A 55,212-nucleotide genomic window follows, 5' to 3' on the forward strand; every position below is an offset into this window, starting at 1 on the left:
GGAAAAGCGGGCGTCTGGCGATAAACATGTGTCAAAGCAGAATCTTAACGCACGACCGGACCGGCTTAAGACGTCAGGGCCGCCTTATTCGGTCGCCGGATGGTGCGGGTGGCGGGACTCGAACCCGCACGATCGAGGATCAGGGGATTTTAAGTCCCCGGCGTCTACCATTCCGCCACACCCGCGCACGACCGGCCAAGCCCTATACGGGCAGTGTGGAAAGGCAAGCGGGGGAAATGCCGGTCAGTCGGCGTTGAGGCGGTCGCGGATTTCCTTGCCCGGCTTGAAATAGGGGACGCGCTTGCCGGGCACAGAGACCGGCTCGCCGGTGCGGGGGTTGCGGCCCTGCCGCGGCTCACGTGACCGGATGGAGAAAGCGCCGAAACCGCGCAGTTCCACCCGCCCGCCATCGACCAGCCGGTTGGTGATTTCCTCGAAAAAGATGTCGACCACCTTTTCCACTTCATCCGCGCGCAGGTCGGGGTTTTCCTTGGCCAGCGCCTGAACCAGCTCAGATCGGATCATTCCACTACTCCCGCCGACCGGCTGGTTGGAGGCAGCCTGACCAGCTTGCCCACGCGAACCGCAGTCGTTGTTCCCTGTAAAGCGCCCCGAGACGACTTTGTGCCAAAGTTGTCACGGATTGGCAATCCGCCATTGTGTCGTTTTTATCCCATGGGCTGGGCTCAGCGGCGTTCGAGCAACTCTGCCGGCTCGATCCCGAGCTGCTCCATCCGGGCGCGGATCTCCGGCCATTCGCGCTCGATGAACTGGGTGCGTTCCCGGGCGCGAAGCCGATCCGCGGCCCCCGGTACCACGTACATCCCCACCCCGCGCTGCACCTCGACCAGGCCATCCGACTGGAACTGCTGGTAGGCTTTCGCCACTGTCAGCGGATTGGCCCCCTGCTGCGCAGCATAGGCGCGCACTGACGGCAACATCTGGCCTTCGGCATATTCACCGCCAATGATGGCTGCGGCAATCTGGTCGCGCAGCTTGAGATAGACCGGGCGGCTCTGCTGGGGCATCCGAAGTTCTCCGTTCACTGCGTCAGTGCCATAATACAGCGCGGCGCACAAGGCGCGCTCCGTGGAAAACAGGGCGAGCCGGGCGGTTTCGTGTGAAACTACGCTTCACACGGGCGATTGAGGCGCTAGGGTGCGCGGCTTCAGGCAAACTGATTGCCAATGACAAAGCCTTCGGGGGAAGCAGCCAAGTGACACTGGAACAGATCATCGTCACCGTCGCAGCAGCATTTTTGGTGCTGCTGCTGATCGGTGGCGCAGCCATCGTGACCTCACCCAAGCCGGAATTTGCAGGACATCCCAAGGGGCTGTTCGTGCTGTTCTTCGCCGAAATGTGGGAGCGCTTTTCCTATTACGGGATGCGGGCACTGCTGATCTTCTACCTGACCCAGCACTGGCTCTACAACGACGAGAAAGCCTCGGTCATCTACGGTGCCTACACTGCGCTGGTCTATATCGCGCCGGTCCTCGGCGGCTATCTGGCAGACAAGTACCTGGGCCAGCGCAAGGCGGTGCTGTTCGGGGCGGTGCTGCTGACCTTCGGGCACTTCTTCATGGCGTTCGAAGGCGACGGCTCGCTGGGCCAGGCCAATCCGATGATCGACGTGTTCTGGCTCGCGCTGGCCTTCATCATCGTCGGTTCTGGCTTCCTGAAAGCCAACATCTCCGTGATCGTCGGGCAGCTCTATCCGCGCACCGACATCCGGCGCGACGGTGCCTACACGATCTTCTACATGGGCATCAACGTGGGCGCGGCGGTCGGCACGATCATCGCCGGATACCTCGGCCAGACCTATGGCTGGGCCTACGGATTCGGCGCGGCTGGTTTCGGCATGTTGCTGGGCCTCATCGTGTTCATCGTGTTCAAGCCGCTCCTGCTCGGCAAGGGCGAGAGCAGCGTGCCGGAAAAGCTGGCCAGCCCGTTCATGGGCATCAAGTTCGAATGGTTCCTCTATCTCGTCGGCGTCGGCGCGGTGGCGGTGACCTGGTGGCTGGTGCAGAACCAGGCAATTGTCGGCAGCATCCTGGGCGTGTTCGGCGGATTGCTGGTCGCCTTCGTGATCTGGGAAGCAATCAAGATCGGCGGCCACGACCGGGACCGGATATTCGCCGCGATCTTCCTGATCATCGGCTCGATCCTGTTCTGGGCCCTGTTCGAGCAGGCCGGTTCCAGCCTCAACCTGTTCACTGACCGCTATGTCGACCGGCAGGGGGTTTCGGCCTCGATCTTCCAGTCGATCAACCCGATCTACATCATCTTGCTCGCACCGCTGTTCGCAGGGCTGTGGACCTGGCTTGCCCGCAAGGGTCTGGAACCATCGACTCCGGCGAAGTTCGGCCTGGCGATCATCCAGCTCGGCGCAGGCTTCCTGGTGCTGGTGGCCGGTGCAAACGCGGTGGGCATGGAAGCGATGACGCCGGTGATCTTCGTGTTCCTGATCTACCTTCTGCACACCACCGGCGAGCTGTGCCTCAGTCCGGTCGGCCTCAGCGCGATGAACCGTCTTGCCCCGGCTCACATGGCATCGCTGATCATGGGCACCTGGTTCTTCGCGTCAGCAACCGGCAACTTCGCGGCCGGCCTGATTGCGGCAGCAACCGGCTCGGAAGCCGCGTCGGGCGAAGGCGCTGCCAAGGAAACCGTGCTCGCGGTTTACAGCCAGATCGGCTGGGTGGCAGTCGGCGTGGGGGTTGCGGTCATCGTGATCAGCCCGGTCATCCGCAAGATGATGCACCTCGACACCCTGCGTGATGACGATGTCGGCAATGATCTTGCCGGGCAAAGCGAGGCAGGTCTCGAAGCGCAGCAGGCTGGCGTTCATCCCGCCACCCGCCCGTAAAATCCCGTCAGCCGGAGAAGCACGACCCATGCGCTATCGCACGTTCACCGCCATCGGGGGGGCGCTGGCCCTCTCTGCCTGCACCACTAACGGGACGCCGGACACAGTTGCTTCGGCATCATCGGGCCCGTCCGCCACGAAGGGCGAGGCGCCCTATGCCTCGACCTACAAACCCTATCCCGGCGCGGCGACCGCGCTGGTCGGGGCGACAGTGTTTGATGGCGCCGGACAGCGTATCGACAATGGTACGGTGCTGTTCAGCGAGGGCAAAGTGGTTGCAGTCGGCGGTGCGGACCTCGCCATCCCGGCGGGCTACACCCGGGTCGATGGGACCGGCAAATACGTCACCCCCGGCATCATCGACATTCACAGCCATCTGGGCGACTACCCGACGCCGTCGGTCGAAGCGCATTCGGATGGCAATGAGGCGACCAGCCCGGCCACGCCCGAAGTCTGGGCGGAGCACTCGGTCTGGCCGCAGGACCCGGGCTTCACCCGCGCGCTCGCCAATGGCGGGATCACCTCGCTGCAGATCCTGCCGGGCTCGGCCAACCTGTTTGGCGGGCGCACCGTCACGCTCAAGAACGTGGCCTCGCGCACCGTGCAGGGGATGAAGTTCCCCGGCGCGCCCAACGGCCTGAAGATGGCCTGCGGCGAAAACCCCAAGCGGGTCTATGGCGGGAAGGGCCGCGCCCCCTCCACCCGGATGGGCAACTTCGCGGTCAACCGCCAAACCTGGTTCGACGCCAAGGCCTATGACGGCAAGAAGCGCGATCTCGCCAAGGAAACCCTGAAGGGCGTGCTCGACGGGGAAATCCTGGTCCACAACCACTGCTACCGGGCCGACGAAATGGCGCTGGTGCTCGATATGGCCAAAGAGATGGGCTACAAGGTCACCGCCTTCCATCACGCCGTCGAGAGTTACAAGATCGGCGATCTGCTGCGCGAAAGCGACGTCTGCTCGGCCATCTGGGCTGACTGGTACGGCTTCAAGATGGAAAGCTACGACGGCATTCCGGAAAACGGTGCGCTGCTCTATCAGGCCGGCGCCTGCGTGGTGATCCACTCGGATGACGAGAACGGCATCCAGCGGCTCAACCAGGAAGCGGCCAAGGCACAGGCCGCGGGCAAGCGCGCAGGGATCGCCATTGCCGATGCCGAAGTGATCCGCTGGATCACGCTCAATGCAGCCAAAGCGATGGGGATCGACGACCAGACGGGCAGCCTCGCACCTGGCAAGATGGCCGACGTAGTGCTGTGGAACGCCAATCCGCTGTCGGTCTATGCGCGGCCGGAAAAAGTCTGGGTGGACGGTGCCCTGCTGTTCGACGCGAACGATCCCAAACGGCGACCGGTGAGCGACTTCGAACTCGGCCAGCCCGGCGAAGGAGACGTGAAATGATCCGGACCACGCTTCTCGCCACTGCGGCAGCTTTTGCTTTTGGCGCTCTCGCTGCCCCGGCCACCGCGCAGGATATCGCCATCACCAATGCTACGGTTGCAACCGGTGACGGCAGCGCGCCGATGGAAGGCGCAACGGTCGTCATCCGCGGCGGCAAGGTTGTTGCCGCGGGGCGCGGCGTTGCCGTGCCGGCCGGAACGCGCACGATCGACGGTGCTGGCAAATGGGTCACCCCCGGAATCTTCATGCCGGTCACCGACCTGGGCCTGGCCGATGTCGAAGGGGTGGGTGACAGCAACGATACCCGCGCAGCCCGGTCGCGTTTCAGTGCCGCGCTCGATGCCTCAACCGCCGTCAACTATGCCTCGCAGCACATCGCCGTCAGCCGGGCCGGCGGAGTAACCCGGGCCTCGATCGTGACCGCCCCCGGCGGCGCGATTTTTGCCGGTCAGGGCGCGGTGATCGACACCGGTGCCGACCGCAACGCGGTGGTCGCGTCACGGGCATTCCAGATGGTGACGCTGGGCGAAGCCGCCGCTCGGATCGCCGGAGGCAGCCGCGTGGCCGCCTATGCCGAACTGGCCAACGCCCTGCGCGAAGCAGGCGAGTTTGCGGCGGGGCGCTGGCAGGGCGACGGCAATCTGCTGACCCGCGCCGACGCCGAAGCCCTCGCCCCGGTGGTTACGGGCGCGCAGCCGCTCTATGTCCATGTCGAGCGCGCGGCTGACATTCGTGCGGTGCTCAGCTTGCCCCGGCGATATCCAAAGCTGAAGCTGGTTCTTCTGGGCGTGTCCGAAGGCTGGATCGTGGCGGACGACATCGCCGCGGCCGGTGTGCCGGTGATCGCCGATCCGCTGGACAACCTGCCGGCCAGCTTCGAACAGCTCGGCGCGACTCACAGCAATGTCGGGCGCATGGTCCAGGCCGGGGTCAAGGTGGCACTTGGCGGCCTGTCAGGCGGAATTACCGGGCCGCGTATTGCCCCGCAGTTTGCCGGCAACCTCGTGGCGCTGTCGCAGGTACCGGGAGCCACAGGGCTGACCTGGGGGCAGGCCTTTGCCAGCATATCCTCGATCCCGGCCGAGATTTCCGGCTTTGGCGGCCGGTTCGGTGTCCTCAGTGCAGGGGCCGCCGGCGATCTGGTAGTCTGGGATGGCGACCCGCTGGAAGTCTCCTCCGCGCCGGTTCAGGTTTTCATCGACGGGATCGAGCAACCCCTCGACAGCCATCAGACCCGGCTGCGGGATCGGTACCGCGATCTCGACGAGGGAACCCTGCCGAAGGCCTACGACTGGTAGCTCCCCACCTGCGCGGCCGGCTTGACTGGCCGGTTGCAACCTCCCGGCGCCCGGCGCATTATTGCGCCGGATTGGGAGAGCAGGGTTATGGACGGTAATTTGCTGGCTCTGGTGGCTGCGAGTGTGGCTTTTGTCGGTACGCACTTTGCCATGTCGCACCCGCTGCGGGCCGGGCTGGTGCGGATGCTGGGTGAGAAGGGATTCCAAGGGGTATATTCCCTGGTCAGCATCGGCACCTTCGCGTGGATGTATCTCGCGTTCAAGGACGCTCCGGCAACCACTCCGCTCTGGCCCGGATTCGGCGATGTCAGCTGGGCCATCGGCACGCTGGTGGCCCTTGTTGCCATGGTCCTGTTCGCCGGATCATTGCTCGGGCGCAACCCGGCCCTGCCAATGCCGGGCGCAGAGGCTGCGGCCCGGGCGGAGCCGGCAGGCGTATTCCGCATCACCCGCCATCCGATGATGTGGGGCTTCGCGCTGTGGGCGGTGAGCCACATTGTTGCGGCACCAACGGCGCGCACCTTGGTTGTCGCCACCGCCATTCTCGTGCTGGCACTGGTCGGCAGCCATTTGCAGGATCGCAAGAAGCAGGTGCTGATGGGCGCCGCCTGGAAGGAATGGGAAAGCCGGACGCGCTACTGGCCTCGCTGGAGTGCGCTGGCTTCAGCGGGTTTCCTGCCTTGGGCCGTCGGGCTGGTGCTATGGCTGGCCCTGAGCTGGGCCCACCTGCCTGCCGGAGGCATCCCCGCTGGCCTGTGGCGCTGGATCGGCTGAACCAGAGGATGCCACGTGACTGAAGCGACCAGCCGCATATTCCATGTCAGCGACGTCCATTTCGGCGTCGAGGACGAAGACGCGCTGGACTGGTTCGCCGCTGCAGTGGCTGACGAGCGACCGGACGCAGTCATCTGCACCGGTGACCTGACCCAGCGGGCGACCCATCGCCAGTATGCCATGGCGGGCAAATGGTTTGCCTCCCTGGAGACGCCGATCATGCTCCAGCCGGGCAACCACGACATGCCCTATTACAATCTGTGGGAACGCTTCCGGGCCCCCTATGCGCGTTATGGCACTCTGGAAGCTGCAGTCGGCAGCGAGTTGTCGCTCGCCCATGCCCTCGTCGTGCCGTTCGACACCAATGTCCGTGCGCAGATGCGCTGGCCCTGGTCCGACGGAGTGGTCCGGCGGCGCAAGCTTGAAGCGGCGCTCGCGCGGCTTGAGGCATTGCGCAATGATCCGCGCCCCAAGCTGGTGGCCTGCCACCACCCTTTGCTCCCGGCTGAAGACGGCCTCCGCAACCCGACGGTAAGGGGTGACATGGCCTTTGCGGCCCTTGCCGAGGCCGGGGCGAGCGTTGTGCTCTCCGGCCACGTCCATCGTCCGTTCGATCTGGTCCGGGCGCGGGGCAACCGGCCCCTGCGGATGATCGGGGCGGGCACCCTCTCGACGCGGCTGCGCGGAGCAGCACCTTCCTACAACCTCGTAACAGTAAGCGCGCTCGGTACCATCGATGTCCAGCGGCGCGATTTCGTGCGCGCCTGACATGGTTCTGGCCTGAAACGCAAAAGGGCGGCCACCGGGGCCGCCCTTTCGTCTGGTAGTTTGCGTTCGATCAGCGCTTCGAGAACTGGAAGCTCCGGCGAGCCTTGGCCCGGCCGTACTTCTTGCGCTCGACCACGCGGCTGTCGCGGGTCAGGAAGCCGGCTGCCTTGACCGTGGTCCGCAGCGCGGGTTCGTACTTCGACAGGGCCTGGGCGATGCCATGCTTGACTGCACCAGCCTGGCCGGAAAGGCCGCCGCCCTTGACGGTGGCCACGACATCGTACTGACCCGTGCGATCGGTGATCCCGAACGGCTGGTTGATAATCAGGCGCAGGGTAGGACGGGCAAAGTACACGTCCTGATCGCGGCCATTGATGGTGATCTTGCCGGTACCGGGCTTGACCCAGACGCGGGCAACCGCATCCTTGCGGCGACCGGTGGCGTAGGCGCGGCCCTGCTTGTCCAGTTCCTGCTCACGCAGCGGCGCGGTGTTGGTGGCGACGACTGCGGCATCGGCTTCCGGGGCGTCGCCCGCGATATCCTTCAGGTCCGCGAGATCGGACACGGTGTTGGTTTCATCAGCCATTACGCGTTAGCCTTGTTCTTGCGGTTCATGGAGGCAACGTCGAGCACTTCGGGCTGCTGCCCGGCATGGGGATGCTCGGTGCCGGCATAGAGGTGCAGCGCCTTCATCTGCGCCCGGCCCAGCGGACCGCGCGGGATCATGCGCTCGACCGCCTTCTCCAGCACGCGCTCGGGAAAGCGACCTTCCAGCACCTTGGCGGGAGTCGTTTCCTTGATGCCGCCGGGGTGGCCGGTGTGCTTGTAATAGATCTTGTTGGTCATCTTGCGGCCGGTGAACTTCACCTTGTCCGCATTGATGACGATCACCTGGTCACCGCAATCGACGTGGGGGGTGAAGCTGGGCTTGTGCTTCCCGCGCAGGATGTTGGCGATGATCGCGGCGACCCGGCCGACGACGAGGCCGTCGGCATCGATCAGGTGCCATTTCTTTTCGACCTCTGCCGGCTTGATCGACCGGGTGGTCTTGCTGAGCGCCTTCATGGCTGGGTGTTCCTTGGTTGGTCCTGGAATCGCAGAACCACGCGCGGTGGCCTGCGAAGGTGGCGCCATTTGTCGCGCAGCCGCCCGTTAGTCAAGCTATTCCGCCCGTTTGCCCGGAGGTAAAATAATACCGTCAGGTTCCGGGCGAGAGGAAGAACGCCTCGACGCCGACACGCCGGTCCCCGCCAAAGCGGGTTTCAACCTGCCGTTCGAACCGCTCAAGCAGGCCAGTCCGGGGATCGCTGAGGGCGACGGTTCTGACCCTTACAACGCCCAAGGTGCCATCGGGCAGATCGACCGTCCGCTCATCGGTGCGGTCCTGCGTTCCGGGTGCGAACAGGGTGGGCGGCCAGGCCGCGAGCGCCGCCTGACCTGCCTGTTGCAGGGTGTCGAGGAACCGGTTTCCCTGCTCTTTTCCAGCCGTATCCCGAGCCCGGTCAACCGTCAGCAGCTGCCGGACCTGGTCCACTGCCTGCGCAACCACCTCATCAGCCTGCCCCGCCGGGGCAAAAGCCATGACTCCCGTCTGGTCGAGCATGATCGGGAACATCCCCTCCTCGATCCGGTCCTGTTCGAGCTGCGCCAGGAAGGCCAGACTGGGTGGCGCGTCGACCGTAACCTCCGCCTGCCGCCCGGCAACCAGAAACCCGCCTTCTTGCGAGGTCAGCTCGATCGTCCAGGCACGCTCGACCATGAGCGTGGCACCGGCACCCAGCTGGCGGCTCACCCGCCGCGCCAGCCGGTAAGTCCCGGCCTGCGGCCGGAACACGGGTGGAGCCCCGGCACTAAGCGGCCTGGTCGCAGGAAGCAGGGCCCACGCCGGCAGCAACGCGAGGCAGCCGAGCAAGGTCTGGCGGCGGTTCATCCGTGAGCTTCCGGTGTAGTCGCTGCGGCCAGCCAGGCCCGTGTCGCCGTTCCTGCTTCCGCGCAGAGCCAGCCGACCACCGCCGGAGCGTCATAGGGATGGAGCGTCTCGATCCGGGCAACCGCCTCAGCCAGCCGGCTCGCATCGGTCTTGAACAGGGCGCCGCATTCGGCCGCCTGCCCCCGCTCACCCTGCCAGATGAACAGCGAAGTCATTCCGTCAAGCAGGTTGGCGCAGGCAATCAGGCCTTCGTCCAGCAACTGGCCGGCAACTGCGGCAGCCGAGGCCTGGTCTGGGAAGGGGCACCAGACCAGCGCTGTCACGCGCGCCGCCCGACCACGTGCATCCCCCAGGCCGTCGCTGCCACCAGCAAGGCCCCCACGCCCTGGTGGGCGGTCGCTAACCACAGCTCCACTCCGGTCCAGACGGTTGCGATGCCGAGGATGATCTGCACGCCAAACGCCGAATGGATGGCCACAGATGCCCGCCGGTCAGTCGCACGGGTCTTGCGTGCGAGCACCACCAGCGCCACCACCGCCACCCAGGCCCACCAGCGGTGGAGAAAATGGAGCAGGAAGGGATCGTGCGTCAGCGCCCACCAGGCCCCGCGCGACAGATCGTACTCTGGCACGAAGCGGTCCTGCATCAGCGGCCAGGTATCGGACACGAGCCCCGCATTCAGCCCTGCTACCCATGCCCCGAGCAGGAGCTGGATGAACAGCACCAGCGCCACCACGAAGGAAAGACCAGTCAGCCGTGCCGGTCGCGCCGCAGGATCGCGCGCCAACTGGCGAAGGTCCAGCGCCGTCCAGACGAGGCCTCCAAGGGTGAAGAGTGCCGTGAGCAGGTGGATCGAAAGCCAGAAATGACTCACATCGGTCATCTCTGTGGACAGGCCGGAGCGGACCATGAACCAGCCGAAAACGCCCTGTAGCCCGCCCAGGGCGAGCAGCGCCAGCAACCGGCCTTTGTAGCCGGCCGGAATGGATCCCTTCAGCCAGAACCAGGCCAGCGGCAGGCCGTAAGCCAGGCCGATCACACGCCCGAGCAGGCGGTGGAACCACTCCCAGAAGAAGATGAACTTGAACGCGGCAAGGTCCATGCCCGCCGGACCGGATTCGTTGATGTATTCGCCGGTCTGGCGATAGAGCGCGAATTCCGCTTCCCACTGCGCTTCGGTCAGGGGCGGAATCGTGCCGGTCACCGGCTTCCATTCGGTGATGGAAAGCCCCGATTCGGTCAGTCGGGTAATGCCACCGACGATCACCATGACCAACACCAGCCCGGCAACCGCCATCAGCCAGCGCACCAGGGCCTGCGGTTGCCCCAGGCTGCCTTGCAGCGCCGCGTTGCTGCGGACCAGCGTCATCGATTGCGTTGTCATCGCTGGCCTGTCTGCGGTGCGCCTCGCCCTTGTGCAAGGGTGATTTTCGCAACACGTCTTGCGAAACGATACACTATTACATACATCGCACCCATCGTGACAAAGGCCTATTCCTCGATTCGTGAACGGTTCGACCGGGTAGGTGTCGTTCTTTCGGGCCTGTGCGCAGCCCATTGTCTCGCCAGCATCGCGGTGCTCAGCGCTTTCGGAATCGGCGGGGAGTTCCTGCTTGCCCCTGAAATCCACAAATGGGGGCTTGCCATTGCGCTGGTGGTGGCGGGCGTGGCTATCGGCTGGGGCGCGGTGCAGCATCGCAGGGCCGGTCCGTTCGTCATCGCCATGACCGGGCTTTCCTTCATGGGCGGAGCCCTGGCGCTGCCGCACGGGATTGAGGAATCTGTGCTGACCATGATCGGCGTAGGACTGGTTTCGCTAGGCCACGTCCTCAACCTGCGCTGCTCTGCCTGATTTTTGACAGGCACCCAGCCGCGGGATCGGCCTTGCGCCCCGGCGGATGGACGCTATTTCCCACGCTGACATGACCATATCCATCACCGTCAACGGCGAGCCGCGCCGGACCACCGCCCCGACCATCGCTGCGCTTGCGACCGAGCTGGAACTCGATCCGGCCAAGGTCGCGGTGGAGCGCAACGGCGAGATCGTGCCGCGCTCTACCCTGGCACACACCGCGCTGTCGGAAGGGGACGTGCTGGAGATCGTGCATTTCGTCGGCGGCGGCGATCACCCGGACACTTGGGCCCCGGATACTTGGACCGTCGCCGGGCGCACATTCCGCAGCCGCCTGATCGTCGGCACCGGCAAGTATCGCGACTTCGAGCAGAATGCCGCAGCAGTCGAGGCATCGGGGGCCGAGATCGTCACGGTTGCGGTCCGCCGGGTCAATGTCAGCGATCCCAAGGCGCCCATGCTGACCGACTACATCGACCCTAACAAGATCACCTACCTGCCCAACACCGCCGGGTGCTTCACCGCGGAGGATGCGATCCGCACGCTGCGGCTCGCACGCGAGGCGGGGGGCTGGGATCTGGTGAAGCTGGAAGTGCTGGGCGAGGCACGCACGCTCTATCCCAACATGGTCGAAACGATCCGCGCCTGCGAAGTCCTGGCAAAGGAAGGTTTCCTGCCGATGGTCTACTGCACCGATGATCCCATTGCCGCAAAGCAGCTGGAAGAGGCCGGCGCAGTGGCGGTCATGCCGCTGGGCGCTCCGATCGGATCAGGCCTCGGCATCCAGAACCGGGTGACCATCCGGCTGATTGTCGAAGGTGCCAATGTGCCAGTGCTGGTCGACGCCGGGGTCGGAACGGCGAGCGATGCGGCAGTGGCGATGGAACTCGGCTGTGACGGGGTGCTGATGAACACCGCGATTGCCGAGGCGAAAGATCCGCTCCGTATGGCGCGGGCGATGAAGCTGGCGGTCGAGGCCGGGCGCGATGCCTATCTCGCTGGCCGGATGGCCACCCGCAAATATGCCGATCCTTCCAGCCCCCTGGCCGGCCTGATCTGACCAACGCAGGCGCGGGGCATCCCGCCTCGCCACAGGAACAAACCCGCGTGGGGCCCGTTGGTGTGTCATAAGCTGTTGAGAATCGGCAGCTACGAGACACGAAAGGAACCATATCATGGGTGAACTTACTGATCGCGCCAAAGGCATGACCAACGAAGCCGTCGGCAACACCAAGCAGGCCGCCGGCAAGGCGACCGACAACCACGACCTGCACGCCAAGGGCGTGGCGCAGGAGCGCAAGGGCGAAGCCCAGCAGGTCAAGGGCAAGGTTAAAGGTGCCCTCGGCGACGACGTCTGATCGGATCAGCACGTAAGATTAGTGGGGTCGCGGTTCGCCGTGACCCCCTTTTTATGGGCATGACACGCCCCCCTTTGGTTACCCGATGTTAACCACGCTGCGCGACACTCGGCAGGCAACAGGGAAAATGCCGCCATGTCGACCACCCACACTGCTTCGATGACCATCTCCGAGATGCGCGAGTTCGCCAGCTTCACCTCGGCAGAACAGCGCTACATCCGCCGCAGCCTCGATATCGGGCTGGGGCGCCAGGATGCTTTCAAACTGTGGGCACGCGACGCCGGCGAGAACGCCGCCATTCGCAGCCAGTATGTCGCTTACCAGGAACTGAAAGTCCTGCGCGCCAGCGTGCCCGACCAGACCGGGTTCGAGAGCATCGAACACTTCATTGGCAAACTGACCCGGGTGGCCGCATTCGATCTTGCGCAGGAACGGCTCGACTGCTTCTCAGCTTTCCGCTTCCTTTACGAGCGCCTGCTCGGCGCCGAAGCGCGCCCGTGGCTGCCAAGTGCCTTCTGCGCCGCCGCCGCGCTGCCGCAGATCCGCCCGAGCCGCCGCAAGATGTTACTCCAGTCGCTCAGCGAAGCCGCCGCCACTGCCCCGGGCTGGAGCGAGCGGGCACCAAGTTTCTATCCGGAATTTATCGAGAAAGAGGCGGCCTAGATAGCCGGCAGGCAAGGCGTGGGGCCGAGCTGTCCGGCCAACCTTACCCCCGATACAACCCGTCCAGCCGCTCCGCGTATCGCTCCCTGATCTTGTGACGGCGGATCTTCATCGAGGGGGTCATTTCCTCGTTCTCGATCGTGAAGGCTTCATCGGCGAAGGCGAAGCTGCGGACCTTTTCGATCACTGACAGGTCCTTGTTGACCCGGTCGACCGCCGCGCGGACCGCGCTCTTGAAGGCGGGCAGGCCCTGCAGTTCCTTCAGGTCGAACTTCTCGCCATTGGCCTTGGCCCATTCAAGCGCCCATTCGGCATCGGGCACGATCAGCCCGACGATGTAAGGCCGCCGGTCACCCACCACCATCGCCTGGGCGATCTCGGACTGGAGCGTCAGCATTCCCTCGATCTTCTGCGGAGCGACATTGTCGCCCTTGTCGTTGACGATCATGTCTTTCTTGCGGTCGGTGATCTTGATCCGGCCCTTGGCATCAAGATGGCCGATATCGCCGGTATGGAGCCACCCGTTCTGGAGCGCACGGGCGCTTTCCGCCTCGTTCTGCCAGTAGCCGTGCATGACCAGTTCACCGCGTACGAGGATTTCGCCGTCCTCGGCAATCCTGACCTCGACCCCCTCCATCGGCGGGCCGACAGTGTCCATGGCGATGCCGACGCTTGGGCGGTTGCAGCTGATCACCGGGCCGCTTTCGGTCTGGCCGTAGCCCTGCAGCATGGTCAGGCCCATTGCCTCGAAGAACACACCGACATCAGGGTTAAGCGGCGCGCCGCCGGAAACCATCGCCTTGATCCGACCACCAAACCGGGCACGGATTTTGGGACGGAGCGATTTTTCGAGAATGAAATTCATCGGCTTGTCGATGAGGCGCCCCTTGCCGCCGGCTTCGCGCTCACCGATCCGCAAGGCGCGGTCCATCAGGAAGTTGGCGACCCGGCCCTGTTTCTCGACCTGCTTCATGATCCGCTGGCGCAGCACCTCGAACAGGCGCGGAACCACCACCATGATGGTGGGCCGGGTTTCCTCGATATTGCTGGCGAGCTTCTCCAGCCCTTCCGAGTAGTAGATCTGTGCGCCGACCCCGATCGGAAGATATTGCCCGCCGGTGTGCTCGTAGGCGTGGCTCAAGGGCAGGAACGAGAGGAACCGCTCCTCGTCATCCAGGCCGAAATCGTTGACCAGGATTTCCGCCGCGCCCTTCACGTTGCACAGGATCATGCCGTGGTGCTGCCTGACCCCGCGCGGCGCGCCGCCGGTGCCGCTGGTGTAGATCAGGCAGGCAAGGTCCCGTCGGCCGATCCCGGCCATGCGCGCGTCCACGGACTTTCGCGCGGCTGCGGCATCGCCTTTCACCAGCTCTGCCCAATGGTGGATCTGCAAGTCACCGGCCTGCATCTGCCGTAGTCCATCAATCGCAATCACGTGCGCCGCAGTGCCGGTGCGCATGATCGCCGGGAGCAGGGTGGCGGAGAGCTTCTCGGTCGACACGATCACCGCGCGCGAACCGGAATTGTCGAGAATATGGGCGTGGTCGCGCTCGGTATTGGTGGTGTAGGTCGGCACCGTCACGCAGCCCGCAGCCATGATCGCCAGGTCCGCCAGGCACCATTCCGGGCGGTTCTCGCTCACCAGCATGACCCGGTCGCCCGCGTTCAGTCCGATGGCGCGCAGGCTTTCTGCCAGCAGGCAGACCCGGTCCGCCGCCTCGCGCCAGCTGATCGTCTGCCACGCACCATCGCGCTTGGCCCCGAGGAACGGTCTGTCACCCCCTTCGTCCGCGCGCTGGAGAAACAGCTGGACCAGGTTTGCGGCATTATCGAGATCGGAAAGCTGCACTTTCGAAGGCTCCTGCACCCGTTCTGATGACGGACTTATCCGGTGCGGTTTACGCAGCGGCGCCCGGTATCTCAAGCGGCATCACGTGCGGCCACAGATGCACTCAAGGCAGTTCGAGCTGCGCCTCAAGCCGGGGATCGCGCGCGCTCTGCCAGCTGCCCCCGCGCCACAGCACCGCGTTGGCCTTGACCGGCGCTTCGCGTGCAAACGGCTGCGGCTGGCCGAGCGCAAGGAAGGCCGGGATTGCCCGTTCCAGCCAGGTGCCCTGCTCCACCAGGGTGCGCTCTCCGAATGACATCAGGAAAGGCAGGCCCAGCGCCGCTTCGGCATCGAGCCCGAAGTCGATCACGCCGATGATCGATCGCGCGGTCTGCACCGGAATCGTCGGCCCACCAGCCGCGCCGACTGCCAGCAGGGGGGTGCCGTCCGGCGCCCACACCAGCATCGGCGACATCGAGCTGCGCGGCCGCTTGCCGCCTTCGACCCGGTTGGCCACCAGCCGGCCTTCGACCATGGGCGACCGGCTGAAATCGGTCAGTTCGTTGTTCAGGTAGAACCCGCCGAACATCAGCCCGGAGCCGAACGCCCCTTCAATGGTCGAAGTGTAGCTGATCATCGTGTTCGATGCATCGACCACGGCGAAGTGGGTGGTGCCGCGCTCTTCCGGCTCATCGCCATCGGCCAGCGCCAGCGGCGCACCGGCGGGCCGGCCCGCTTCCACCTTGGCCATGGCACGCGCCGGATCGATCAGGGCACTGCGGCTGGCGAGGTAGGCCGGGTCGAGCAATCCCGCGACCGGCACGGAGACAAAATCGGCATCCGCCACGTAGAGCTCGCGGTCGGCATAGGCGAGCCGCTGCGCTTCAAGGAACAGGTGCCATGTAACCGGGCTCTCGGCCCCGTAGGCGGACAGATCGAACCGCTCGAGCATCGCCAGCATCTGCAGGATCGCGATCCCGCCCGAGGTCGGGGGCCCCATTCCGCAGATCCGGTGGCGGCGGTAGGTCGTGCACAACGCCTCGCGCGGCTTGGCCTGGTAGCCAGCGACATCGCCAGCCGTCATCGCACCCTCACGGGGTGTCGACTGGGCCACGGTTTGCGCCATCGATTCAGCCCGGTCGCCCCGATAGAATGCCGGTGCCCCGCCCGCGGCGACGGCCTCGAAGGTTCGCGCAAGGTCTTCATTCACCACCAGCGTTCCGACCGGAAGCGGATTACCGTCGGCTCCGAAGAACAGGGCTCGGCCGGTGTCAGTGAGGGCCGCACGATCCTTGGAGGAACTGAGGGAATTGTGCAGGCGCGGATTCATCCGGAAGCCTTCGCGCGCGAGGCGGATGGCCGGATCGAACAGCCGGGCCCACGGCAACTTGCCGTGCTCCGCATGGGCCTTGGCCGCGAGCGCAATATTGCCCGGAACCCCGACGCTGAGCCCGCTGCGGACCGACTCGATAAACGGCGGCAGCGTACCGTCAGGTTTGAGGAACCATTCCGGCGTCGCCCCGGCCGGGGCAGTTTCGCGCCCGTCGTACGTCGTCACATCGCCGTCAGCCGTCCCCCGCACCAGGAACCCGCCGCCCCCGATGCCGGAGCTTTGCGGCTCGACTACGGTCAAGGCCAGCATTGTGGCGATCGCTGCGTCGGTGGCGCTGCCGCCGGCCCGCAGCATTTCGTAGCCGGCCTCTTCCGCCCGGGGATCGGCAGCGCTGACCGCGCCAAGCTGCACCTGAGGGGCAAGCGGGGCTTCAGCAGGAAGGGTCGCGCACCCGGCAAGGGCGAGGGCAGCGAGCAGCGGCGTGGTGAACGAGCGGATCATTCCGCCAGCGCTATTCGCTTCCGACCGCTTCGGCAATGCTTGCAAAGCCATCGCGTTTCATGAGCCGCTCCAGCCCGCTGACGATCCGGCGCGGCAGGCCGGGGCCTTCATAGACCATTGCGCTGTAAAGCTGGACCAGGCTGGCCCCCGCGCGGATCCGCGCCCAGGCATCGTCGGCGCTGGCAATTCCGCCCACGCCGACCAGCGGCATGGCCCCGCCGGTCGCGGAACGGAAATCGCGCACGCGCTGCTGGGCCAGATCGCGCAAGGGCGCGCCAGACAGACCACCAGCCTCTCCTGCATGACGTGAAGCAAGCACCGGCCGGGAGATGGTCGTGTTGGAAACGATCAGCGCCCCCAGCCGCTTGTCCATTGCGATCCTGCCAATGGCATCGATGTCAGCCGGTTCCAGATCGGGCGCAACCTTCAGGAAAACGGGCGGGCCCTGGTCTCCGCGCGCCTCAAGCACGGCATCAAGAAGCGCGGTTAGCGCGCCCTCGTCCTGCAGGGCGCGCAGGCCGGGCGTGTTGGGACTGGAAATGTTGACCGCAAGGTAGGTGGCATGGGGGGCCATCGCCCGTGTCATCACCGCATAATCGGCAATCCGGTCAGGCGAATCCTTGTTCGCCCCGATGTTGATGCCCAGCACGCCTGCCCGGCCCATGCGCCGCTCGAGACGCTGCACGGCAGCATCCCGGCCGCCGTTGTTGAACCCCATCCGGTTGATCACGGCCCGGTCCTCTACCAGCCGGAACAGGCGCGGCTGCGGGTTGCCAGCCTGGGGCAAAGGGGTGATCGAGCCGACCTCGACGAAACCGAACCCCAGGCCCAGCAGAGGGTCAGGAACCTCTGCATCCTTGTCAAACCCGGCAGCCATCCCGAGCGGGTTGGGAAAGTCGATACCGGCAACCTCGATGGCGAGTGCTCCCCGGCGGGGAGGGGTTCGTGAGGGGCTCAGCTTGAGCGCCTCGACGGTCAGGCGATGGGCCTGTTCCGAATCGAGAGCAAATAGGGCCGGACGGAAAAGCGGGAAGAGCATGGCCAAGTCTATGGCAAGCAGGGCAACCTGTGTCGAGCGTGTCGCATTCCTACAACTTGTTGCGTGTTCGAACAGCATTTGTAACGAATGTGGCGCGGAAACTGTCGCTTACATACAATCGTATTGCGTCCCTCTGGAGTAGCTAACCCTTGCGACCCGAAGGGCTCGACGCAGCGATGCAGAGAGTTCCTCTACTTCAAGGGGCGGCCTGGAAACGGGCCGCCCTTTTTTTGCGCGCTTCGGCGCTGCATACTGGCCATTGCCGGAACGGTGGGGCACAGTTGGCGAGAACCTGAACATCGCGGAGATACGATGCGCCTTCTCACCCCCCTTGCCGCAAGCCTTTTCGCACTCGCTACCGCCGGGTGCGTCACCAGTCAGTCCGAGCCGGTCACTACGGCTGCCACCGGCGAGGCCCCGGTGCCGGCTCTGGCCGGCCTGTTCGAAGACTATGACGCTGCCCAGCTGGCCCTGTCACCCATGGGCAAATCCTATCGCGGGGTCCGCGACGAGGACTACGGGAAGTGGGACGACATGTCGCCGGCAGCCGACGAGCGGGCGCACGCCTTGCTTCAGGATACCGCTGCCCGGATGCGAACAGCTTACGATCCCGCCAGCCTGCCGCAGGCCGATGCCCTGTCGTGGCGGCTGTTTGACGGTTTGGCCAAGCGCCGCGCCTCGCTCCATCCCTTTCGGGGTTATGGCTACATCTTCGACCAGATGAACGGCGCGCAGAGCCAGTTGCCGGCTTTCCTGATCAACATCCACCGGGTCTCGAATCAGGATGAGGCGACCGCCTACGTCAGCCGCATCGAAGGACTCGGCACCGCCCTCGATACCTTGACCGCCGAATCGCGTGCCCGGGCAGAGCAGGGCGTAATGCCGCCCAGCTGGGTCTACCCCTACGTCATCTCGGACATTCGCAACCTGCTCGAGGTCGGCAGCGGCAATGCCGTGCTCGAGGACTTCGAAGGCAAAGTCGCAGCGCTGAAACTGCCCGAGGCAGAGGCATCCGCTCTCAAAGAGCGCGCCCGCAACGGCTGGGAAAGCTCGGCCCGCCCCGCTTACCGCCGCCTGCTGGCCGAGATGGAGCGGCAGCAGGCGATCGCACCCACCGATGACGGCGTGTGGCGCTTCCCCGATGGTGACAAGTATTACTCCGCCCTGCTCGCGAGCTACACCACGACGGACCTGACGGCGGATCAGATCCACGATATCGGCCTGCGCGAGGTTGACCGCATTCACGGCGAAATGCGCACGATCATGGGCCAGGTCGGCTTCACCGGCACGCTGAAGGAATTCTTCGACTACACCCGCACAGACCCGCGCTTCTACCACACCAGCCGCGAAGACTATCTCGCGGATGCGGAGCGGTTCATGGCCGCCATGGAAGCGAAGCTCCCCGAATACTTCTCGACGCTGCCGAAGGACCCGCTGGTGATCAAGCCGGTCGAGGCGTTCCGTGAAAAGAGCGCAGGCAAGGCCTTCTACCAGCGCCCTGCCCCCGACGGATCGCGCCCCGGCACCTATTACGTCAACCTCTACAACCTCAACGACATGTCGAAGAATGAACTGGAGGCGCTGGCCTATCACGAGGGGGTACCGGGCCATCATCTGCAGCTGTCGATCCAGACCGGGCTGGGCAATGTGCCGCCGTTCCGCCGCTTCGGTGGCGTGACCGCCTATTCCGAAGGCTGGGGCCTTTATACGGAGGAACTGGGCAAGGACATGGGCTTCTACACCGATCCCTATTCGGACTTCGGGCGCCTGGGGATGGAGCTGTGGCGGGCCGCCCGGCTGGTGGTCGATACGGGCATTCACCACAAACGGTGGAGCCGCGAACGGGCGATCCAGTATCTGGCCGACAACACCCCCAACCCTGACGGTGATATCCGCAAGGCGATCGAACGCTATGTCGTCTATCCCGGTCAGGCGACCGCCTACATGATCGGCAAGCTCAAGATCATGGAACTGCGTGCCGCAGCCCGCGCGGAACTGGGCGACCGGTTCGACATTCGCGGTTTCCACGAGGTGATCCTGTCAAGCGGGCCTGTGCCGCTTGATATCATGGAGGAAAACGTCCGCGCCTGGATTGCCGCGCGGAAAGCGAACTGAAGGCAGGCGGAACCGGCCCACCCCGTGCCGGTTCCGCAGATGGCGAGTGCGCCACGGGGCCGGGTCGCGCCGGAACACAGGTGGGTTCGATGGACGGGGGATCGGTAAACCCGGAACAGATTGCGGCGGGGGCAGAGGATTGGCTCACCCCGCCCGCGCTGCTGCAACTGGACTATATCCCCCCGCCCGACGCGCTGGTGCCGTTCGTCACCACATTCTATCATTTCCGCTGCGAAGAACGGGATATTCGCGATGTCCAGCCAGCGGCGGTCGGCCACGTGCTGGTGTTCCTGGCGGGCGAGGGCGAGATGTTGTTCGAGGGCGGACGGCGGGATAGCTCGCACCCGGTCTCGGTCCTCACCCCCGGCAGCCAGGCTGCGCCGATCGCGGTAAACGGGCCGTTCTACTGCATCGGCGCGGCGCTCTCCCCGCTTGGATGGGCTGCGCTGACCGGCCTCCACGCGGGCGACTGGTCGGACCGGCTTGTGGCAGCAGACGAACTTTTCGGCCCAGAGATAGTGACCCTCGGCGACAAAATGCGCGCAGACTATGGCGCAGGCCGGGCCAGCGGGGCCTCCCTGTGTGCGGAACTCGGGGCGTTCCTGCTCCCGCGGCTGCGCCCGGTAAACCCGCGCCATGCAGCCCTGATCCGCAATGTCGCTGAGTGGCTGGGCACTTCGCTCACACCCGAAATCGAGGACCTGGTGCGGCAGAGCGGCTATTCTGTCCGCCAGCTCCAGCGCCTGTGCGAGCGCTATTTCGGGCTGCCGCCGGTGCGACTGGCGCGCAAATACCGCGCCCTGCGCGTGGTCGCCCTGCTCGGCCAGCCCGACGTGCCGGACGCACTGGTCGCGGAACTGGTGGACCATTTCTATGACCAGTCGCACATGATCCGGGAAATCCGGACCTTTGCCGGGCGCACGCCAGGGCGCCTGCTGGGCGACGATGGCTCGATCCTCAGTGCCCTGCTCGACATCCGGAATTTTCGCGAAATCACGCCGCAGGTGGCGGCCATGCCCCCCCTTGCAAGTGGCAGCGAGGACGACTAGCTGGAATTCGGAACGAATCAGTCTGAATTGCAGTCAGGATTTCATGCGACTCTCCAATCTGGCCGACTACGCCGTTGTCACAATGAGCGCCGCTGCGCGCCATTGCGGCGGCGCGCGCACCAGTGCGGCAGAGCTGGCAGCGGAGACTGGCCTGCCGGTACCGACAGTGCAGAAGCTGGTCAGCAAACTGTCGGCTGCGGGACTTTTGCGCTCGGTGCGCGGGGCCAGAGGCGGGCTGCAACTGGCCCGCCCGGCGGCCGCGATCACCCTGGCCGATATCGTCGAGGCCATCGAAGGCCCGGTGGCGCTGACCGCCTGCGTCGAGCAGGGCAAGCATGATTGCGCCTACGAGCACAGCTGCACGGTCAGGCCGCACTGGAGCCCGGTCAACGCGGCGGTGCGCGGCGCGCTGGCAGGCATCACCCTGACCCAACTGGCGAGACCGGCACAGACAATGAGTGAAGTGGCATGAGCGAAGAAATCGAAGTGAAGGCCAAGCCGGAAGCGCCGAAGACACCGGAGACAGATGTCCAGGCGCGTGAGGCCGCGGCCAAGGCGGCCGATTACGAGCATGGCTGGTCGGCCGAAATCGACACCGAATTTGCCGAGAAGGGTCTGACGGAAGACACCGTCCGCTTCATCTCGGGCAAGAAGGGCGAGCCGGAATGGATGCTCGAATGGCGCCTCAAGGCCTTCCGCCTGTGGCAGACCATGGCCGAGCCGGACTGGGCCAAGGTCGGCTATCCCGCCATCGATTACCAGGGCGCCTATTACTACGCCGCGCCCAAGCCCAAGCCCAAATTGGGATCGCTCGATGAAGTCGATCCCGAGATCCTCGCGGTGTACAAGAAACTCGGCATCCCGATCGAGGAGCAGAAAGTGCTCGCCGGGGTGGAGGGCGCGCGCAAGGTCGCGGTCGATGCCGTGTTCGACAGCGTCAGCGTCGCCACCACCTTTCGCGAGGAACTGAAGCGCGCCGGGGTGATCTTCCTCTCGATCAGCGAAGCGGTGAAGGAATATCCGGAGCTGGTGAAGAAGTGGCTCGGCAAGGTTGTGCCGATGCACGACAACTTCTTCGCCACCCTGAACTGCGCGGTCTTTTCCGACGGCACTTTCGTCTACATCCCGGAAGGCGTGCGCTGCCCGATGGAGCTCTCCACCTATTTCCGCATCAATGCGGAGAATACCGGCCAGTTCGAACGCACCCTGATCATCGCCGAGAAGGGCAGCTACGTCAGCTACCTGGAAGGCTGCACCGCGCCGATGCGGGATGAAAACCAGCTCCACGCCGCCGTGGTCGAGCTGGTCGCGCTGGACGATGCCGAGATCAAGTATTCCACGGTGCAGAACTGGTATCCCGGCAATGCCGAAGGGATGGGCGGAATCTACAACTTCGTCACCAAGCGGGGCCTGTGCCAGGGCGCGCGCAGCAAGATTTCCTGGACCCAGGTCGAGACCGGCTCTGCCGTCACTTGGAAATATCCCAGCTGCGTCCTCAACGGCGAGGATAGCGTCGGCGAGTTCTACTCGGTCGCCGTGACCAACAATTTCCAGCAGGCCGATACCGGCACCAAGATGATCCACAACGGCAAAGGCAGCCGCTCCACCATCATCTCCAAGGGCATTTCGGCGGGCAAGTCGAACAACACCTATCGCGGCCTCGTCCGCGTGGGCGCCAACGCCGACAACGTGCGCAACTTCACCCAGTGCGACAGCCTGCTGCTGGGCGACCAGTGCGGCGCGCACACCGTGCCCTATATCGAGGTGAAGAACCCGACCGCGCAGATCGAGCACGAGGCAACCACCAGCAAGATTTCCGATGACCAGCTGTTCTACGCCATGCAACGCGGCCTCGGCATCGAGGAAGCCGTGGCGCTGATCGTCAACGGCTTTGCGAAGGAGGTGCTGAAAGAGTTGCCGATGGAATTCGCGGTCGAAGCGCAGAAGCTGCTGGCGATCAGCCTTGAAGGCTCGGTTGGATGATTATCCTTTCGTCCCCCATCATTGCGAGCGGCAAAGCCGCGCGGCAATCCAGTGCGAGCACAAACCGCTCTGGTGTGACCAAAGCTGAGCTCGAGAAAACTTCATGACCACCCGCAAAACCCTCGCCCTCAACCCCGAAGCGGCCACCGCCGAAGCCCCCGCGCTCAAAAAGAAGGGCCGCGGGTGGGAGATTTCGGAATCCCGCCTCGATGCGCTGCACGAGCAGGCGCGCGAAATGCGGCGGCATTCGTCGGAAGCGCACAAGGCGCTGGCCGAGAAATTCGCCAAGGCTGACCTGGGCCGTTACAAGTTCACCCGCCATGCGGTGGTCGGCAGCGCGATTGTCGATTTCAACTGCCACGTTCTCGGCATGGCGATCGCGATTGACGAGGAAGGGCAGAACGATGCCCTCGCCAAGCGGCGTGACAAGAGCCTGGAAAGCGTCGGCATCCGGGTAATGCGGATTGCGGCGAAGGACGTGCTGGAAGACATGGACGCCGTGCTCGCCCGGATCACCGCCGGCATGCGCCTGCGCATCGGCGACCGGAAGGATGCCGCCCGCGCCCACAAGGAAGCCAATCCGAAGCAGGACTATTCCCGGCCCAAGCCGCGCCCCGCGCCGCGCAAGGGACCGGGCGACAGGAAGCCGCGATGATCCGCGCGCTAACCCTTGGTCTCGCTCTGTGCGCCGCCGTGCCGGCGGCCGCAGAAGGTAACGCAGCGGAACTGGCCGGAAGCCGCCTGCGCGGCTGCCTGCTGGCGGGGGCAAGCGCGGCGCCGCAGACCGGCCTGCGCGAGGCAGTGATCTCGGTCCGCTCGTTCTGCACACCCCAGATCAAGCGGGTGCAGGGCGACCGGGTCAAGGCCGCCACCGCCGGCCTTTCCGGCGAGGCCCGCAAAGCCGCCGAGGACAGCGCGATCCGTGCGCTCAATGACGAAATCGCCCTGGCCATTGCCAATTTTACCGGACTGACGATCTGACCATGCTCGAAATCACCAACCTTCACGCCACCGTTGCCGATAAGCCGATTCTCAAGGGCCTGACCCTGACCGTGCCCGCTGGCGAAATCCATGCGATCATGGGGCCGAACGGCGCGGGCAAGTCCACGCTGTCCTACGTGCTCGGCGGGCGGCCCGGTTACGAAGTGACCGGTGGCAGCGTCACCTTCAACGGGATTGACCTGCTCGACCTGGAACCGCACGAACGCGCCGCCGCCGGCCTGTTCCTCGGCTTCCAGTACCCGGTCGAGATCCCCGGCGTTTCCAACGTCCAGTTCCTGCGTGAGGCATTGAATGCCCAGCGCACGGCTCGGGGCGAAGAACCGCTCTCGGGCGGCGATTTCCTCAAGCTGGCCAAGGCGAAGGCAGCCCTGCTCAAGCTCGACATGGACATGCTAAAGCGGCAGGTGAACGTCGGCTTTTCCGGCGGCGAGAAGAAGCGCGCCGAGATGGTCCAGATGGGCATTCTCGACCCGAAATTCGCCGTGCTTGACGAGACCGACTCCGGCCTCGACATCGACGCGCTCAAGGTGGTCGGCGAAGGGATCAACACGATCATGCGCAGCCCCGACAAGGCGGTGCTGCTGATCACCCATTACCAGCGCCTGCTCGACTACGTGAAGCCGGACAAGGTCCATGTTCTGGCCGGGGGCCGAATCGTCCAGGGCGGCGGACCGGAACTGGCGCTGCGCCTGGAGAGCGAAGGCTATGACGCGGTCATGGCACCAGAGAGCGCAAATGCCTGAGGCAGGGGCACTGGAACGGCCGACCACGCGGGACGAAGCCTGGCGCTATGCCGACGGCGCATTGCTGGCGGAGCTGCCGCTCGACTATCTGCAGCACTGGGGCACCACACATGTGCCGCCGGGGGAAACGAAGCACTTCAACGCATTCCATCACTCCGGCCCGCAGGCCTCGGGCGGATCGGTCCACCGGGCCCGTGTCCATGTCGGCGCGGGCGGGCGCTACGAACACTTCGAGATCAATGCCAGCCACACCGAGTACAGCCGCATCGAGCTCGAAGTGACGCTGGAAGAAGGCGCGCATTTCGAATTCGGCGCGGTGACAATCGGCAACCGGAATGCGCGGCAGGAATTCGTCACCCGCGTGATCCACAAGGCTCCGAACGCCACCTCCAATCAGGTCGTGCGCGCCGTGCAGGGCGGGCAATCGACCGGCAACTACCTCGGCCGGATCGAAGTCGCGCGCGATGCGCAGAAGACCGACGCGGCGCAGAATTTCCGCGCCATCCTGCTTGAGCGAGGCGCCAGCGCCAACGCCAAACCGGAACTCGAGATTTTCGCGGACGACGTCAAATGCGCGCATGGCGCAGCGATCGGCCAGCTTGATCAGGCGGCGGCCTACTACATGGCGGCGCGCGGCATTCCGCCCGAAGCGGCGCGCAAGCTGCTGGTGCAGGCCTTCATCGCCGATGCGCTGGCCGCAATCGAGGACCGGCGGATTGCCGACCGTATGCTCGAACGCGCACTGGAACAGCTCGACGGGGCGGCGCTGTGAATGCCGTGACCAATCTTGCTGCCGCGCACCGCGCCGATTTCCCCGGGCTGTTCACGCCTGAGGGCAAGCCGTGGCACTATCTCGATACTGCCGCCACTGCGCAGAAACCGCGCGCGGTGATCGATGCGATGGCTCGCGCCATGGGCGAGGACTACGCCACCGTCCACCGCGGGGTCTATGCCCGCTCGGCCGAAATGACGCGGGCGTTCGAGGCAGCGCGGACCCGCGTGGCCCGCTTCATCGGGGCAGGCAGCGACAACGAAATCGTGTTCGTGCGCGGCGCGACCGAGGGGATCAACCTCGTCGCACAAAGCTGGGGTGGGGAGAACCTGAAGCCCGGCGACCGGATCATGCTCAGCGTGCTGGAGCATCATTCGAACATTGTACCGTGGCAGATGGTGGCGACACGCACCGGAGCCGTGATCGACGTCTGCCCGCTGACCGATGATGGCCGGATCGACCTCGACTGGCTCGAAGCGAACCTGAGCGAGCAGCACAAGATCGTGGCGCTGTCGCACGTTTCTAACGTGCTCGGCTCCGTTCTGGGGGCGAAGCGCGCCGCGAAGGCCGCGCACGCGGTTGGCGCCAAGCTGCTTCTCGACGGGTGCCAGGCCGCGCCCCGGATGCGGCTGGCGATGGCAGAACTGGACTGCGATTTTTACGTGTTCTCCGGGCACAAGCTCTACGGCCCGACCGGGGTTGGCGTGTTGTGGGCGCGCGAGGAACTGCTCCAGGCCATGCCCCCGTGGCAGGGCGGCGGAGCGATGATCGACCGGGTCACGTTTGAGCAGACCACCTACGCCCCCGCCCCGCAGCGGTTCGAGGCCGGCACGCCGATGATCACCGAAGTGATCGCGCTGCATGCCGCGATCGATTTCGTCGAGCCGTTCGGGATGGAAGCCCTGTTCGCGCACGAAAGCGCCCTCGCCGCACAGGCCCGTGATGCCCTGCGCGAGGTCAACACGATCCGCCTGTTCGGACCCGAGCAGAGCGCGGGGATCGTCAGCTTTGCCATGGAGGGGGTGCATCCGCACGACATCGGCACCATATTGGACGAAGAAGGTGTGGCTATTCGCGCCGGGCACCACTGCGCCCAGCCGCTGATGGACCATCTCGGCGTACCCGCCACCGCCAGGGCCAGCTTCGGGCTCTATTCGGATGAAAGCGATCTTGCAGCGCTGATGCGCGGGATCGAACGCGTACAGAGGATTTTCGGATGAGCGAACAGTCCCGCTTTTCAGTTGAGGAAGTCGACGCCGTCACTCCCCCGCCCCGGGCGAAAGTGGAGGATGCGGTGATCGAAACTGCCGCCGAGAAGCTTGAGCGCAAGCGCGACTACCTGGAGGGCTTCCTCCAGCAGAAGCCGCAGGCGGCCACCCCCGGCGAACCCGGCGGAGAGCTTTACGAAGCGGTGGTTGCGGCGCTGAAGGAGATTTTCGACCCGGAAATTCCGGTCAACATCTACGATCTCGGCCTGATCTACGGGGTCGAGGTCTCGCCCGATGCAGACGTCGTCATAACCATGACGCTGACCACCCCGCATTGCCCGGTGGCAGAATCCATGCCGGGCGAAGTGGAACTTCGCGCCGCCAGCGTACCCGGCGTGCGCGATGCCGAGGTCAACCTGGTGTGGGATCCGCCCTGGGGCCCGGACCGGATGAGTGATGAGGCCCGGCTCGAACTGGGAATGCTGTGATGACCGAGACCAAGACCCGCCCCGCCCAAAGGCCTGCTCCTAGGGCGGCCGTGGTGCTGACGCCCGCGGCCGAAGCCCGTATCGCCGACCTGATGGCCAAGGCCCCCGAACGCGCGATCGGGGTCAAGCTGTCGACCCCGCGCCGGGGCTGCTCTGGCCTTGCCTACTCGGTCGATTACGTCACCGAAGAGGTCAAGTTCGACGAAAAGATCGAAACCCCCGGCGGCACGTTCTACATCGACGGGGCCAGCGTGCTCTACCTGATCGGCAGCACGATGGACTGGGTCGAGGACGACTTCACTGCAGGATTCGTCTTCACCAACCCCAACGCCAAGGGCGCCTGCGGCTGCGGCGAGAGCTTCATGGTCTAGGCCCTCAGGGTCTAACCGAGGTCGGCCGCCACCCGGTCCAGCAGCGCCCGCTCCAGCGCGTCGATTTCGTCATCGGCGTTGATCATCGTATCGAGCCAGCGCTTCTCGTTTTCGGTGACGAGATTGCCGGACGCCTCCAGTTCGGTGAACCCGACCGGATCAGGCTTGCGGCCGAACACTTTGCCGAAATGGTTGAACGCCTGCGGCACTTCGCGGGCCATGGCCCCCATGAACCGGCCCACGCTTGGCCGGTCGTTGCCAATGAACCGCTCCAGCTCCTTCATCCGCTCATAGCTCAGCTGGGCATTGGTGAGAGTGAACCCGCGCAGGTAATTGGCCACGCCATCGACAAACAATCTTGGCCATTCAGGCGAATTGTCCGCTGCCAGCGTCGCATCCTTGATCCGGAACAGCATTTCCGCCTCGAACCGGCTCACCGCAGCCGGGCCGTGTCCGCCGCTGGCGAACACCAGCCGCCGCATCAACCGGCATTCGGCCCCGCTGACATGGGTATCTGACAGTTCGCCCCCGCACCGGGTTGGGCCAGTGCCGGTCAGCACTGCCGCTTCGATCTGAGCCAGAGCGTAATGCTTGAGACTTTCCGGCACGTTCTGCGCCCGCTCGATCACCCGGACCAGCAGTTCGAGCTCGGCCATGGTCTCCAGCCGGCCATCCTGGTCAATCGCCTGCATCAGCCATTGCGCTTCGTCCTCGCTGCACATGCCGCGCGGCTCGCTGCCGTTGAGGACAAACTCGCCGATCGCCTCGACGAAGAAATCGACCCATTCGCCGCTCGGGCGGGTAATGGCCCGGTTGATCGCGAAGATCGCCTCGGCCTCGCCCGGGCTGACCTGCCCGTCGCCCCAGCCAAGGCGGCGCAGCGCCAGCACCTCGTGCGGGGTGATTTCACCATCGGCGGAAACCGACCGGGCAAGGTCGGCGAATTGCATGGTCATGGCGCGCGTGATCCTGTGCTGCTCACGCGGACCATGCCACCGGTTCGGTTAAATCGGGGTTACCCGAGGGGCAGCCAGTCAGCGGCGCAACAAGGCGCGGACACAGGCAACCCGGTCGACATCGAGGCCGTCCGATGCCCGCCGCGCCTCGACATAGGTGGCGGTCGGCTCTGCCCCGGGGCTGAGCGGATAGAGCCACACATCTAGCACGCACGATTCGCCGCTGAACTGCAGCTTGCGCGCATCGCCTTCGCGCACATCGAGCCTGGGCGCGCCAAGCTGCCGCGACAACGCGTTCGCATTGGAGCCGATCAGGCCCTCTATCCCGGGCAGGCTCATGACCCGGGGCGCGCGAAATCCGGTGCTGACCGCCGCCGGAGGTGGAGCCGGGCGGGTCGCCGGCGGAGCCGCCTGACCGGCCGCCCCGCCCGATGGCGGCGCAGTGCTGACCGGGACGGCGCTGTTGGCACCGCAGGCGGCAAGCAGCGGCAGGGTGACAAGAGCGAGAAACTTACGCATGGGATAGAGCCCCCGGGCGGCGGTGAACAAGGTGGGTGGCGGCGGCTGCGCCAAGCACCGGCACCAGCAGATTGACGAACGGCACTGCCATCAGGGCGGCCACAAACCCGCCCAGCGCAAATCGCTGCAAGCCGGTCACCGGCGGTTTTGCCTCAGGCCCTTCGCTGTGACGCAGCCAGACCATCTCGGTCAGCTCGCGCCCGAGCAGCCAGCCATTGACCAGCCAGAACAGCAGGGCGGTGCCAACCCCCGTGACCAGCAGCACCAGCGCCACCGGCAATATGGCAAGATTGACCAGCAGCGCCCGCGCCAGCGAGCGCAGCCCGTCTCCCAGCGATTGCCCCAACGAGCGCGGCCGCGCTGCCTGCCGGGCCAGGGGATAGTGGCGCGCCTCCACCGCCGCGACAATGTCTTCGGCGAAGAATTGGAGCACCATCACCGCCACCAGCCGGAACAGCAGCCAGCCCCCGATCACCGTCAGCACGGCGGCAATCAGCCCGCTCAGCCCGGCGGCAACGGTGCCTGCGTCCCACTGCGCCAGCAGGTGAGACAGCCCGTACCAGGCGGCGAGGCCGACCACGGCAAACACCGCCACCGTCAGGAACACCGTCTTCAGGAGAATGCGCAGCACCGGCCCGTCTGCCAGCTGGGGCAGCGCGCGGAGCAAGGCGGAAAGGGCAGCATTCATCCCGCGCGCTGTGCCGTGTGTGCCGGACCGCCGTCAATCGCAAAGGCTGCGGAAAGCCTTGGCCCGGGGCCTGCAAGCGGCTAGGCGCGCGGCCGACCTGTTTCCCCAGACCTGAAAGCGCCCGAGTGACCGAACCCCGTTATGACGTGATCGCGATCGGCAATGCCATCGTCGATGTAATGGCTGCCTGCCAGGACGAGCTGATCGAGGAGCTGGGCCTCAGCAAGGGCGGGATGACCCTGGTTGACAGTGCGCGGGCGCAGGAACTTTACGATGCCATGGGCCCGGCGCGGGAGATTTCCGGCGGCTCGGCAGCCAATACGCTGGCCGGTCTTTCGGCTCTGGGTGCGCAATGCGCCTTCATCGGCCAGGTCGCCGCAGACCAGCTGGGCGAAGTCTTCGCGCACGATATCCGCGCAGTCGGAATCGATTTCGACACCCCGCCGCGCGACCGCGAGCCGCCCACGGCCCGGTGCCTGATCTTCGTCACGCCCGACGCCCAGCGGACCATGAACACGTTCCTCGGGGCCAGCCAGTACCTGCCGCCGGTGGCGCTTGACGCCGAGGCGGTGGCGGCGGCCAAAGTGCTCTACCTTGAAGGCTACCTGTGGGATCCGGAAGAGCCGCGCGCGGCCATGCGCCGGGCCATCGAGGCGGCCCGGGCAGCCGGACGCAAGGTCGCCTTCACCCTGTCCGAGGTCTTCGTGATCGAGCGGCACGGCGATGATTTCCGCGCGCTGATCGAGGATGGCCTGATCGATATCCTGTTCGCCAACCACCTTGAGCTGGCCGCATTGACCGGCGAAAGCGATTTCGAGGCGGGCATTGCCGCGCTCTCTCCCAAGGTGCCGGTGCTGGTGGTGACCCGCAGCGCCGAAGGCGCCGTGGCCGTGGCTGGAGGCGCAAGAGCCGAAGTTCCGGCCGAGCCGATCGACAAGGTGGTCGACACCACCGGGGCCGGTGATCTGTTCGCTGCCGGGTTCCTCTACGGCCATGTCAACGGCGAGCCGCTGGAACGCTGCCTGCGCCGCGGCGCGATCGCCGCTTGCGAAATCATCAGCCACTATGGCGCGCGGCCGGAAGCCGACCTCCGGGCGCTGATGGCGGAAAAGCTCGGCTAGGCTGACAGCACCGGCGAGGACGCGCCCTCAACTGCGCGACCGGCCGTTGGCAGGTGTGCGTGCTCAGGCGGGGCGCGTTCAGGCCAGGGCGTGCTCAGACATTGTCCCGCCGGGCGGCAGACCGTCCGGCGATGTAGCCATAAGTCAGCGCCGGGCCGAGCGTACCGCCTGCACCCGCATAGATCCCGCCGGTCGGGCAGGCGATGGCGTTGCCAGCGCCATAGAGGCCCGGGATCGGTGCACCGTCATGGCCCAGGATGCGCCCTGAACCATCGGTGCGCGGGCCGCCGTTGGTGCCCAGCAGGCCCGCCCTGATCTCGACCGCATGGAACGGCCCCTGCGACACCGGCCCGAGGGTGACGGCCGTGCCGGAGCGGCTGCGGTCACCGTAGAAATGGTCATAGGCACTGGTGCCGCGGCCGAAATCGGGATCGTGACCCGCTTCGGCATGGGTGTTGAACCGGGCGACAGTGTTTGCCAGCGCCGCCGGATCAAGGCCGATTGTCACGGCGAGTTCCTCGATCGTGTCCGCGCTTGCCACCCAGTCAGGCAGTGGCTGGCCCGGCATCCGGGTGCCGAGCGGATAGCGCTCCGCAAACTGCGCATCGAACACCAGCCAGGCCGGCAGGTTGCGGTAATCATAGCTGGCCGGATCGAACTGGTGGAACACCCCGCCCAGCGCGGAATAGTTGGCGGCTTCGTTGCAGAACCGTTCCCCGAACCGGTTCACCATCAGCGAATGGGGCACGGTGCGCTCGATCAGCACGATCTGGGCGCGCTGCTCGCCGCCGGGCCAGGGCGCGTCCGGCGTGACCAGGGTCGGCGCCCACCACGCACTGGTCATGTTGCCGAGCTTGGCCCCGGCCGCCATCGCCAGCGCAAGCCCCTCGCCGCGCGCAGTGGGCGGGCTGGCGGGGGCATCGGCCGGACCGCGCAGGAACGCCTGCCGCATCTCTGCATCCCATTCGAATCCCCCGGTTGCCACGATCACGCCCTGGCGGGCTCGCAGGGTGAGGGGCTTGCCGTCCCGTTCCGCCTCGACCCCTGCGATCCGGCCATCCTCGCGCAGCAGCTGCTGCGTGGTGACGCCGAGCAGGGGCTCGATCCCACGGTCAAGGCAGGCCTTGAGCAGGCGCGCGACCATGGCCTGGCCAAAACCGCACAGCCGCTCTGCCATGCGCTGGCCGAGCACTTCGGGCGCAACCATCTCGGTCGCCCCGCCGAGCGGGGTTTCCCGCAGCATCAGCGGCTTGGGCTCCTCGATCGCGTAGATCCGGTCAGCCCACTCGCCCAGTTCGCCCAGCGCGAACAGGTCATGATCGAGCGCGCGGCTGCCCTGCGGCTTCGCGCCGGGGCGGTCGAGATAATAGTCAGGGTAGCCGGGCAGCACGGCCACCTTGAGCGCGCCGATTTCCGCGAGGAACGCCAGCGCCTCGGGGCCGGTGCCGACGAAAGCCTCCAGCGTCTCGTCAACCAGATCGCCATGATCAAGGCTGCGGAAATAGGCGAGCGCATCGTCCTTGCTGTCGGCCATGCCGGCCGCGCGCATCCACGGGTTGTCCGCCACCCAGATGACCCCGCCCGATATGGCGGAGGTTCCGCCGATCCGGCCAAACCGTTCGACCAGCTGCACGTCTGCGCCGGATTCGCGCGCGGCCAAGGCGGCGGCCATGCCGGCCGCGCCGGTGCCAAGAACAATAACGTCGGTGTCGATGGTTTCGCTCATGCGCACGACTAAGCGCGCAACAGGGCCGTGCGCCAACCCTCCATTTTGGCACCCCCCAAATTGGCAAGGTGCGTCGCTTCGCCTTTGGCCTTACCCGTCATTGCGAGCCGCGAAGCGGCGCGGCAATCCAGAGCCCCCGCGTGCCACCCTGGATTGCCGCGTCGCCTGCGGCTCCTCGCAATGACGGGGAGAGTCGAGACATGAAGCTGCAAGGGAAAATCGCCGCCATTACCGGGGGGACCGCAGGGCTGGGTCGCGGGATTGCCGAAGCCTTCCTTGCCGAAGGGGCAAGCGTCGCCTTGATGGCGCGGGGCGCAGAAAAAGGGCAGAAAGTGCTGGCCGAACTCGGCGCGGGCGAGCGGGCCATTTTCATCCCGGGCGACGCCATGGTGCAGGCCGATATCGAGGGCTTTGTCGACAAGGCGGTCGCCCACTTCGGGCGGGTCGATATCCTGGTCAACAACGCAGGCGGCGCCGGCGACCTGCAACCGCTGGTCGATCTGAGCGATGCGGCGTTCGACGAAGCGATGAAGTGGAACGTCTATTCCACCTTCTGGGCCACCCGCCGCGCGCTGAAAACCATGCTGGCGCAAAAATGGGGCCGGGTGATCAACATCTCCAGCATGGAGGGCAAGCACGGCAAGCCGGTCTTCACCGCCTACACCGCTGCCAAGCACGCCATCAACGGGATGACCAAGTCGCTGGCGCGCGAGGTCGGCACCGAAGGGGTTACCGCCAACTGCATCTGCCCCGGGCTGGTCATCACCGACATCATCAAGAACAGCGGCCCTGCCACGGCCAAGGCGATGGGCATGGAGTTCGAGGAGATGATCGCGATGTTCGCCGCCGAAGCCGCGATCAAGCGCCCCAACACGGTGGAGGAAGTGGCTGCGGTGGCCGTGCTGCTCGCCTCTGACGCCGGTGCCGGAATTACCGGCGCGGCAATCAGCGTCGACGGTGGAACCGCGCAGTATTGAGGCGCGTCAGCCTTCCCCTTGCAGCTTCGCCATCGCCGCCCCGATCGAGCGTTCCAGGTCGGCCGCCTGCGGGTTACCGCGCAAGGTAAGACCGCCGTTGGGCTGGATGTTCTGCCCGGTCACGAACGCCTCGTCGCTGCACAGCCACAGGCAGGCATGGGCGACGTCCTCGCTGGTGTTGAGGCGGCCCAGCGGATAGCGCGGCAGGAAGGCATCGACCAGGCCCGGCACCTTGAAGCTGTCAGACGTCATCGGGCTTTCGGTGAAGGCAGGGGAAACGGTGTTGGCCTTGATCCCGTATTGCCCGAAATCGTTCGCCACGCAGCGGATCAGCGCCTCTGACCCGGCCTTGGTGCCGATATAGGCCGCGTGGTTGCCGATCACCGCATGGGTCGTGGCCGAGGACAGCGAAATCAGCGACCCGCCCGAGGGCGTCTGGCTGACCATCTGCTTGACGAACGCCTGGAGGAAGTGGTGCACCCCCTTGAACTGCAGGTCGACGATCTGGTCCAGCTGTTCTTCGGTGATCTCCAGCAGGTTGGCCAGCAGGCCCCAGCCGCTGGTGTTGACCGCCGCATCCACCCGGCCCATTTTCGCGGCCGCCGTTTCCGCCAATGCGTGAACCTCGGCATGGCTGGTTATGTCGCACAGCGCGTAGTGGCCGCCGATTTCGTCGGCCAGTTCCCTGAGCGGGCCTTCCTTGCGCCCGGCGACCATGACTTCGGCCCCTTCCTGCGCGAACAGGCGGGCGACCGTCTGCCCCATGTTGTCCTTGCTCGCGGCGCCGAGAATGACCGCCTTCTTGCCCTGCAGCCTGCCCATCATGCTCTCCTCCATCAGATTGGCCCCGAGCCTAGAGCGGTTGACGCTGCGGCGCCCTTGCCAAAAGTGTCCATTGTTTCGCCAGGGCCAAAGCGCCGATAGGCTCGGCCAGAGGAAAAGGGAGAGCTGCCATGTACAACGGGCCACTGGAGGATCGCCTGGCGATCCGCGAACTGCACGAGATCTATGCCGACGGCGTAGTGCGGATCGATGCCGAGACCTGGGGCTCGGTCTGGGCGGAAGACGCGCACTGGAACCTGATGGGCCACACGGTGGACGGCAAGGCCGCGATCGTGGAGATGTGGAAAGGCGCAATGGGCGGGCTGGAGGCGGTCAGCTTCCAGTGCGTGCCCTGCGCGATCGAAGTGGACGGCGACCGGGCCACAGGCCGGGTCCAGACCCAGGAAATTCTCAAAAGCAAGGACGGGACCACCCGGCACGTGGGCGGCCTTTATGAAGACAAGCTGGCCAGGATCGGTGGACGCTGGTTCTACACCAGCCGCGTGTTCCGGATCGTCGCCGAATTCCAGCCAAAGGAGGGCTGACCCGATGGCCAAGATACTGATTTCCGCCCAGATCGATCTCGATCCCGCGCAGCGCGAAGAAGCGCTGAAGAGTGCCCGCCCGTTCATCGATGCCGCGCTGGCCGAGAAGGGCTGCATCCATTACGACTGGAGCGCCGACCTCAGCAATCCCTCCCGCGTCAACGTGTTCGAGGAATGGGAAAGCGAGGAAGACCTTGCTGCCCATTTCCGCGACCCGGCCTATACCGGGATGCGTGACCATATCGGCCAGTTCGGGCTGACAGGCGCAGTCAGCAGGAAGTACCGGGTCGATGCCGAAGGGCCGGTCTACAACGATCAGGGTGTCGCGACCGAGGACTTCGGCTGACGCACCCTTGAAAGTCTTGGCCGCGATCCTCGCCGGTGGCCAGTCGCGCCGCTTCGGCAGCGACAAGGCGCTGGCGCTGGTCAATGGTGAACGCCTGATCGACCGGGTTGCGGGTGTGCTGCGCCCGCAGGCCGATGCGCTGGTGGTGTGCGGGCGCGAAGACCCGTCCTTCACCTGCCTGCCTGACTGGCCAGAGCCAGGCCTCGGCCCGCTCGGCGGGCTCAATGCCGCGCTCCGCCATGCCCGGGCCGAAGGGTTCGATGCGGTGCTGAGCACGAGCTGCGACGTGCCCAACCTGCCCTCTGGCCTGCGAGCCGTGCTGTCCGGCGACGGGGCAAGCTGTGCCGCCGACCAGCCCGTGGTCGGCTGGTGGCCAGCCTCGCTGGCGGGCGATCTCGACGCCTATCTCGCCGGGGGTGGCCGCGCGCTCTACGGATTTGCCGAACGGGTCGGCGCGCGGCAGGTCAGGTTCGACCCGCCGCTCGCCAATGTGAACCGCCCCGAAGATCTGCGCTAGAGCTTGAGCAGCTGCTTGCCGCGGTTCTTGCCGCTGAACAGCCGCTGCAGCGTGTCGGGCGCGTTCTCGAACCCGTGCTGGATGTCTTCCTGCCAGGTCAGGCGGCCGTCCTTGACAAACCCCTCCAGCCGCCTGCGGATCGCAGGAAACTCGCTGGCCCAGTCGAGCACGATGAAGCCCGCCATGGTGCCGCGCCGGAACACCAGGTTGAAATAGTTCTGCGGCCCGGCGGGAAGCGAGCCAGTCTCGTAGCGGCTGATCCCGCCGCAGATCACCACCCGCGCGCCGGTGGCGATCTCGCCCAGCATGTCGTTGAGGATGCTGCCGCCGACGTTGTCGAAGATCACGTCGACCCCGCGCGGGCAATGCTGCTTGATCTGGGCGCGAACGCTGCCCGCCTTGTAATCGATGGCTGCGTCATAGCCCGCTTCCTCGACCAGCCAGCGGCACTTGTCCTCGCCCCCGGCGATGCCGACCACGCGGCACCCGGCGATCTTGGCCAGCTGGCCGACGATCGAGCCGGTCGCACCCGCTGCGCCCGATACCAGCACGGTATCGCCCGAAACGGGCCGCCCCACCTTGAACAGCCCGCACCATGCAGTGACGCCGGTCGTGCCGAGGATCGACAGCACAGAAGTGGGCGAAAGATCGGTCTCGACTTTGGTGAGATCCTTCCCGTCGGAAACCAGGTATTCGGTCCAGCCGGTGCTGCCGAACACCAGATCCCCCACCGCGAACTTCGGATGGTTGCTGGCCACGATTTCGCAGATGCCGCTGCCGCGCATCACATCGCCGATCGCCATCGGGGCGACGTAATCGGCAATGTTCTCCATCCAGCCCTTCTGCGCCGGATCGAAACCGAGGTAGAGCGTCTTCAGGAGCACTTCGCCTTCGCCGGGTTCGGCCAGCTTCGTTTCTGCCAGCTTGAAATCGCTGTCCTCGATCCCGCGACCGCGCGGATGTCCGTTCAAGAGCCACTGGCGGGTGGTGACAGGCATTGGGATGCTCCTCGGATTGGCTGTGGCGAGCCTATTGCGGGGCCGGACAGTGCCAAGCCACGGCCAAAAGTGCCAGTCGAGAGCCGCCCGCGTCCTGCTAGTGTGCGCTGGGGAAAATGGAGCGCATCATGGGCATCGAGACACACAAGACGTTCTGCCGCTTCTGCCACGCCAACTGCGCCATGCTGGTCGATGTCGAGACCGGGCCGGAAGGCAGGCGGGTGCTGGAGGTGCGCGGCGATCCGGACGATCCGGCTTACGGCGGCTATACCTGCATCAAGGGGCGCCAGCTGCCCGAATCGCACAATGCGCCGCACCGGCTGATCCATTCGCAGGTGCGCGGGGAAGACGGCCAGTTCCGCGACACCCCGATGCCGGAGGCGCTGGCCCATGTCGCGGGCGAGCTGCGCCGGATCATCGATACCTACGGCCCCAATTCGGTCGCCCTGTTCATGGGCTCGGGCGGCTACCAGAACAGTTCAGCCTGGGCCGCGACCTACAGCCTCGCCCAGGCGATCGGGACGCGCAATTACTACACCTCGGTCACGCTCGACCAGCCGGCCAAGGTCTTCACCACGGCGCGCTATGGCAAGTGGCTGGGCGGAACCAACACCTTCAGCGACAGCGATGTGGCGCTGCTGGTCGGCAACAACCCGATGGTCTCGCATTACTCGCCGCCGGGCGGGGTGCCGCCGTTCAGCCCCTCGCGCCGGATTCGCGACCGGCAGAAGGCCGGCCTCAAGCTGATCGTCGCCGACCCGCGCGAGACCGAAGTCGGTGCGCTGGCAGACATCTACCTTCCGGTAAAGCCGGGCGAGGACCCGGCGCTGCTCGCCGGGATGCTCAACGTCATCATTTCGGAAGAGCTGTACGACCGCAATTTCGTTGCCGCGCATGTTGACGGGTTCGACGACCTGAAGGCAGCCGTCGAAGCCTTCACTCCCGATGTTGCCGCAGCGCGCGCAGGGGTCGACCAGGGCCAGCTGGTGGCTGCCGCGCGGATGTTTGCCCAGGCCCAGAAAGGCTGCGCGGTGACCGGCACCGGCCCCGAAATGGCCGGCAACGGCACCCTGACCGAATACCTCGTCACCTGCCTCAACACGCTGTGCGCGCGTTTCCCCCAGGAAGGCGACAAGGCGGCCATCCCCGGCGTGTTCACCGCCCAGGGGCCACGCCGGGCGCAGGTCGGCCCGAAGATGCCGATGTACGGCGCCGAAGGCATGGCGAAGTCGCGTTTCCGCGGGCTTGGCCAGCTCGGGCTGGAAATGCCCTGCAATGTGCTGGCAGACGAAATCCTCACCCCCGGCGACGGGCAGGTGCGGGCGCTGATCTCGGTCGGCGGCAACCCGGTGGTGGGCTTCCCCAACCAGGCCAAGATGGTCCGCGCGCTCGATGATCTGGAGCTGTTCGTCCAGATCGACCCGTGGATGAGCGCCAGCGCCAAACGCGCCGACGTGATCCTTGCGCCCAAGCAGTGCCTGGAGCGGGAGGATATCACCAACCTCAGCGAATGGTGGCACGAGCGGCCCTATGCCCGCTATGTCGAGCCGGTGGCCGATGCGCCGGGCGACGTGATTGACGAATACGAAATGATGTGGACCATCGCCAAGCACTTGGGCGTGACCATGGAACTGGCGGGCGGCCCGCTGCCGATGGATCGGGATACCCCGCCGCCCAAGGAGCTGTTCCTCGACCTGATGACGGCCGGATGCCTGGTCCCGCCCAGCAAGGTTCGGCGCGATGCGCAGGCCGCCGGCGGCGCGGCAGTGGTCTATGATGAACTGCACCCGCTGGTCGGCCCGGCCGATCCGGAAGCGCAGGAACGGTTCGATCTCGCCGCCGGGGCCATGCCCGCCGAGCTCGCAAAATACGGCGCTGACGAAGCCCGCCGCGCGGGGTTCGATTTCCGCCTGATCTCGCGCCGTTCCAAGACCCGGTTCAACTCGATCGGCCATCCCTTGAGCAAGCTGCGCGCCAAGACCACCACCAACCCGGCCTACATCCATCCCGATGATCTGGCCGAGCTGGGGATTGCCGAAGGCTCGATTGTCGAAATCAGCAGCGCGCACGCCACCATTCACGGGGTGGTCAAGGCGAGTGACAAGGTGCGCCGGGGCCTCGTCTCGATGGCCCATGCCTATGGCGATGCCGATGCCGGCAAGCACGACGTGCGCGAGCGCGGTTCCTCGACCAACCGGCTGACCAGCGACGAAGTCGATTTCGACCCGATTACCGGGCAGGCCCTGCAAAGCGCGATCCCCGTGCGGATTGCTGCCGCCTGACCTCTGCGAACGAAGGATGATACATGCCTGACAACCGCCGTTTCCTCCTCCGGCGCCGCCCGGACGGCACCCCGGTGCGCGAGGACTTCGAACTCGTCACCGAGCCCACGCCGGAACTGGCGGAGGGCGAATTCCTGATCCGCAACCACTATGCCTCGCTCGACCCGGCGATGCGGGGGTGGATGGACGCGGAAGGCAACTATATGCCGCCGATCCCGCTCGATGCTCCGGTCCGGGCCAGCACCATCGGGGTAGTGGAGGAAAGCCGCGCCGAGGGCTTTGCGCCGGGTCAGTGGGTCATGGGCCTCAACGCCATCGAGGACTATTCGATTGGCGTGGCAGGCGGCTTTGCCCAGCCGATTGACCCCTCGCTGGTGCCGAGCGTTACCAACTACCTGTCGATCTTCGGCGCGGTCGGTATGACCGCCTACTTCGGTTTCCTCGAGGTGTGCGAGCCGAAGGAGGGCGAGACGGTTCTCGTCACCGGAGCGGCGGGTGCAGTCGGATCGATTGTCGGCCAGCTGGCGAAGATCAGAGGCTGCCGCGCCATCGGCATTGCCGGCGGACCGGAGAAATGCGCGCGGCTGGTCGAACGCTACGGCTTCGATGCGGCGATCGACTATCGCGGCAAGGACGAAGCCGCGCTGACCCGCGCGATTGCTGAAGCCGCGCCTGATGGCGTCGACGTGATCTTCGAGAATGTCGGCGGGATCATCCTCGATGCGGGCCTCATGAACCTCAATCTCAAGGGCCGGGTCGGACTGTGCGGCCTGATCAGCGAATACAACACCGAGCCGCGCGGCATCCGCAACCTGTGGCAGCTGATCGTCAAGCGCGCGGACATCCGGGGGCTGCTGGTGGCGGACTATGTCCCCCGCTTCGGTGAAGGCGCGGCGAAGATGGGCGAATGGGTCGCCGCCGGAAAGATCGTGACCGACGAGCATGTCGATGAGGGGATTGAGAACACCTTCGATTCCTTCATGCGGCTGTTCGCTGGCTCCAACCAGGGCAAGATGATCCTGAAGATCGCCTGATGAGGCGGCTGCTGGTCCTCTCGGGCGGCCACCCTTACGAGGAAGCGCCATTCGCCGCGCTGCTGGCCAGCCTTGAAGGGTGGCAGGTGACCCACCTGGTTCACCCCGAGGCCGAAAAGGCTGTGGCCGACGGCGCAGCGGCCGAGGCTGACGCAATCCTGTTTTACGACATGCCCGGCTATACCTTTGCCGAGGGCACGGTGACCACGCGCCCGCCGTCAGAGGGCTACAAGGCCGCGATCCGCGCCCACTTTGCCGCCGGGAGGGGCGCGGTCGCCTGGCACCATGCGCTGGCCGGATGGGCCGAGTGGCCCGAATGGGCAGAGATGGTTGGCGGGCGGTTCCTGTACCAGCCGGGCGAAACACGCGGGCTGGCCATGCCCGATTCCGGCTATCGCCATGATGTTGCCTACACCGCCGAGGTGCTGGCCGATCACGCGGTCACCGCCGGTCTGCCGAACACTTTCGAACTGTGCGACGAGCTCTATCTCGCCCCGGTGTTCGAGGACCGGGTCGAGCCGCTGCTGCGCGCGCGCCATGCTTTCGTGGCCGGGAACTTCTATTCCGCCGCGCTGGCAGTGGGCGGGCAGATGTTCAGCAATGCCGGATGGGAGCATCCCCCGGGCAGCGATCTGATCGCCTGGCACCGCACGGTCGGCAATGGCCGGCTGGTCTACCTGCAACCGGGCGACGGACCGGCCACATACGCCAATCCCCATGTCCGCCAACTGCTTGGCAATGCACTGGATTTCCTGTCCGCCCCGCCCGCCTAACATTTTGACGCAATGCCACGGGCCAAGGTGCTGGCTAGGGTCTGGCCATCACGCACCGGAGTGGGATTTTGCGGCCATGAACAAGCCAGTCAACAACCGCCATGTCTTCGCCCCTGAGACACTGGTCGATCCGTTCGATTTCTACGCCGAGACCCATGCGGCAGGCACCAGGATCGAGCATCTGCCCGACATGGGCACTTATGTGGTCTATTCCTACGACCTGTGCAGCGAAGCAACAATGAAACCGGAGGTGTTCTCCAACGATTTCACCGCGCTGATGGGGGCCGATGACGACGAAATCCGCGCCATCCTGGCCGAGGGGTGGGACAATCCGCCGACCCTGCTGACCGCCGACCACCCGGTCCACACCCGCAACCGCAAACTCGTCAATCTCGCTTTCTCCGCGCCGCGCGTGAACGCCATCGAGGCCGACATGCGTGCCAAGTCGATCGAGCTGATCGCCGGGTTTGCCGACCGGGGCGAATGCGAGTTCGTGGAAGATTTCGCCATCCCCCTGCCGGTGGCGATGATCGCCCAGCAGATCGGGCTCGACAACGATCCCAAGCAGGTCAAGGACTGGTCCGACGCGGCGGTTGACCGGTTCAGCCAGATGGTCAACCGGGAGCGGGTGCTCGAGTGCGCGCGCAGCCTGGTCGCCTTCCAGAAGTACATGAAGAGCAAGATCGACGAGCGCCGCGCGCACGGCGGCGATGACCTGCTCGCCGATCTCGTTGCCGCCCGCGTCGAAGGTGAAACGCCGCTGACCGACGAGGAAATCATGTCGATCATGCAGCAGTTCATGGTCGCGGGGAACGAGACCACCACCTCGACCCTGGCCGGCGGGCTGCTCCAGCTGATCCGCAACCCGGACCAGATGGAGAAAGCAGTCGCCGCCGCCGGGGGCAAGGATCCCAAGGTGATCATGAACCTGGTCGAGGAGGCCCTGCGCTACGAAACGCCGACCGCCGGCATGTGGCGCATCGTCAAGCAGGATACCGAGCTTGGCGGCATGGCGATCCCGGCGGGAGCGGTTGTGCAGCTGCGTTATGCTGCCGCCAACCGTGATCCGGCCCGGTTCGAGAACCCCGACAAGTTCGACATCGAACGCACCAATGCCCGCGCCCACCTCGCTTTCGGCAAGGGCCCGCACATGTGCGTCGGCAACATGCTCAGCCGCAAGGAAATGCTGGTCGCGTTTGACGAGCTGCTCAGCCGCCTGACCGATTTCAAGGTGGCCGACGAAAGCGGCATCGCCATCCTGCCGAACATCCTGCTGCGCGGGGTCACCCGGCTGCCGATCACTTTCGGACGTGCTGCATGAACTTCGACCTCTCCGAAGAGCAGGACATGTTCCGCGCCGCAGTCGAGCGGTTCGTGCAACCGGTCGATACCGAATTCCGGCGCCGCCTGCGCGCCCACGCCAACGGCTATGACCGGGCGCGGTGGAGCGAACTGGCCGAGCTCGGCCTGCTGGCCCTTGCAGTTGACGACGCGGCCGGCGGCATGGGCGGCGGGCCGATCGACCTGGCGCTGGTGGCCGAAGCGCTGGGGCGCGGCAATGCGCCCGACCCGTGGCTGGAAAACGGCGTCCTGCCTGCGCGGATTCTCGCCGCAAGCGGGCAGCAGGCCTTGCTTGACCAGGTGCTTTCGGGCCAGTCGATCGTGGCCTGCGCACTGGCCGAACGGAGCCAGCGCTACAGCCTCATCGCCAAGGGCATGACCGCCCGAACCCAGGGGGACGGCTTCGTCCTTTCGGGCGAGAAGACTTTCGTGTTGGGCGGGGCCATGGCCGACTGGCTGGTGATCTCGGCCGATTGCGGCGGAGAAACTGCGCTGTTCCTGGTGCCCGGCGATGCTGCCGGGCTGGAGCGCCGCCCCTACCGCCTCGCCGATGGCAGCATGGCCTGCGAATTGCGCTGCCTCAATGTAAGCCTGGGCAGCGAGGCGCGCCTCTCGCTCGGGCTCGCCGGGCTGCTGGCGATCGTTGACGATGTCCGCCTGCTGGCCTCGGCCGAAATGCTTGGCCTCGCCCAGCGGCTGTTCGATGACACGCTCGATTATGTGAAGCAGCGCGAGCAGTTCGGGGTGGCGCTCGGCACCTTCCAGGCACTCCAGCACCGGCTGGTCGAATGCTACAGCGCGCTCGAACAGGCGCGCTCGATGCTCTATCGCGCGGCCCTGGCCGACCATACTGACCCGGTCGCCTGGCATCGTTCCTGTGCCGGAGCCAAGGCATTCATCGGCGAACAGGCTGACCAGGTCGCGCGCGAGGCAGTGCAGATGCACGGCGGCATGGGCGTGACCGACGAGCTTGCCATCGGCCACGCGATGAAGCGCGTGCTGCTGCTCAGCCGCCTGTTCGGCGATGCCGACAGCGCCCTGGCCGAATACGCAGCCAAGTTCTCGGAGGCCGCATGACCGCCCTGACCCCGATCGACCCCGCGCTGTGGAGCGACGAGCCGGAACCGCACCTGATGGGCGGGCGCCTGCCCAATGGCGAGATCGTGTTCCCGATGCCGGTGGGCGACGCGGCGCGCGATGTGGAGCCTTGCAAGCTCTCCCGCAAGGGCACGCTCTGGTCATGGACGCGGCAGGATTTCTGCCCGAAGGAACCCTACGAAGGCCCCGGCTCAGGTCCGGAAGACGGCCCGCAGGACTTCAAGCCCTACCTGATCGGTTATGTCGAGCTGCCCGGCGAAGTGATCGTCGAGACCCGCATCGTCGATGCTGTGCTGGAGGATCTCACGCTTGGCATGGCGATGGAATTCTGCGTGGTGCCGTTCAACGACCGCCACACCACTTTCGCCTTCCGGCCGGAGCAATAATCATGGGCGAGAATGTCTACATCATCGGCGCCGGGATCCACCCCTTCGGGCGCACAGACGGCCGGTCAGGCCGCGAGCAGGGGGTCTATGCCGTGCGCGAGGCACTGGCCGATGCCGGGCTGGACTGGCCCGACATCGAATGCGCCTATGGCGGCAGCGCAGCAGCGGGCAATGCCGACATCATGGTCAACGAGCTGGGTCTGACCAGCCTGCCGTTCACCAATGTCGCCAACGGCTGCGCCACCGGGGGCAGCTCGGTCGCGGCGGCGCAGCAGGCGATTGCCAGCGGGGCCTATGACCTGGCGCTGGCGGTCGGGTTCGACAAGCATCCGCGCGGCGCGTTCAACGCCCATCCGAAGGACTATGGCCTGCCCGAGTGGTACGGCCAGACCGGCATGATGCTGACCACGCAGTTCTTCGCGCTGAAGATCCAGCGCTACATGCAGCTGCACGGCATTTCCCGCACCACCCTGGGCCGGGTGGCGGAAAAGGCGTTCCGCAACGGCACCATGACGCCGCATGCCTGGCGCCGCAGCGAAGTCGATCTGGAGACGATCCTCAACGCCCCGATGGTCAACGATCCGCTGACCAAGTACATGTTCTGCTCCCCCAGCGAAGGCGGGGTTGCACTGATCCTAGCCAGCGAGACAAAGATGCGGCAGCTGGGCGCGGATGGCGTCAAAGTGGCAAAGATCGCGGTCAAGACCCGTCCGCCAGACAGCTTCGAGGTGTTCCAGGCCGGGGTCAGCGTGCGCGAGGGCGGCAAGCCGACTGTCCTGGCCAGCAAGGCCGCGTTCGAGGGTGCAGGGATCGGCCCGGACGAAATTGACGTCGCCCAATTGCAGGACACCGAAAGCGGCGCCGAGATCATGCACATGGCCGAGAACGGTTTCTGCCGGGACGGCGAGCAGGAAGAGTGGCTCGCCAATGGCTGGTCGCAAATCGGCGGCAGGCTGCCGATCAACACCGATGGTGGCTGCATCGCCTGCGGGGAGCCGATCGGCGCCTCTGGCCTGCGCCAGGTCTACGAGAACGTGCAGCAGCTGCGGGGCCGCTGCGGCGAGCGGCAGGTGGCGGGCGCGAAGACCGCTTACAGCCACGTCTACGGCGCACCGGGCATGAGCGCGGTCGCGATTCTGCAAAGGTAAGGCGGGCAATATGGGGCGCATGAGCGGAAAGGTTGCGCTGGTCAGCGGCGGGGCCGAGGGTATCGGTGCTGCGGTGGCGCGGCTGATCGTCGCCGAAGGCGGCAGCGTGATGCTGTGTGACCTGCAACTGGGCAAGGCCCGCGCGCTGGCGGCGGAACTGGGCGATCATGCCGATGCCTTCCAGCTCGACGTGCGCGAATTCGGCCAGTGGGAGGCGGCGGTCGCCGCCACGGTGGCGCGTTTCGGCAAGCTGACGGTGCTGTGCAACATTGCCGGAATTTCCGAGCCGGGCAACGTGGTCGATGGCACACTCGACGTGTGGCACCGCACCGTCGACATCAACCTCAACGGCCCGTTCTACGGTTGCCGCGCGGCCATCCCGGCGATGGAAGCGAGCGGCGAGGCCTGCGCGATTGTCAACATCGGCTCGATGATCGCGATCCGCCCGGCCGCCTTCGTCGCCGCCTACAGCGCCTCCAAGGCAGGACTGGTCGGGCTGACCCGCTCGATAGCGCTCGATTGCGCGGCGCGCGGCGTGCCGATCAGGGCCAACATGGTCCACCCTGGCGCAATCCGCACGCCGATGTATGACCGCTACAAATACTCCGGTGCCGACACGCCGGAGAACATCGAGACGAACTTTGCCGCGACCCACCCGATGAACCGCATCGGCGAACCCGAAGAAGTGGCCCGGGCGGTCGTCTTCCTTGCCTCCGACGAGGCCAGTTTCACCACCGGGGTCGACTTCACCGTCGACGGCGGCGGATCGATCAGGAGTTGATGAGCATGGGCAGCCAACCCGCCACCCGCATCGACGCGCACTTCGTTGCTGCGGGCAAGTATCACGACATCGACTATGCCCGGCTGGAGGTGCTCAAGCTGCTGATGGAGCATCCGCAGATTCGCACCACGGTGGCGGCGGACTATTCCGGGCTGGAGCGGCTCGATGCCTGCCGATTCCTCGTCACCTACACCTGCGACCTGGTGCCCACAGCGGAACAGGCGCAGCAGATCAGGGCCTGGCTGGAAAAGGGCGGCAAGTGGCTGGCGCTGCACGGCACCAATTCGATCCTGGTGTTCACCGAAGGCGGGGTCGACTGCCCCGATGACCGGCCCGACGTGATGGAAATGCTCGGCACCCAGTTCAAGGCCCACCCGCCGATCGGCCCGTTCAAAGTCGAGGTGGTCGACCGTGACCACGAGTTCACCCGCGGGATCGACGACTTCGAGATCGTCGACGAGCTCTACCTGTCCTACACCACCGCGCCGATCCACACGCTGATGCAGACCACCTTCGAAGGCAAGGCGACCGGCTTCACCGCGGAGAAGTGGGACAAGACGGTAGTGCCGCTGCTCTACACCCGCGATATCGGCAGGGGCCGCATCTCGTACAATGCGCTGGGCCATTGTCGCGGCCACTACGACCTGCCCGGCATGGCCGATTTCTACCCGCACAAGGAACTGTGTGCGTGGAACTACGATGTCTACTACGACCTGTTGCGGCGCGGGATAACCTGGGCGATGAGGGACGACGGCCAGGACAGCGGGCGGGAAGGAGCCTGAACCGATGGATATGGAATTTTCCGCCGAAGACCTGGCCTTCCGCGAGGAAGTGCGCGCCTTTCTGGCCGACAACCTGCCCGAACGGCTGAAGGAAGGCGCACGGCGCACGCCCGGCGTGTTTGTCGAGCCCGATATCGGGATGGAATGGCACCGGATTCTCTACCGCAAGGGCTGGGTTGCCTATCACTGGCCCAAGGAAGATGGCGGCACCGGCTGGAGCCCCACGCAGAAGTTCATCTTCGAGAAGGAATGCGCGCTGGCGGGCGCGCCCGGCATTTCCATTCTCGGCCTGCGGCTGGTCGGCCCGGTGATCTGCGCCTTCGGTACGCCCGAGCAGAAGGCGCGCTTCCTGCCGCGCATCCTGTCGGGCGAGGATTACTGGTGCCAGGGCTATTCCGAGCCAGGCAGCGGGTCAGACCTCGCCTCGCTGCGCACCGCCGCGCGGCTGGAAGGCGACGAATACGTGGTCAACGGATCGAAGATCTGGACCACCCACGCGCACCACGCCGACTGGATCTTCGCGCTGGTGCGAACCAACCCGGACGTCAAGAAGCAGCAGGGCATCACTTTCCTGCTGCTGGAAATGAACCAGCCGGGGGTGGAGATTTCTCCGATCCTGTCGATGAGCGGTGACCACGAGGTCAACCAGGTGTTTTTCACCGATGCCCGCACCCATGTGTCGAATCGCATTGGCGAAGAAGGCCAGGGCTGGACCATCGCCAAGTTCCTGCTGGAAAACGAGCGCGGCGGATCATGCTTTGCCCCGCGTCTGCTCCAGCACATCGCCGAGCTTGAGCGGCTGGCCCAGGAACAACCCTCCGGCGTCAACGGCGCAATTGCGCACGATGCTCGTTTCCGTGACCGGCTGGCCCGCACCCGGCTGGAGGCTGAAGCGCTCGAAGTGACCGAGCTGCGCATCCTGGCCGAACTGGCCAAGGGCCGCGCGCCCGGGCCGCAGACCTCGCTGACCAAGCTGCTGGGCGCCAACATCGGCCAGGCGGTCGATACCCTGCGGCTCGAACTGCTCGGCTACGACGCGCTGCAACTTCCGGCCGAGCGCCCGCTCTACGGGAACGAGGCGCCCGAGCCGGTCGGCAGCGAGATGGCCCAGGTGGCAATGGGCAACTATCTCAACAACCGCGCCTCGACCATTTTCGGCGGCTCGAACGAAGTGCAGAAGAACATTATCGCCAAGACCGTGCTGGGGCTGTGAAAGCTGGCCAAACCTCGTCATTGCGAGGAGTGAAACGACGCGGCAATCCAGAGCCGTTGCGCACTCCGCGCTGACCTGCCGCGCCGCCGGCGGCGGCTCGCAATGACGATCTGAGAAGGAATGACAATGGACATATCGAAGCTCATGTTCCGTGACGGCCTGATGGCGAACGAGCGCATCCTGGTGACGGGCGGCGGCACCGGGCTGGGCCGGGAAATGGCCGAGGCGTTCCTCGAACTCGGTGCCACGGTCTACATCTGCGGGCGGCGGCTGAACAAGCTGGAGGAAACCGCGCAGGAACTGATCACGGCGCACGCCGGTGCCTCGGGCGGCAAGGTAATTCCGCTGGCCTGCGACATCCGCGATGCCGAGGCCATCGATACGATGATCAATGCGATCTGGCAGGACGGGCCGCTGACCGGGCTGGTCAACAATGCGGCCGGAAACTTCATCAGCCGGACCGAGGATCTTTCCGTCAATGGCTTCAACGCGATTGCCGACATCGTGTTTCGCGGCACGTTCTACGTCACCCACAATATCGGCAAGCGAATCATTGCCGAGAAGGGCCGCCTGAACGTGATCTCGATCCTCACCACCTGGGTGTGGAACGGCTCGGCCTTCGTGCTGCCTTCGGCCATGTCGAAAAGCGCGATCAACACCATGACCCAGTCCCTCGCGGTCGAATGGGGGCGCTACAACATGCGCTTCAATGCCATTGCCCCGGGCCTGTTCCCGACCAAGGGGATGAGCGCGCGGCTTTCGCCCGGCGGGCGCGGGGGCAATTCGAACAACGAGATCAACCCGATGGGCCGCCACGGCGAAATGCACGAACTGGCCAATCTGGCGGTGTTCCTGATGGGGCCGGGGGCAGAATATGTGAACGGCCAGACCATCGCCATCGACGGCGCGGGCTACCAGGCCACCGGCGGCACCTTCTGGAGCACGCTGCAGGGCCTCGGCGACGCCGAATGGGAAGGCCTGCGCGCGATGATCAAGGGCACCAACGCCAAGGACAAGGCCGAACGCGCCACGGGGTGAGGGAGCGCTGAGGCCTGGCCTGGCGCGCGCGCGAGCTTGAACCCTTACTCAACACCTTCGTCACCCCGGACCTGATCCGGGGTGACGTATTCCCGCGATTTTAGCCTGATCTTGGAAGTTGTTGGCTGTCCCGCCAACCTTTCCCACGTCGATTAGCGTTGCCCGAGGCTACCCCGCCGCCGCTTCCGCCAGCGCCTGCGCCGTCTTGTAGTCAGGCTTGCCGTTGTTGAGCCGCAGCGACTGCGCGGTGAACACATAGAGCCGCGGCACTTTGTATCCGGCCAGGCCAGCGCGGGCGCGGGCATCAAGCTGCGCCTCCAGGTCCGGCGCGTCCGCTTCAGGCTGCACCACTGCCGCAATCCTGCGGCCGAAGCGCGCATCGGGCACGCCGACAACCCGCACGTCGTGCACACCGGGATGCTCCTGCAGCACCGCTTCCACTTCCTCGGGGAAGACTTTCTCGCCGCCGGTGTTGATGCACATGTTGTCCCGCCCGATGAACTCCATTGTCCCGTCCGCGCCCCAGCGCGCACGATCGCCGGTCATCAGCCAGCGCTTGCCGCCGATTACCGGGAAGGTCTGGGCATTCTTTTCATCCTCGCCGAGATAACCCAGTGGCAGGGGGCCGGAGCGGGCGACGATCCCCACCCCGTCACTGCCCTGCGGCACTTCCGCCAGATTCTCGTCGAACAGCCTGGTCTCGCGGCCGGGAATGGCGGCGAACTTGCCGCCCCCGCTCGATCCCTGGACCGTGGTGACCACCACTGCCGTGCCCGCGCTCTCACTCGATCCGAGCGCGTCGACGATCATCATCGCCGGATGGACCGCCAGCAACCGCTGCTTGTTGGCGAGCGAGAACACCGCGCCCGAGGAGGTGATCTGTCGCACGCTCACCATCGCTTGCGGCCCGTCGGCGCGTTTCTCCAATGCTTCGGCCAGCGGCAGGGCGAAAGCATCGCCGACAAACGAGATCGAGCGCGCGCCGTGCTGCCGCACTGCATCAATCGCCAGATCGGCATCGAAGCTCTTTGCCGGCAGGGTCGCCAGCGTCCCGCCCTTGAGCAGGTGGATCACCGCCGCAAACTGCCCCGCCCCGTGCATCAGCGGGCTGAGCAGCAGCAGGGGCGCGCTGCTGGCGGGATGGTCCGGGCCGATTTTCGCGGCTTCGGCCACATGGCTTGCGAGCGAGGGCGTGATGAACGGCGGCTCTCCCGGTGCCCGCATCCATGTTCCCACCCCGAACGCCTGCCAGGCCGCGCCGTGCGGCCACATCACCGCCTTGGGCATCCCCGTGGTGCCGCCGGTCGCGGTGTAGAACAGGGCATCGGGATCGCGGTGGACGGCAAACCCGGCGGGCAGCGGGGTGGCGCACAGCGCCTGCCATCCGGCATCGGCGGGGTCGGCCACGATCGGCTCCAGCGCACCTTCCGGCATCGCCTGGGCAGCGCGCCCGGCAAACTCGCTTTCCACGAATAGCGCCTTCAGGCCGAAGCGGGCGAAGATGTCCGCCAGTTCGCGCTCCTTGTAGTGGTAATTCACGTTAACCGGGATCACGCCCGCCTTGGCGCAGCCGAAATAGGCCAGCATGTAGTCCGGCCCGTTGCGCAGCATCTGCCCGGCGGCATCGCCCGGTTTCAGCCCGCGCGCGGCAAGGCCGGCGGCGATCCGATCCGTCAGCGCATCGAGCTCGCACCAGGTCACCAACCGATCGCCGTGCAGCAGTGCCGGGCGGTCAGCGGGGATGGCCTGCGCCAGCGCTTTCAACGCAAAACCGAAATTCTCGCCCTGCCAGGTCATCGCTTTCTCCCTTGCCTCGGGCGGTGGCTAGCCGCGCCCATCCCCCCCTTCCCCTACGCAAAATAACAGGGGGTCGCACCCCTGAGCGTGATAGAGTGTTGTCCGAATCGCACTTACCGGGAGCTTTTGTTGCATGGCGGGCAATGTCATCGAACTTCGCACCCCTCACGGCCGGGAACAGCTCGACCAGTTGCTCGAGCAGGTCACCATCCGGTGCCCCGAGGATATCCATGACGCCGCGCTGGTCATGGCCCGCGTGGCACAGGAACGCGGGATGCAGGTCGCCATGTGCGACGACATTTCCTCCAAGGAACCGATGCTCGATGCCGATGGCACGGTGCTCAATGCCGACATCTTCCGCTGGCTCGACGATGGGGCGCGCTGGTGGGAAGATCACAGGCTGGCGCTCTATTCGCCGCTGCCGCGCGCCTGCCGGTATGAAAGCGAGCCGTTCTGGGTCAACCGCCACGGGTTCAACACCCGCTGGCGCAACGTCTATCTGGAAGAAATCGACCTGCACGATTTCGAGAAGCGCGCACTGTGCAAGGCCGCCATCGTGGTGCCGGTGCACCTGCCGTTCGGGCAGATTTCCGCCAACAGCTTCATCAGCATGGACCGCGACAAGGAAGACCTGACCGAGGAATTCGCACTCCACGGATCGCTGTTCTCGCAGCTGACCCGCCGGTTCGTGGCCGGCTATGTCCAAGCCAACCGCACCAAACGGCGGATCCCGTCGGACTGCGTCCTGTCCAAGCGCGAAGTCGAGTGCCTGCGCTGGGCGGCAATCGGCAAGACCGACAAGGAAATCAGCATGATCCTGAGCCGGAGCCATGCCACGATCCGTTACCACATCCACCGCGCGGGCGAGAAACTGGACTCGGTCAACCGTGCGCAGACCATCTTCAAGGCGGGCCAGCTGGGCTATCTGGGCGCGTCGGCTTAGCGGCGAGCATCTCGCCTGGTTTGCCGGCACCGGGCCACATGTGGTCCGCAAGGGCGACCTTCCGCCCGCAGCGTCGCGACCTTCAGGTCATATGAGCGAGGATTTCGCACGCCGGGTGGCGTACGGGCATCACAAACCGATTACCCGAACCGCCGCACCGGATCGCTACCGTCCCAGTTCTCGCTCGCAGCCTTGATGATCGCGAACAAGTCCGGCCCTTCGGTCGAGCGTTCCAGCACTTCGACCAGAGTGCCCGGGCCGCCTCTCCCGTTCTTGGCCCCCGGATCGGCATAGATAACCTTCTTCCCCCCGAATGACCCTTCGATCACGATCTCTGCCCCGTGAGCCTCGCAGGCCGCATAGGCCCCGGCGATATCGTCAACCAGCAGGCAGACATGGTGCAGCCCGTTGCCGGTTGAGCCATATTCGCCGCGATAGATAGACGGGTGCTCGTCACGCGGGCGGATCAATTCGATCTGCATGTCGCCCCAATAGGCGAGCGCGAGATCGAACACCGCATCGGTCGGCTGCCCCCGGTATTTCATTCCGTCGAGATGAATGCCTTCGATCAGATAGAACGGACCCACTCCCATGACTTCGGTCCAGTGTTTCAGCGCGGCGTCGAAATCCTCCGGCACCCACGCCAGCTGCATGATCGGACCGAGGGCGGAGAACGACTTGGGCAGGCCCATCTTGAATTCCTCACAGATACGCTAGGATGCGCGGCCCACGATGTGCGATAGGTTTGCCCCATAACACTGCGTAAATTGCGAGGAGAGGCACCCGGCCATGAACGAGATCAGCAACATCGCACCGGATGGTCAGCGGGCGGACCGCTGCCCGGGGATGAGCTATACCGACATGCTCGAAGGCGACACCCGGCGTGCGCCCGACTATCTGTTCGAGGAAACCCATCCCGACATGCCGACCGACCCGCTGTCGGTCGAGCCCTATATCAGCGAAGACTTCGCCCGCCTGGAACGAGAGCGGATGTGGCCCAATGTCTGGCTGTTCGCGGCCCGCGTGGATGAAATGCCCGAACCGGGTGACACCGTGGTGTTCGAGATCAACGACAAGTCGTTCCTGCTGGTGCGCCAGCAGGATGGCGCGGTGCGCGCGTTCTACAACGCCTGCCTCCACCGCGGGCGCAAGCTGCGGACCAAAGGCGGCAAGACACCCAACCTGCGCTGCAACTTCCACGGCTTCACCTGGAACAACGACGGGTCCTTGAAGGAAATCCCCTGTGCCTGGGATTTCAAGCACCTTGAAGACAAGGACATGAGCCTGCCCGAAGTGCGGGTGAACGTGTGGCAGGGCTTCGTGATGATCACGGAGAATGAAACCCTGCCCGACTTTGCCGAATGGCTCGGCTCGCCCGCCTCGCATTATGACCGCTACGATTTCGAGAACCGCTATACCGGCATGTGGGTGAAGAAGCGGATCCCGGCCAACTGGAAGGCGACAGCGGAGGCCTTCATGGAAGCCTGGCACTCAGTCACCACCCACCCGCAGCTGCTGCCGTTCCTGGGCGATGCCAACACCCGCTACGACCTGATCGGTGACAACTTCAACCGCGCGATCACGCCGTCAGGCGTCCTGTCCCCCCACATGAAGGGCAAGGACCAGATGTATGTGCTGGAGAAGATGAACGAGTTCTCCGGCGGCAGCGACGCCAGCACCAACCGCCGCTTCAACGCAACCGAACTGCCCGACGATATCGACGCCGATGACCCGCTGATGGCGCGCAAGGTACTGGCCGAAGCCGGGCGCAAGGGGTTCGCGCAGCAATACGGCTACGACTATTCCGACGCTTCGGACACCGAGATCCTCGATAACTTCACCTACAACATCTTCCCCAACTTCAGCCCCTGGATCGGCTACCTGCCGACGCTGGTCTATCGCTGGCTGCCAGGTGACACGCCGGACTGGTGCACGATGGAAATCCGCCTGCTGTTCCCCACGCCCAAGGGCGAGCCGCGGCCGCGCTCGGTCGAATGCACCACCATCCCCGATGACGAGCCATTCAGCTGGGCGACCGACAAGATGGGCGCTGCGCTGGCGAACGTGTTCGATCAGGACATGGCCAACCTGCCGCATGTGCAGACGGGCATGAAGACGATGAAGCAGGGGCTGATGGAGCTGGGCAAGTACCAGGACAGCCGGGTGCGCCACTTCCAGACCACGCTGATGAAGTACATCAACGGCGAACTGCCGGCCTGAGGTGGGGTTTTCGTTCGACCTGACCGGCCGCACCGCGCTGGTTACCGGGGCATCCTCCGGGCTGGGGGAGCGGTTCGGCCGCATCCTCGCCGCCTCGGGCGCGAAGGTTGCGCTCGCCGCGCGCCGGGCCGACCGGCTCGAGGCACTGGCGCAGCGGATCGGACCGAGCGCCGCCGCCGTGCAGATGGACGTGGCGCGCGAGGCTGACGTGATCGCGGGCTATGATGCCGCCGAAGCCGCATTCGGCACGGTGGTCGACACCGTGATCGCCAATGCCGGGATCGACGGGGCGGGCCTTGCCACCGAAATGCCCGAGGACGAGATCGAGCACACCCTCAACGTCAACCTCAAGGGCGCGATCCTGACCGCGCGCGAGGGCGCCAGGCGGATGATGGCGGCAGGCGTGGGCGCTGACGGGCGCAAGGGCGGCCGGATCGTGCTGATCGCCTCGATCACTGCGTTCGAAGCCTCGCCCGGTCTGGTCGCCTACAGCGCCAGCAAGGCGGGCGTGGTCCAGGCTGCCAAGAGCCTCGCGCGCGAGTGGGCCCGCAAGGGCATCTGCATCAACACCATTTCCCCCGGCTATATCCGCACCGCGATCAACGACGCATGGTTCGACACCGACCCCGGGAAGGCGCAGGTCGCCCGCTGGCCGCGCAAGCGCCTGATGGGGCAGGAAGGGCTCGATGCCATGCTGCTGTTCCTGTGCTCCGACGCAGCCGAATTCGTGACCGGGGCCGACTTCGTGCTGGATGATGGCCAAACGTTATGATGCGTTTTCCGCCGTTGCTGACGCAATCGGAAAAGCACGCTCAGACGCCGCGCGGGCTTGGTCACGGTTGCCGTTCCCTGCGTTCCGGTAACCGTTCCAAATGACCCGTCGCGCCCTCTCGCTCGCGGCCGGGGTGCTGCCTGAAGCGACCCCGGCGCAGCTGGTCGAGGCGGCGGCCTATGGCGGGTTCGACATGGGCGGGATGTGGGCCGAGCGCGACAGCTGGACCCCCGCCACCACCCGCGCGGTGCGGCGGCAATGCGGTGAGGCCGGCGTCACCCTGCTCGACCTCGAAGTCGCATGGATCACGCCTGGGCCGCCCGACCCGTGGCTGACCGAACTGGTGGACATCGCTGCCGAGCTCGGCGCGGCCAACCTGCTGTGCGTTTCCAGCGACCCCGATGCTGCCGCGACCGTCGCCAAGTTTCAGGCGATGGTCGACCGGGCCAAGGGCACCGGGGTGCGGATCAATCTCGAATTCGGGCTGTTCACCGAAGTGAAGACGATCCACGCCGCACGCGCGATCCTTGAACAGGTCGAGGGCGCAGCCAAGGCACTGCTGGTCGATACCCTGCACTGGTCCCGCTCGGGCGGCACGGCGGCGGACCTGGCCGCCATCCCGCGCGAATGGCTGAGCTATTGCCAGCCATGCGACGCCCCCGCCGCCCCGCCGGATCTGTCGAACTTCGACGCGATCATCGACGATGCGATCAACCGCCGGATGCCGCTCGGCCACGGCGGGCTGGCGGTGGGCGCGATGCTCGATGCCCTGCCCGATCACCTCCCGCTGGCCGTCGAGGAACGCTCCGCCACCCTGCGCGACGCCTTCCCCGACCTCAACGCCCGCGCCCGCGAAGTGGCGCGGACAAGCCGGGCCTGGCTGGAGGGCCGAGGTTAGCAGGCCTGGTCGGCTAGGCCGGATTTTCGGCCAAGACAGGCGATCCGGTCGCGACCCCATACCGGAATTCGCGGATCAAGATCCGCCGATCAGCCGCGGAACGCCGGGGTAAGGCCAGAACTGCGCTGCCGGCAGCCGCTGGCTTAGC

At 65.7% G+C, this 55,212-nt stretch carries 58 protein-coding genes and 1 tRNA gene; 40 read left to right on the forward strand and 19 right to left on the reverse strand.

Features of this window, described 5'->3' with window-relative positions; translation table 11 throughout:
* Positions 1–100: 100 nt before the first annotated feature.
* The 3 genes from U4960_RS00795 to U4960_RS00805 all read right to left on the reverse strand — a co-directional run bounded on the left by U4960_RS00795 (position 101) and on the right by U4960_RS00805 (position 1,028).
* Positions 101–185 (reverse strand) — tRNA-Leu (locus U4960_RS00795).
* A gap of 58 nt (positions 186–243) precedes the next feature.
* Positions 244–525, reverse strand: coding sequence for an integration host factor subunit beta (locus U4960_RS00800; protein WP_324261716.1), 282 nt, complete (start codon positions 523–525; stop codon positions 244–246).
* A 161-nt stretch (positions 526–686) separates the two neighbouring features.
* A complete protein-coding gene (locus tag U4960_RS00805) occupies positions 687–1,028 on the reverse strand; it encodes a GntR family transcriptional regulator (protein WP_324261717.1) in 342 nt (113 codons plus the stop codon).
* Positions 1,029–1,357: 329 nt separating this feature from the next.
* Here U4960_RS00805 and U4960_RS00810 point away from each other — a divergent pair, with 329 nt between their 5' ends.
* The 5 genes from U4960_RS00810 to U4960_RS00830 all read left to right on the forward strand — a co-directional run bounded on the left by U4960_RS00810 (position 1,358) and on the right by U4960_RS00830 (position 7,108).
* A complete protein-coding gene (locus tag U4960_RS00810; protein ID WP_416379129.1) occupies positions 1,358–2,866 on the forward strand; it encodes a peptide MFS transporter in 1,509 nt (502 codons plus the stop codon).
* A 28-nt stretch (positions 2,867–2,894) separates the two neighbouring features.
* The gene (locus U4960_RS00815) at positions 2,895–4,268 is read left to right on the forward strand and encodes an amidohydrolase (RefSeq protein ID WP_324261718.1); all 1,374 of its coding nucleotides are present in this window, start codon (positions 2,895–2,897) and stop codon (positions 4,266–4,268) included.
* Entirely contained in the window at positions 4,265–5,566 is a 1,302-nt protein-coding gene (locus U4960_RS00820; RefSeq protein ID WP_324261719.1) for an amidohydrolase family protein, read from the forward strand. Before U4960_RS00815 ends, U4960_RS00820 begins: the two co-directional genes overlap by 4 nt.
* An 87-nt stretch (positions 5,567–5,653) precedes the next feature.
* Positions 5,654–6,340: an NnrU family protein gene (locus U4960_RS00825; protein WP_324261720.1), complete on the forward strand. Its 687-nt coding sequence runs from the start codon at positions 5,654–5,656 to the stop codon at positions 6,338–6,340.
* A 15-nt stretch (positions 6,341–6,355) separates the two neighbouring features.
* Positions 6,356–7,108, forward strand: coding sequence for a metallophosphoesterase family protein (locus tag U4960_RS00830; RefSeq protein WP_324261721.1), 753 nt, complete (start codon positions 6,356–6,358; stop codon positions 7,106–7,108).
* A 70-nt stretch (positions 7,109–7,178) separates the two neighbouring features.
* Here U4960_RS00830 and rpsI read toward each other — a convergent pair whose 3' ends face one another.
* The 5 genes from rpsI to U4960_RS00855 all read right to left on the reverse strand — a co-directional run bounded on the left by rpsI (position 7,179) and on the right by U4960_RS00855 (position 10,422).
* The gene (gene rpsI / locus U4960_RS00835) at positions 7,179–7,694 is read right to left on the reverse strand and encodes a 30S ribosomal protein S9 (RefSeq protein ID WP_324261722.1); all 516 of its coding nucleotides are present in this window, start codon (positions 7,692–7,694) and stop codon (positions 7,179–7,181) included.
* Positions 7,694–8,173 carry a 50S ribosomal protein L13 gene (rplM, locus tag U4960_RS00840; RefSeq protein ID WP_324261723.1) on the reverse strand — a complete coding sequence of 160 codons (480 nt, stop codon included), beginning with the start codon at positions 8,171–8,173 and terminating at the stop codon, positions 7,694–7,696. Before rplM ends, rpsI begins: the two co-directional genes overlap by 1 nt.
* 133 nt (positions 8,174–8,306) lie before the next feature.
* Positions 8,307–9,038, reverse strand: a complete 732-nt coding sequence (locus tag U4960_RS00845; protein WP_324261724.1) for a hypothetical protein — start codon at positions 9,036–9,038, stop codon at positions 8,307–8,309.
* A complete protein-coding gene (cutA, locus tag U4960_RS00850; protein WP_324261725.1) occupies positions 9,035–9,361 on the reverse strand; it encodes a divalent-cation tolerance protein CutA in 327 nt (108 codons plus the stop codon). Before cutA ends, U4960_RS00845 begins: the two co-directional genes overlap by 4 nt.
* Positions 9,358–10,422, reverse strand: a complete 1,065-nt coding sequence (locus U4960_RS00855) for a COX15/CtaA family protein (RefSeq protein WP_416379085.1) — start codon at positions 10,420–10,422, stop codon at positions 9,358–9,360. Before U4960_RS00855 ends, cutA begins: the two co-directional genes overlap by 4 nt.
* 96 nt (positions 10,423–10,518) lie before the next feature.
* On the opposite strand from U4960_RS00855, the gene U4960_RS00860 reads away from it, so the two are divergent.
* From U4960_RS00860 to U4960_RS00875, 4 genes are all read left to right on the forward strand, one after another.
* Entirely contained in the window at positions 10,519–10,890 is a 372-nt protein-coding gene (locus U4960_RS00860; protein WP_324261726.1) for a MerC domain-containing protein, read from the forward strand.
* 70 nt (positions 10,891–10,960) lie between these two features.
* Positions 10,961–11,950, forward strand: coding sequence for a sulfur carrier protein ThiS (thiS, locus tag U4960_RS00865; RefSeq protein WP_324261727.1), 990 nt, complete (start codon positions 10,961–10,963; stop codon positions 11,948–11,950).
* A gap of 115 nt (positions 11,951–12,065) precedes the next feature.
* Positions 12,066–12,248 (forward strand): CsbD family protein, encoded by a 183-nt coding sequence (locus tag U4960_RS00870; RefSeq protein ID WP_324261728.1) that lies wholly within the window; start codon positions 12,066–12,068, stop codon positions 12,246–12,248.
* Between the two features lie 135 nt (positions 12,249–12,383).
* Complete coding sequence (locus tag U4960_RS00875) at positions 12,384–12,911, forward strand: hypothetical protein (protein WP_324261729.1); 528 nt, start codon at positions 12,384–12,386, stop codon at positions 12,909–12,911.
* Between the two features lie 43 nt (positions 12,912–12,954).
* Here U4960_RS00875 and U4960_RS00880 read toward each other — a convergent pair whose 3' ends face one another.
* The 3 genes from U4960_RS00880 to U4960_RS00890 all read right to left on the reverse strand — a co-directional run bounded on the left by U4960_RS00880 (position 12,955) and on the right by U4960_RS00890 (position 17,612).
* Positions 12,955–14,760 (reverse strand): AMP-dependent synthetase/ligase, encoded by a 1,806-nt coding sequence (locus U4960_RS00880; RefSeq protein WP_324261730.1) that lies wholly within the window; start codon positions 14,758–14,760, stop codon positions 12,955–12,957.
* 103 nt (positions 14,761–14,863) lie between these two features.
* Positions 14,864–16,573, reverse strand: coding sequence for a gamma-glutamyltransferase (gene ggt / locus U4960_RS00885; RefSeq protein WP_324261731.1), 1,710 nt, complete (start codon positions 16,571–16,573; stop codon positions 14,864–14,866).
* A gap of 10 nt (positions 16,574–16,583) precedes the next feature.
* On the reverse strand, positions 16,584–17,612 hold the full coding sequence (locus U4960_RS00890) for a quinone-dependent dihydroorotate dehydrogenase (RefSeq protein WP_324261732.1): 1,029 nt from the start codon (positions 17,610–17,612) through the stop codon (positions 16,584–16,586).
* 312 nt (positions 17,613–17,924) lie between these two features.
* On the opposite strand from U4960_RS00890, the gene U4960_RS00895 reads away from it, so the two are divergent.
* The 11 genes from U4960_RS00895 to U4960_RS00945 all read left to right on the forward strand — a co-directional run bounded on the left by U4960_RS00895 (position 17,925) and on the right by U4960_RS00945 (position 27,343).
* Positions 17,925–19,727 carry a DUF885 domain-containing protein gene (locus tag U4960_RS00895; RefSeq protein WP_324261733.1) on the forward strand — a complete coding sequence of 601 codons (1,803 nt, stop codon included), beginning with the start codon at positions 17,925–17,927 and terminating at the stop codon, positions 19,725–19,727.
* 89 nt (positions 19,728–19,816) lie between these two features.
* The gene (locus tag U4960_RS00900) at positions 19,817–20,776 is read left to right on the forward strand and encodes an AraC family transcriptional regulator (protein ID WP_324261734.1); all 960 of its coding nucleotides are present in this window, start codon (positions 19,817–19,819) and stop codon (positions 20,774–20,776) included.
* A gap of 43 nt (positions 20,777–20,819) precedes the next feature.
* Positions 20,820–21,248: an SUF system Fe-S cluster assembly regulator gene (locus U4960_RS00905; protein WP_324261735.1), complete on the forward strand. Its 429-nt coding sequence runs from the start codon at positions 20,820–20,822 to the stop codon at positions 21,246–21,248.
* A complete protein-coding gene (sufB, locus tag U4960_RS00910) occupies positions 21,245–22,759 on the forward strand; it encodes a Fe-S cluster assembly protein SufB (protein ID WP_324261736.1) in 1,515 nt (504 codons plus the stop codon). The genes U4960_RS00905 and sufB overlap by 4 nt, the downstream gene beginning before the upstream one ends.
* Positions 22,760–22,862: 103 nt before the next feature.
* Complete coding sequence (locus tag U4960_RS00915) at positions 22,863–23,414, forward strand: endonuclease domain-containing protein (protein WP_324261737.1); 552 nt, start codon at positions 22,863–22,865, stop codon at positions 23,412–23,414.
* The gene (locus U4960_RS00920; RefSeq protein WP_324261738.1) at positions 23,411–23,740 is read left to right on the forward strand and encodes a hypothetical protein; all 330 of its coding nucleotides are present in this window, start codon (positions 23,411–23,413) and stop codon (positions 23,738–23,740) included. The genes U4960_RS00915 and U4960_RS00920 overlap by 4 nt, the downstream gene beginning before the upstream one ends.
* 2 nt (positions 23,741–23,742) lie before the next feature.
* Complete coding sequence (gene sufC, locus U4960_RS00925) at positions 23,743–24,504, forward strand: Fe-S cluster assembly ATPase SufC (protein ID WP_324261739.1); 762 nt, start codon at positions 23,743–23,745, stop codon at positions 24,502–24,504.
* Positions 24,497–25,276, forward strand: a complete 780-nt coding sequence (locus tag U4960_RS00930; protein ID WP_324261740.1) for a SufD family Fe-S cluster assembly protein — start codon at positions 24,497–24,499, stop codon at positions 25,274–25,276. Before sufC ends, U4960_RS00930 begins: the two co-directional genes overlap by 8 nt.
* A 5-nt stretch (positions 25,277–25,281) precedes the next feature.
* Positions 25,282–26,496 carry a SufS family cysteine desulfurase gene (locus U4960_RS00935; RefSeq protein WP_416379086.1) on the forward strand — a complete coding sequence of 405 codons (1,215 nt, stop codon included), beginning with the start codon at positions 25,282–25,284 and terminating at the stop codon, positions 26,494–26,496.
* Positions 26,493–26,972, forward strand: coding sequence for an SUF system Fe-S cluster assembly protein (locus tag U4960_RS00940; protein WP_324261742.1), 480 nt, complete (start codon positions 26,493–26,495; stop codon positions 26,970–26,972). The genes U4960_RS00935 and U4960_RS00940 overlap by 4 nt, the downstream gene beginning before the upstream one ends.
* Positions 26,972–27,343 carry a HesB/IscA family protein gene (locus U4960_RS00945; protein WP_324261743.1) on the forward strand — a complete coding sequence of 124 codons (372 nt, stop codon included), beginning with the start codon at positions 26,972–26,974 and terminating at the stop codon, positions 27,341–27,343. Before U4960_RS00940 ends, U4960_RS00945 begins: the two co-directional genes overlap by 1 nt.
* A gap of 11 nt (positions 27,344–27,354) precedes the next feature.
* Here the strand turns inward: U4960_RS00945 and U4960_RS00950 are convergent, their stop codons facing one another.
* The 3 genes from U4960_RS00950 to U4960_RS00960 all read right to left on the reverse strand — a co-directional run bounded on the left by U4960_RS00950 (position 27,355) and on the right by U4960_RS00960 (position 29,506).
* A complete protein-coding gene (locus tag U4960_RS00950) occupies positions 27,355–28,299 on the reverse strand; it encodes a hypothetical protein (RefSeq protein WP_324261744.1) in 945 nt (314 codons plus the stop codon).
* Between the two features lie 78 nt (positions 28,300–28,377).
* Positions 28,378–28,818 (reverse strand): hypothetical protein, encoded by a 441-nt coding sequence (locus U4960_RS00955; protein ID WP_324261745.1) that lies wholly within the window; start codon positions 28,816–28,818, stop codon positions 28,378–28,380.
* Entirely contained in the window at positions 28,811–29,506 is a 696-nt protein-coding gene (locus U4960_RS00960; protein WP_324261746.1) for an EI24 domain-containing protein, read from the reverse strand. The genes U4960_RS00955 and U4960_RS00960 overlap by 8 nt, the downstream gene beginning before the upstream one ends.
* A 125-nt stretch (positions 29,507–29,631) precedes the next feature.
* Between U4960_RS00960 and U4960_RS00965 the strand changes: the two genes are divergently transcribed.
* On the forward strand, positions 29,632–30,627 hold the full coding sequence (locus U4960_RS00965) for an adenosine kinase (RefSeq protein WP_324261747.1): 996 nt from the start codon (positions 29,632–29,634) through the stop codon (positions 30,625–30,627).
* A gap of 94 nt (positions 30,628–30,721) precedes the next feature.
* Here U4960_RS00965 and U4960_RS00970 read toward each other — a convergent pair whose 3' ends face one another.
* Positions 30,722–32,353 carry an FAD-dependent oxidoreductase gene (locus U4960_RS00970; RefSeq protein WP_324261748.1) on the reverse strand — a complete coding sequence of 544 codons (1,632 nt, stop codon included), beginning with the start codon at positions 32,351–32,353 and terminating at the stop codon, positions 30,722–30,724.
* A gap of 200 nt (positions 32,354–32,553) precedes the next feature.
* Here U4960_RS00970 and U4960_RS00975 point away from each other — a divergent pair, with 200 nt between their 5' ends.
* Entirely contained in the window at positions 32,554–33,330 is a 777-nt protein-coding gene (locus tag U4960_RS00975) for an SDR family NAD(P)-dependent oxidoreductase (protein ID WP_324261749.1), read from the forward strand.
* Positions 33,331–33,336: 6 nt separating this feature from the next.
* On the opposite strand, the gene U4960_RS00980 is transcribed toward U4960_RS00975, so the two are convergent.
* Positions 33,337–34,155 (reverse strand): SDR family NAD(P)-dependent oxidoreductase, encoded by an 819-nt coding sequence (locus U4960_RS00980; RefSeq protein WP_324261750.1) that lies wholly within the window; start codon positions 34,153–34,155, stop codon positions 33,337–33,339.
* A gap of 128 nt (positions 34,156–34,283) precedes the next feature.
* Between U4960_RS00980 and U4960_RS00985 the strand changes: the two genes are divergently transcribed.
* Genes U4960_RS00985 through mobA form a run of 3 tightly spaced genes read left to right on the forward strand, consistent with a single transcriptional unit; the run spans position 34,284 to position 35,560 of the window.
* Positions 34,284–34,697, forward strand: a complete 414-nt coding sequence (locus U4960_RS00985; RefSeq protein WP_324261751.1) for a nuclear transport factor 2 family protein — start codon at positions 34,284–34,286, stop codon at positions 34,695–34,697.
* A 4-nt stretch (positions 34,698–34,701) separates the two neighbouring features.
* Positions 34,702–35,043, forward strand: a complete 342-nt coding sequence (locus U4960_RS00990; RefSeq protein ID WP_324261752.1) for a putative quinol monooxygenase — start codon at positions 34,702–34,704, stop codon at positions 35,041–35,043.
* Positions 35,044–35,050: 7 nt separating this feature from the next.
* Positions 35,051–35,560, forward strand: a complete 510-nt coding sequence (gene mobA, locus U4960_RS00995) for a molybdenum cofactor guanylyltransferase (protein ID WP_324261753.1) — start codon at positions 35,051–35,053, stop codon at positions 35,558–35,560.
* On the opposite strand, the gene U4960_RS01000 is transcribed toward mobA, so the two are convergent.
* Positions 35,557–36,558: an NADP-dependent oxidoreductase gene (locus U4960_RS01000; RefSeq protein WP_324261754.1), complete on the reverse strand. Its 1,002-nt coding sequence runs from the start codon at positions 36,556–36,558 to the stop codon at positions 35,557–35,559. The genes mobA and U4960_RS01000 overlap by 4 nt on opposite strands.
* Positions 36,559–36,686: 128 nt before the next feature.
* On the opposite strand from U4960_RS01000, the gene U4960_RS01005 reads away from it, so the two are divergent.
* From U4960_RS01005 to U4960_RS01055, 11 genes are all read left to right on the forward strand, one after another.
* Complete coding sequence (locus U4960_RS01005; RefSeq protein WP_324261755.1) at positions 36,687–38,840, forward strand: molybdopterin-containing oxidoreductase family protein; 2,154 nt, start codon at positions 36,687–36,689, stop codon at positions 38,838–38,840.
* Positions 38,841–38,863: 23 nt separating this feature from the next.
* Positions 38,864–39,874 (forward strand): NADP-dependent oxidoreductase, encoded by a 1,011-nt coding sequence (locus U4960_RS01010; RefSeq protein ID WP_324261756.1) that lies wholly within the window; start codon positions 38,864–38,866, stop codon positions 39,872–39,874.
* The gene (locus U4960_RS01015) at positions 39,874–40,647 is read left to right on the forward strand and encodes a ThuA domain-containing protein (protein ID WP_324261757.1); all 774 of its coding nucleotides are present in this window, start codon (positions 39,874–39,876) and stop codon (positions 40,645–40,647) included. Before U4960_RS01010 ends, U4960_RS01015 begins: the two co-directional genes overlap by 1 nt.
* 76 nt (positions 40,648–40,723) lie before the next feature.
* Positions 40,724–41,968, forward strand: coding sequence for a cytochrome P450 (locus U4960_RS01020; RefSeq protein ID WP_324261758.1), 1,245 nt, complete (start codon positions 40,724–40,726; stop codon positions 41,966–41,968).
* Entirely contained in the window at positions 41,965–43,065 is a 1,101-nt protein-coding gene (locus tag U4960_RS01025) for an acyl-CoA dehydrogenase family protein (protein ID WP_324261759.1), read from the forward strand. The genes U4960_RS01020 and U4960_RS01025 overlap by 4 nt, the downstream gene beginning before the upstream one ends.
* The gene (locus U4960_RS01030) at positions 43,062–43,472 is read left to right on the forward strand and encodes a Zn-ribbon domain-containing OB-fold protein (protein ID WP_324261760.1); all 411 of its coding nucleotides are present in this window, start codon (positions 43,062–43,064) and stop codon (positions 43,470–43,472) included. The genes U4960_RS01025 and U4960_RS01030 overlap by 4 nt, the downstream gene beginning before the upstream one ends.
* Positions 43,473–43,474: 2 nt before the next feature.
* Positions 43,475–44,620: a thiolase family protein gene (locus tag U4960_RS01035; RefSeq protein ID WP_324261761.1), complete on the forward strand. Its 1,146-nt coding sequence runs from the start codon at positions 43,475–43,477 to the stop codon at positions 44,618–44,620.
* 19 nt (positions 44,621–44,639) lie between these two features.
* A complete protein-coding gene (locus U4960_RS01040; RefSeq protein WP_324261762.1) occupies positions 44,640–45,401 on the forward strand; it encodes an SDR family NAD(P)-dependent oxidoreductase in 762 nt (253 codons plus the stop codon).
* A 5-nt stretch (positions 45,402–45,406) separates the two neighbouring features.
* On the forward strand, positions 45,407–46,183 hold the full coding sequence (locus U4960_RS01045; protein WP_324261763.1) for a ThuA domain-containing protein: 777 nt from the start codon (positions 45,407–45,409) through the stop codon (positions 46,181–46,183).
* A gap of 4 nt (positions 46,184–46,187) precedes the next feature.
* Positions 46,188–47,396, forward strand: a complete 1,209-nt coding sequence (locus tag U4960_RS01050; protein WP_324261764.1) for an acyl-CoA dehydrogenase family protein — start codon at positions 46,188–46,190, stop codon at positions 47,394–47,396.
* 126 nt (positions 47,397–47,522) lie between these two features.
* Positions 47,523–48,434 carry an SDR family oxidoreductase gene (locus tag U4960_RS01055; protein ID WP_324261765.1) on the forward strand — a complete coding sequence of 304 codons (912 nt, stop codon included), beginning with the start codon at positions 47,523–47,525 and terminating at the stop codon, positions 48,432–48,434.
* A 168-nt stretch (positions 48,435–48,602) separates the two neighbouring features.
* Here U4960_RS01055 and U4960_RS01060 read toward each other — a convergent pair whose 3' ends face one another.
* Positions 48,603–50,231, reverse strand: coding sequence for an AMP-binding protein (locus tag U4960_RS01060; RefSeq protein WP_324261766.1), 1,629 nt, complete (start codon positions 50,229–50,231; stop codon positions 48,603–48,605).
* Positions 50,232–50,364: 133 nt separating this feature from the next.
* Between U4960_RS01060 and U4960_RS01065 the strand changes: the two genes are divergently transcribed.
* Complete coding sequence (locus U4960_RS01065; RefSeq protein ID WP_324261767.1) at positions 50,365–51,174, forward strand: helix-turn-helix transcriptional regulator; 810 nt, start codon at positions 50,365–50,367, stop codon at positions 51,172–51,174.
* 140 nt (positions 51,175–51,314) lie between these two features.
* Here U4960_RS01065 and U4960_RS01070 read toward each other — a convergent pair whose 3' ends face one another.
* Complete coding sequence (locus tag U4960_RS01070) at positions 51,315–51,866, reverse strand: VOC family protein (RefSeq protein WP_324261768.1); 552 nt, start codon at positions 51,864–51,866, stop codon at positions 51,315–51,317.
* A gap of 97 nt (positions 51,867–51,963) precedes the next feature.
* On the opposite strand from U4960_RS01070, the gene U4960_RS01075 reads away from it, so the two are divergent.
* From U4960_RS01075 to U4960_RS01085, 3 genes are all read left to right on the forward strand, one after another.
* Positions 51,964–53,394: an aromatic ring-hydroxylating oxygenase subunit alpha gene (locus U4960_RS01075; RefSeq protein WP_324261769.1), complete on the forward strand. Its 1,431-nt coding sequence runs from the start codon at positions 51,964–51,966 to the stop codon at positions 53,392–53,394.
* Position 53,395: 1 nt separating this feature from the next.
* Complete coding sequence (locus U4960_RS01080; RefSeq protein ID WP_324261770.1) at positions 53,396–54,166, forward strand: SDR family NAD(P)-dependent oxidoreductase; 771 nt, start codon at positions 53,396–53,398, stop codon at positions 54,164–54,166.
* Between the two features lie 100 nt (positions 54,167–54,266).
* Positions 54,267–55,064: a sugar phosphate isomerase/epimerase family protein gene (locus U4960_RS01085; RefSeq protein ID WP_324261771.1), complete on the forward strand. Its 798-nt coding sequence runs from the start codon at positions 54,267–54,269 to the stop codon at positions 55,062–55,064.
* Positions 55,065–55,212: the final 148 nt, after the last annotated feature.

Source organism: Altererythrobacter sp. H2 (assembly GCF_035319885.1).
Taxonomy (GTDB): Bacteria; Pseudomonadota; Alphaproteobacteria; order Sphingomonadales; family Sphingomonadaceae; genus 34-65-8.

Bases quoted from the DNA above. Each gene is read 5' to 3' on its own strand.
- U4960_RS00800 (WP_324261716.1), bottom strand. From the start codon at position 525: ATGATCCGATCTGAGCTGGTTCAGGCGCTGGCCAAGGAAAACCCCGAC.
- U4960_RS00805 (WP_324261717.1), bottom strand. From the start codon at position 1,028: ATGCCCCAGCAGAGCCGCCCGGTCTATCTCAAGCTGCGCGACCAGATT.
- U4960_RS00810 (WP_416379129.1), top strand. From the start codon at position 1,358: ATGTGGGAGCGCTTTTCCTATTACGGGATGCGGGCACTGCTGATCTTC.
- U4960_RS00815 (WP_324261718.1), top strand. From the start codon at position 2,895: ATGCGCTATCGCACGTTCACCGCCATCGGGGGGGCGCTGGCCCTCTCT.
- U4960_RS00820 (WP_324261719.1), top strand. From the start codon at position 4,265: ATGATCCGGACCACGCTTCTCGCCACTGCGGCAGCTTTTGCTTTTGGC.
- U4960_RS00825 (WP_324261720.1), top strand. From the start codon at position 5,654: ATGGACGGTAATTTGCTGGCTCTGGTGGCTGCGAGTGTGGCTTTTGTC.
- rpsI (WP_324261722.1), bottom strand. From the start codon at position 7,694: ATGGCTGATGAAACCAACACCGTGTCCGATCTCGCGGACCTGAAGGAT.
- rplM (WP_324261723.1), bottom strand. From the start codon at position 8,173: ATGAAGGCGCTCAGCAAGACCACCCGGTCGATCAAGCCGGCAGAGGTC.
- U4960_RS00845 (WP_324261724.1), bottom strand. From the start codon at position 9,038: ATGAACCGCCGCCAGACCTTGCTCGGCTGCCTCGCGTTGCTGCCGGCG.
- U4960_RS00855 (WP_416379085.1), bottom strand. From the start codon at position 10,422: ATGACAACGCAATCGATGACGCTGGTCCGCAGCAACGCGGCGCTGCAA.
- thiS (WP_324261727.1), top strand. From the start codon at position 10,961: ATGACCATATCCATCACCGTCAACGGCGAGCCGCGCCGGACCACCGCC.
- U4960_RS00870 (WP_324261728.1), top strand. From the start codon at position 12,066: ATGGGTGAACTTACTGATCGCGCCAAAGGCATGACCAACGAAGCCGTC.
- U4960_RS00875 (WP_324261729.1), top strand. From the start codon at position 12,384: ATGTCGACCACCCACACTGCTTCGATGACCATCTCCGAGATGCGCGAG.
- ggt (WP_324261731.1), bottom strand. From the start codon at position 16,573: ATGATCCGCTCGTTCACCACGCCGCTGCTCGCTGCCCTCGCCCTTGCC.
- U4960_RS00890 (WP_324261732.1), bottom strand. From the start codon at position 17,612: ATGCTCTTCCCGCTTTTCCGTCCGGCCCTATTTGCTCTCGATTCGGAA.
- U4960_RS00895 (WP_324261733.1), top strand. From the start codon at position 17,925: ATGCGCCTTCTCACCCCCCTTGCCGCAAGCCTTTTCGCACTCGCTACC.
- U4960_RS00900 (WP_324261734.1), top strand. From the start codon at position 19,817: ATGGACGGGGGATCGGTAAACCCGGAACAGATTGCGGCGGGGGCAGAG.
- U4960_RS00905 (WP_324261735.1), top strand. From the start codon at position 20,820: ATGCGACTCTCCAATCTGGCCGACTACGCCGTTGTCACAATGAGCGCC.
- sufB (WP_324261736.1), top strand. From the start codon at position 21,245: ATGAGCGAAGAAATCGAAGTGAAGGCCAAGCCGGAAGCGCCGAAGACA.
- U4960_RS00915 (WP_324261737.1), top strand. From the start codon at position 22,863: ATGACCACCCGCAAAACCCTCGCCCTCAACCCCGAAGCGGCCACCGCC.
- U4960_RS00920 (WP_324261738.1), top strand. From the start codon at position 23,411: ATGATCCGCGCGCTAACCCTTGGTCTCGCTCTGTGCGCCGCCGTGCCG.
- sufC (WP_324261739.1), top strand. From the start codon at position 23,743: ATGCTCGAAATCACCAACCTTCACGCCACCGTTGCCGATAAGCCGATT.
- U4960_RS00930 (WP_324261740.1), top strand. From the start codon at position 24,497: ATGCCTGAGGCAGGGGCACTGGAACGGCCGACCACGCGGGACGAAGCC.
- U4960_RS00940 (WP_324261742.1), top strand. From the start codon at position 26,493: ATGAGCGAACAGTCCCGCTTTTCAGTTGAGGAAGTCGACGCCGTCACT.
- U4960_RS00945 (WP_324261743.1), top strand. From the start codon at position 26,972: ATGACCGAGACCAAGACCCGCCCCGCCCAAAGGCCTGCTCCTAGGGCG.
- U4960_RS00950 (WP_324261744.1), bottom strand. From the start codon at position 28,299: ATGACCATGCAATTCGCCGACCTTGCCCGGTCGGTTTCCGCCGATGGT.
- U4960_RS00955 (WP_324261745.1), bottom strand. From the start codon at position 28,818: ATGCGTAAGTTTCTCGCTCTTGTCACCCTGCCGCTGCTTGCCGCCTGC.
- U4960_RS00960 (WP_324261746.1), bottom strand. From the start codon at position 29,506: ATGAATGCTGCCCTTTCCGCCTTGCTCCGCGCGCTGCCCCAGCTGGCA.
- U4960_RS00970 (WP_324261748.1), bottom strand. From the start codon at position 32,353: ATGAGCGAAACCATCGACACCGACGTTATTGTTCTTGGCACCGGCGCG.
- U4960_RS00975 (WP_324261749.1), top strand. From the start codon at position 32,554: ATGAAGCTGCAAGGGAAAATCGCCGCCATTACCGGGGGGACCGCAGGG.
- U4960_RS00980 (WP_324261750.1), bottom strand. From the start codon at position 34,155: ATGATGGGCAGGCTGCAGGGCAAGAAGGCGGTCATTCTCGGCGCCGCG.
- U4960_RS00985 (WP_324261751.1), top strand. From the start codon at position 34,284: ATGTACAACGGGCCACTGGAGGATCGCCTGGCGATCCGCGAACTGCAC.
- U4960_RS00990 (WP_324261752.1), top strand. From the start codon at position 34,702: ATGGCCAAGATACTGATTTCCGCCCAGATCGATCTCGATCCCGCGCAG.
- U4960_RS01000 (WP_324261754.1), bottom strand. From the start codon at position 36,558: ATGCCTGTCACCACCCGCCAGTGGCTCTTGAACGGACATCCGCGCGGT.
- U4960_RS01005 (WP_324261755.1), top strand. From the start codon at position 36,687: ATGGGCATCGAGACACACAAGACGTTCTGCCGCTTCTGCCACGCCAAC.
- U4960_RS01010 (WP_324261756.1), top strand. From the start codon at position 38,864: ATGCCTGACAACCGCCGTTTCCTCCTCCGGCGCCGCCCGGACGGCACC.
- U4960_RS01015 (WP_324261757.1), top strand. From the start codon at position 39,874: ATGAGGCGGCTGCTGGTCCTCTCGGGCGGCCACCCTTACGAGGAAGCG.
- U4960_RS01020 (WP_324261758.1), top strand. From the start codon at position 40,724: ATGAACAAGCCAGTCAACAACCGCCATGTCTTCGCCCCTGAGACACTG.
- U4960_RS01025 (WP_324261759.1), top strand. From the start codon at position 41,965: ATGAACTTCGACCTCTCCGAAGAGCAGGACATGTTCCGCGCCGCAGTC.
- U4960_RS01030 (WP_324261760.1), top strand. From the start codon at position 43,062: ATGACCGCCCTGACCCCGATCGACCCCGCGCTGTGGAGCGACGAGCCG.
- U4960_RS01035 (WP_324261761.1), top strand. From the start codon at position 43,475: ATGGGCGAGAATGTCTACATCATCGGCGCCGGGATCCACCCCTTCGGG.
- U4960_RS01040 (WP_324261762.1), top strand. From the start codon at position 44,640: ATGAGCGGAAAGGTTGCGCTGGTCAGCGGCGGGGCCGAGGGTATCGGT.
- U4960_RS01045 (WP_324261763.1), top strand. From the start codon at position 45,407: ATGGGCAGCCAACCCGCCACCCGCATCGACGCGCACTTCGTTGCTGCG.
- U4960_RS01050 (WP_324261764.1), top strand. From the start codon at position 46,188: ATGGATATGGAATTTTCCGCCGAAGACCTGGCCTTCCGCGAGGAAGTG.
- U4960_RS01055 (WP_324261765.1), top strand. From the start codon at position 47,523: ATGGACATATCGAAGCTCATGTTCCGTGACGGCCTGATGGCGAACGAG.
- U4960_RS01060 (WP_324261766.1), bottom strand. From the start codon at position 50,231: ATGACCTGGCAGGGCGAGAATTTCGGTTTTGCGTTGAAAGCGCTGGCG.
- U4960_RS01065 (WP_324261767.1), top strand. From the start codon at position 50,365: ATGGCGGGCAATGTCATCGAACTTCGCACCCCTCACGGCCGGGAACAG.
- U4960_RS01070 (WP_324261768.1), bottom strand. From the start codon at position 51,866: ATGGGCCTGCCCAAGTCGTTCTCCGCCCTCGGTCCGATCATGCAGCTG.
- U4960_RS01075 (WP_324261769.1), top strand. From the start codon at position 51,964: ATGAACGAGATCAGCAACATCGCACCGGATGGTCAGCGGGCGGACCGC.
- U4960_RS01085 (WP_324261771.1), top strand. From the start codon at position 54,267: ATGACCCGTCGCGCCCTCTCGCTCGCGGCCGGGGTGCTGCCTGAAGCG.